A 56,814-nucleotide genomic window follows, 5' to 3' on the forward strand; every position below is an offset into this window, starting at 1 on the left:
GTAGAGCATGGTCCCGCCCGCCGCCCTGTCGGCGATCGGCGGGCATGCCGAAAACAGGCGCTCGGCGATGCCGCGCCTAAATTCGGCGAGGTTGTAGGTCACCAGAAACTCGCTGTGGGTCAGCGGACTGCCGAGCGTGACGAAATCGCTGATCTTCCACGGCAGCGGATGATCGGCGTCGCCGACGCGAAGCTGCCGGTAGAGCTCCCATTGGCTGCGCCGGAATGCGGGGAGGTCGTCGAGGCTGTCGGGCCAAGCGGAGGCATCGGCGGCCAGCGTCGCCTTGTCGACGGCGTGGATCGCCTTCAGCCTCGCTTTGTCGCGAATGGCTTCCAACTTTCTAGGCCTGAAATCGGCCCACAATATCTGCAACAGATCATAGGCGATGATCGACCCGAGGCTGTGCGAGACCAGCACGATGCGGTCATAGGCATCGTCCATCATGAGACGCTTCAGCAGCTTGAGGCCACGCTCGCGGACCAGCGCCCGCTTCTCGACCGTTGCCGCTTCGGCCCGCACATAGGCGGCGACGTCGCCGAAATAAGGCAAGCCAAACTGGTCCACCGACCAGATGACGAACGACGCCAGAACCGTGACAAGCACACCGGTCGTCCAGGAGATGTAGCCTTGCCAGGTCGACGTTGCGAGCGCCAGCGCCGCGCCGAGGACGACGATGGTGGCCAAAAGCGTGACGACATAGAGTTTGAGCATATCGCGCGGAATATCGGCCGGCTTGCGCCAGAGCAGGGTCGTCACCCAGGCAGCAAGGCGGCTTCGGGTCGTGCCCTGGGTGATGTCGGCCCAGTAAAGCTCGTAGAAATCGGTGCGGCGGCCATCGACATCATAGGGCGTGGTGATCCGGCGGAGTTCGTGCGAATTGGTCCGGCTGTCGGGCGTGATCCAGCTCTGGTTGATCTTCGCACCCATCGGGTCGGCCGGATCGGGGACATGGGCATAGAACGGTGCACGGGCCGGATCGTGGCTCCATACGGCCTGGACAAACTCCCTCAACGTGTCCATGGGCCGCTGCTCGCCCATGCCGTGCACGACCACTACCGCCTGGCTGCGCTTGCGTGGCGCCTTCTCTGCTGCGGTCAGATCGGCGGCCGGCGATGCAGCAGAACCAGGGTCGGGCACCAGCACCTCCACGATGACGCCGTTAGCAAGACGACGGGTCGGCATCGTAGCTTCAGAACCGGTAACAGCCAAGAAAAAGCCCGGCGCGGAGCCGGGCTGTATTCGACGATCGGCAGTGAGTTGGCAGCGACGCCGTTTCAGTGATCCATCGCTTTGACGATCTCCTCGGTCATCTTCTTGGCGTCGCCGAGCAGCATCATGGTGCCGTCCTTGTAGAACAGCGTGTTGTCGATGCCGGCATAGCCGGAGCCGAGCGAGCGCTTGACGAACAAGCAAGTGCGCGCCTTGTCGACGTCGAGGATTGGCATGCCGTAGATAGGTGAGGACTTGTCGTCACGAGCCGAGGGATTGGTGACGTCATTGGCCCCGATGACATAGGCGACGTCGGCCTGCGCGAACTCAGAGTTGATGTCCTCCAGCTCGAACACTTCGTCATAAGGCACGTTGGCTTCGGCCAAGAGCACGTTCATGTGGCCGGGCATGCGGCCGGCAACCGGGTGGATGGCGTATTTGACGTCGACGCCGTTGGCCTTGAGCTTGTCGGCCATCTCGCGCAGCGCGTGCTGCGCCTGGGCGACGGCCATGCCGTAGCCCGGCACGATGATGACCTTTTGAGCATTCATCATCAGATAGGCGGCATCCTCGGCCGAGCCCTGCTTGACCGTGCGCTCGATGCCGTCGTTGGCAATGGCTGATGTCTCGCCGCCGAAGCCGCCGAGGATGACCGAGATGAAGCTCCGGTTCATGCCTTTGCACATGATGTAAGACAGGATGGCGCCCGACGAGCCGACCAGCGCGCCGGTGATGATCAGCGCCAGATTGCCGAGCGTGAAGCCCAGGGCGGCCGCGGCCCAGCCCGAATAGGAATTCAGCATCGACACGACCACCGGCATATCGGCGCCACCGATCGGGATGATGAGAAGCACACCCAGCACCAGCGAGGCGGCAACGATCAGCCAGAACACCACCTTGGACTCGGCGGTGACGAGCAGCACGATCAGCACGATCAGCGCAATTCCCAGGGCCGCGTTGATGAAGTGGCGGCCACCGATCATGATCGGCTTGCCCGACATGCGGCCGTCGAGCTTCAAAAAGGCGATGACCGAGCCGGTGAAGGTGATGGCACCTATGGCAACGCCGAGGCTCATCTCGATCAGTGCCTGGGCATGAATATCGGCGACGGTGCCGATGCCGAAGCTTTCCGGTGCATAGATGGCGGCGGCCGCCACCATGACCGCGGCAAGACCGACCAGCGAGTGGAAGGCGGCGACCAGCTGCGGCATCGAGGTCATGGCAATGCGCCGTGCCGTGACCGCACCGGCCGAGCCGCCTATCAGCAGCCCGAGCACTATGAGGCCGAAGCGCCCGGCCGAAGGGGTCGCCAGCGCCAGCGTCGTGGCGATGGCGATGCCCATGCCGATCATGCCGTACATGTTGCCCTGGCGGCTGGTGGTCGGGTGCGACAGGCCGCGCAATGCCAGGATGAACAGGATGCCGGAGACCAGATAGAGAAAGGAGGCGAAGTTGGCGTTCATAGCGGCCTACTTTTCCTTCTTCTTGTACATGGCCAGCATGCGCTGGGTGACGAGGAAGCCGCCGAAGATGTTGACCGATACCAGCATCAGCGCAACGAAGCCGAAGCCGGTGGCAAGCCCTGAGGCCGAGATGCCGACGGCCAGCAGCGCGCCGACGACGATGACGGAGGAAATGGCGTTGGTGACCGCCATCAGCGGCGTGTGCAGTGCCGGCGTGACGGACCACACGACGTAGTAGCCGACGAAGATCGCCAGCACAAAGATGGCGAAGCGAAAGACGAAGGGATCGATGGCACCGCCGGACAGCGCGTGAGCGGCTTCACCCGCCGCCTCGGTGCCGGGCGCGGCCGCCAGGTTCTGCACCGCGAGCCGCACGGCAGCTGTCGCCTGGTCGAGCTGGTCGAGGGCTTTCTGCAGAGTCTGATCCATCACGCGATCCCTCCGGTGGTCTTGGGCTTCCTCGAAGCGGCCGTTTTCTTCGCAGCCGGCTTCGCCGAAGCCTCGGCAACCATCGTCCTGGCCGGAATGGCCGGTGGTTCGACATAGTGGCCCTTTGACGGCTCCTGCTCAGCCTTTGCGAAAGCCGGATGCACGATCTTGCCAGCATCGGTCAGCATCGTCGCCTTGACCAGTTCGTCGTCGTGGTTGATGGCAAGCGTCTTCGCCGCCTTGTCGACCAGCGTCTCGAGGAAGGCATAGAGGTTCCTGGCATAGAGAAGCGAAGCGGAGGCGGCGACGCGACCGGGAACGTTGAGATGGCCGACGATCTTTACCCCGTTGGCCGTGGTCGCCACCTGCCCGGGCACGGCGCCCTCGACATTGCCGCCGCGCTCGACCGCGAGGTCGACGATCACAGAGCCGGGTTTCATCGAGGCGACCATTGCCGCCGAGACCAGCTTCGGCGCCGGACGGCCGGGGATCAGCGCGGTGGTGATGACGATGTCCTGCTTGGCGATGTGCTCGGCGGTCAGCGCCGCCTGCTTGGCCTGGTATTCCTTCGACATTTCCTTGGCGTAGCCGCCGGCCGTCTCGGCCGCCTTGAACTCCTCGTCCTCGACGGCCAGGAATTTTGCGCCGAGCGAGGCGACCTGCTCCTTGGCGGCCGGGCGCACGTCGGTGGCGGTGACCACGGCGCCGAGGCGGCGCGCGGTGGCGATGGCCTGCAGACCGGCGACGCCGACGCCCATGACGAACGCCTTCGCTGCCGGTACGGTACCGGCCGCCGTCATCATCATCGGCAACGCCCGGTCATATTCGGCAGCCGCGTCGATCACCGCCTGATAGCCGGCGAGGTTGGCCTGGCTGGATAGAACGTCCATCGACTGGGCGCGGGTGATGCGCGGCATGAACTCCATGGAGAAGGCAGTAACACCGGCCCTGGCAAGGGCTGCGACGGCAGCGTCGTTGCCGTAGGGATCCATGATCGCGATGACAGCGGCGCCGGACTTATAGCCCTTCAGCTCGGCGTCCGTGGGGCGGCGCACCTTCAGCACCACATCAGCCCTGGCTGCATCGCCGGCCTTGCCGATCGCGGCGCCCACCCGGGCGAACTCCTCGTCGGGAATGCGCGACGCCGTGCCGGCGCCGGTTTCGACAATCACGCCGAAACCCAGCGCCGCCAGCCGTTTCACCGTGTCGGGCGAGGCCGCGACGCGCGGCTCGTTCGCGTCGAGCTCACGAGGGATGAAAACCGTCTGTCCCACCGCATGATCCTTTCGGCCGGAACCCTGTTACCGCAAGACATCGACCGACCCCGGCGGCGCCTTCGACAAAGGTTGGAGGAGTTATCGGAGAATAAAGGCGCCGATGGCCAGGATCAGCACGAATAGGATAGTCCCCGAGAAGAAGCCGCCCACAAAGAAGCCGAACGCCATGGCAAGAAGCACGGCGGCGCAAAATAGCGACCCATATTTGGCCAGCATCACAAAGCCGGCATAGGTGCGGTCGTGCTCGGCATAGTCCATCTTCGCGCCTAGTTCGACAGGACCGGTCGGCGTGTGTTCAGCCATTGGAATACCCCTTCGAAGACATCTTTCAGGCACATAGCGAAAAGCCGCGTTAAGGGCAATGGCGCTATTGCCGCATCGCCGCAGCCAACAATCTCAAGCAAAACTTGAAATCGCTGCGCGAAGCGCGGCGATACCAATCACAATGGATGGCAGGTCCGCTATTGCCGATGTCGTTAGCCGGCGAGATGCGGGAACAGACCGAGCAGGCCGACAACGATCAGATAAAGGGCGACGATATAATTGAGCAGCCGCGGCATCACCAGGATCAGCACGCCTGCAATCAGCGAGATAAGCGGGGTAAGGGCGAGCGTGGAAATGGTCATATCGGTTCCTTTGATCGGATCGCTATCGAAGCGATGCTTGGCGGATGCCGGCCATGCCGACCTACCACCAGCACCCTTGCCCAGAACGCCGAAGCAACCGGAAGGCTCCATGGGCTCGTTCAGGCGGCTTCGCGAAAATACTTGGCGGTGGGCAGGATGGTCAGCGGCGCGAGTTCGCCGGCACCGGGCGTATCGAACAACATGCGCTGCTCCATTGGCGTCGAACGGAAGAACGGAAAGCGAGCGTAGGTTTCATTCTTGATCGCCAGGACATCGGCTTGATAAAGCAGCGCGAAACAGTTGATCACGCCGGCATAGGGCCGCGCATCGCCAATCGGTCGCGCCCGATAGATGCGCTTGTAGAAAGCCGCATGGTCCTCGCGGATCATGGATATGCAATAAGGCGCGCCGAAATGGAAGCAAGCCATGCCCGCAAGGCGCAGCGTCACATACGGGATCTGCGGGTAAAGCCGTGACCATTCGGCGTCCACGGCAAAACGGCTCGGGTCGATAAAGACTTCGCCGGCCGCCAGACGCGGCATCAACAAGTCCTTGTAGACGCTGAGCGCTGGTGATGTGGCGTTATCAGCAGACACGTTATGCAGGCGCATTGTGCTGACCAGCCGCCCCTCGATGTAGATTCCGAACGTATGGCAATTGGGCAGTTCGTCAAACTCGTCATGGACCTGACGGGACGCATTCTCGGGCACCAGATCGTTCATCCGATAGGAATTGTAGCGCAGCCTGTAAATGCTTTCGAAGTCCTCGCCGCTTTCACAGCGTCGGTACTCCGTCCGGTCAAGCAGCGCATAAACATGTTGCGCGAAGCTGGACATGGTCTCGGACGCATCTTTCCCACCAGCGCCCGCCGCATGGCCGAGCGAACTCAACTGGGCACACATGAACTCTATTCCCCGCGATTACCGCCACCAGCCGACACTACGGACGGGTCATGAGATGTAAAGATGAAAATAAGTAGGAGCTCGTTTACCGCTCGTTAAGGTTAATAATTAATAAAATTATACTAAAATACGCGGTTTTTCAGCGCGAAGTCAGCGCCGCGGCGCCTTCCTTGCCGTCTGGATGTCCTTGGCGAAGGGCCAGACGGTGCTCGACATCGTCTCGATGCCGGACGCGCTGAGTGCCGACCCGAACAGAAAGCCCTGGACCAGGTCCGGCTTGACCTGCAATGCCAGGATCTTGAGCTGTTCGAAGGTCTCGACACCTTCGACGGTAACCGAAAGTCCCAGCGGCCGTGACAGGTTGACGATGCCCTTGAGCAATTCGAGCGACCGGCTGTTCTGAGTGACATCCATCAGGAACGAGCGGTCGATCTTGATTTTGTCGAGCGGCAGTTTGTGGAGATAGCTGAGGCTCGAATACCCGGTACCGAAATCGTCGAGCGCAATGCGCACGCCGAGCCGCTTCAACTCCTCGATATATTGGCGTGTCAGCGACTTGTCGTCGAGCAGCGCCGTCTCGGTGACCTCGATCTCCAGACGCCCGGCGGAGAGACCGGATTCAGCCAGCGCGTCGCGAACCTTCTGGATGACATCACGGTTGCGGAAATCCTTGGCCGAGAGATTGACCGACACGCTGGTCTGGGCCGGCCATTTGGCGCATTCCGTGCAGGCCGCATGCAGGACGAAGGTGCTGATGTCGGAAATAATCCCCATTTCCTCCGCCAGCGGAATAAAGATACCGGGGGAAATCGGCCCGAGATCGGGATGATCCCAGCGGCACAGCGCTTCGCAACTGGCGATACGCATCGTGCTCATCGCCACGATCGGCTGATAGACCACCCGCAATTCGTTGTTTTCCACGGCGCTGCGCAGGTCCGCCTTCATCAGCTGACGGCTGCGGAAGGCAGCATCCATGGAGGCCTCGAACAGCCGCCAACCGTTCTTGCCAAGCTCCTTGGCCTTGTAGAGTGCAAGGTCGGCTTTGACGATCATGGCGTCGACGTCGGTATCCTTGACCCGCGACAGCACCGCGCCGCCGCTGGCCTGGATGCGTAATCCGTGGCCGGCGACATCGACCTCGCCCTGTAGATTGACAAAGATCTCATCAACCTGGCCGGCCAGGTGGCTTTCATCCTCGATGCGCTCGAAGAAGATCATGAACTCGTCGCCGCCGAAGCGGCTGACGGTGATGCCTGGCCCAGCGACTGCCGCCAGCCGCTCGGCAACGGCGTAGATCAATCCGTCGCCGACCGGATGGCCGAGCGTGTCGTTGACGCTCTTGAAATCATCAAGATCGAGCACCACCAGCCCGCTGAGACGCTCGGGATCCCCTGAGGCCATGGCTTCCACCACCAACTCGTGGAAGTAGGCGCGGTTGGGCAGGCCGGTGAGACTGTCGTAGCGCGCCATGAAGCGGATCTTGTCTTCCGCCTCGACCCGGGCGGTCACATCCTCGAAAGTGACGACGCCCAGTTCCTGGCTGCCTTCGCGCGCCGAAAATTCATAGTGCTGGCCGTTGGTGAGCGAGACCAGGACCTTGCGGTCGCGGCCCTCGCGCAACGCACGCGTCAGCTGGGCTTCGATGTAACGGCAATCTTTCGGCGCCAGCATGCCGCCTGCAGCGCCGCGCATCAGCAGACCGTGGATCGAGCGGCCTAGCAGCGCATCGGCCGATTTGAGCGACATCAGGTGGGCGGCTTCGGCATTGGCCACCGCCACCCGGCCGTCGGGACCAAGCATGACAAGGCCATGCGACATGGTGTTGAGCGCGCGGTTGAAACGCTGCGCGATGCGGTTCGCCTTCTTTTCCTCCGACAGGGCGGTAAACAGGACTTCGCGGACGATGTCGGCGAACCGCTTGATCGCAAACAGAAAAGGGGCCGACATCAGACCGAGGATAATGTGGTAGATATCGCCGCGCAGGATAAAGCCAAGCGATATGGGCCATGTGGTGGTTATGATAAAAATCATGACCATGCGCGGCGACCCATAATTGCGGCCGGCAATCGACGTGACCGATGCCAGAGTGACGCAGACAGAGGCTATTTCGGCATAGTTGTCGTGGCTGTCATTTGCCAGATAGATACTGACGAAACAGAACGCGCCAAGCATGAAACCATGCATCGAACCGAAAATTATGTAATCGTTTTCGCGATCATGGGCTTCTTCCCACGTCGTCGGGGAAGGAAGTCGCCCGTATTTTCGGATGTTGCGAAGGCGCAGAGTACCGACAATGATGAGCCCAGCGGCAACTAGAAGATACGCCAAGTCCATGGTCTTCCAATAGACCAGAATGACGAGGAGCGTCTGCGCAACAAGGCCGATCGACAGCGTGAACCCGTCGCGAAACAGCGTTTCCACGAACGGAATGTAAACGTCGACCGGAATCTCGTTTTTTCGTCTCAGATTCACGCCTGGATCCCAACCCTGGGGAACCCAGCAGTGTCACATTGGCCTTAAGAAAGGTTTAGAGCAGCGGTTCGGGCTCTATTGGCATTCATTGGTGACGCAGCGGAAGCAGGGAAACTACAGTTCAGGTAAACAAGGCGTATCACAGCGCTGAATTATTCGGCGGCTTGAAGTTGCGGCCGCAGCGGCGCCGTCGAGAGGCGGTCGAGCAGACGCTGGCGTTCGCCGGCGGCTTTTTCGGCACTGGCCTGCTTGACGTGGCCAAAGCCGCGGATGAGCGCCGGTACCGAAACAAGCGCGGCAGCAACCTCGATCTTGCCCGGCGCCAGCGCGCCGGCGACAAGCTCCAGGTCGGCTTCATAGAGGGCAAGAAGCTGCCGCTCCATACGCCTCTCGGCGCTGTAGCCGAACAGGTCGAAAGCGGTGCCGCGCAGGCCCTTCATCGCCGCCAGCAGGCGGAACCCGTTCATCATCCACGGGCCAAAGCTCGATTTCTTCGGCTTCCCGTCACTGCCGCGCCTGCCCATGATCGGCGGTGCGAGATGGAATTCAAGCTTGCCGTAGCTCTGGAACTGCTTTGCGAGCTCTGCGGCAAAGGAGCCGTCCGTATAAAGCCGCGCCACCTCGTATTCGTCCTTGATCGCCATCAGCTTGAACAGGTTCTTTGCGGCAGCCTCGGTCACCACGGTCGAACCGGGCACAGCATTGGTTTCGGCCTTGCGCAGCGCCGCCAGTCTGTCGGCATAGCGCTTGCCATAGGCGGCGTTCTGATAGGCGGTCAGGAAGGCGACGCGGCGAGCAATTATATCGTCCAGCGTCTCGGCAATGGCGGCATGCTGCGTGGCCTTGCCCGGCTGGGCGAGAAGGCTGCGCACGAAATCCGGCTGGTGGGCGGCGCGGCGGCCCCAGCGAAATGCCGCGATATTCATCGCTACCGCCTCGCCGTTGAGCTCGATCGCCTTCTCGACCGCCTCCGCCGACAGCGGCAAGCCGCCGTGCTGGAAGGCGAAGCCGAGCATGAACATGTTGGCGCCAAGCGAGCTGCCGAACAGCGCAGTGGCGGTGCGGGTAGCGTCGAAGAAATGCGTCCTGTCGTCGCCCGCGGCCGTTCTTATCGCTTTCTTCAGCCGCTCGACGGGCAGCGAGAAATCGGCCGATCGGGCGAACTCGCCCGGCATGATCTCGGCAGTGTTGGCGAGGAAGATGGTATGGCCTTCGCGCACCGCGGCCAACACCTTCTTGGCACCCGAAACGACGAGATCGCAGCCGAGCACGAGATCGGCCTTGCCGGCCGATACCCGAATGGCGTGGATGTCGTCCGGCGTGCTGGCGATGCGGACATGGGTGAACACCGAGCCGCCCTTCTGGGCGAGGCCGGCCATGTCGATCATGCCGCAGCCCTTGCCTTCCAGGTGCGCGGCCATGCCGAGCACCGCGCCTATTGTGACGACGCCGGTGCCGCCGACACCGTCGATGATCGCCGCCCAGCCTTGTTCACCGAGCGTAAATTGCGCCGGCGCCGGCACCCCCGCGAGCGGGTCGGCCGCGCCGGCTATGCCTTCGGCTTTCCTGATTTTGGCGCCGTGGACAGTGACGAAGGAGGGGCAGAAACCGTTGACGCAAGAGAAGTCCTTGTTGCAGCTCGACTGGTCGATCTTGCGCTTGCGGCCGAATTCGGTCTCGACCGGCTGGATCGAGACGCAATTCGACTGCACGCCGCAATCGCCGCAGCCTTCGCAGACCAGCTCGTTGATGAAGATACGCTTGTCGGGATCGGGGAAGGTGCCGCGCTTGCGGCGGCGACGCTTCTCGGCGGCGCAGGTCTGGTCGTAGAGCAGCACCGAGACGCCTTTGACCGAACGCAACTCGCGCTGGACGAGATCGAGGTCGTCGCGGTGATGGATGGTGGCGCCGGCGGGAAATTCCACCTTGCCGGTATATTTGTCCGGCTCGTCGGTGACGATGGCGATGCGCTCCACGCCCTCGGCGCGCACCTGCCTTGCGATCATGTCAACCGTCAGGCCGCCCTCGTGCGGCTGCCCGCCCGTCATCGCAACGGCGTCATTGTAGAGGATCTTGTAGGTGATGTTGGCGTCGGTCGACAGCGCGAAGCGGATCGCCAGCACACCCGAGTGGTTGTAAGTGCCATCGCCCAGATTCTGGAAGATGTGCTCGCGCTTCGAGAACGGCGCCTGGCCGACCCACTGCGCGCCCTCGCCGCCCATGGCGGTGAAGCCGACGGTGTTGCGGTCCATCCACAGCGCCATGAAATGACAGCCGATTCCGGCGGCGGCGAGCGAGCCGTCCGGCACCTTGGTCGAGGAATTGTGTGGGCAGCCGGAGCAGAAGAAGGGCGTGCGCGAGGCGATGTCTGACGTGTCGGCCAGCATCGCCTGGAACTGGCGCAACTTCGCCACCCGCGCGGCGATTTCTTCCGACGGGCCGATCGTTCGCAAAATCCTCTCGCCGAGCGCGATGGCAATATCGTTGGGGTCGAGCGCGCCCTTGGCCGGGAACAGCCAGTCGCCGCGCTCGTCCTTCTTGCCGACGATGAGCGGCTGCGTCGCGGTGCCGTAAAGGTTCTCGCGCAGTTGCACCTCGATCAGCGAGCGTTTCTCCTCGACGACGACGATGGTATCGAGGCCGCGAGCAAAGTCGGCGATGTGTTGCAGGTCGAGCGGCCACGGGCAGCCGACCTTGAACAGCCTGATACCGATGCGACTGGCGGCCGCTTCGTCGACGCCGATATCCTCCAGCGCCTGGCGAACATCGAGATAACTCTTGCCGATGGTGACGATGCCAAGCTTGGCGCTGGTGCCGCCCGAATAGACGATCCGATTCAGCCCATTGGCGTGGATGAACGCTGAAGCGGCGGCGCGCTTGTATTCATGCAGCCGCTCCTCCTGGCCGAGCATGTCGATCTCGTTACGGATGTTGAGGCCGCCGGGCGGCATGTCGAAGTCCGGGATGACGATATCTAGCCGGTCGAGCGCGGCATCGACCGAGGCTGTCGATTCGATGTTGTCCTTGACGCATTTGATCGCCGCCCAGGTGCCGGCAAAACGCGACATGGCAAAGCCGTAGAGGCCGTAGTCGATGATCTCCTGGACGCCGGCCGGATTAAGGATCGGCACCATGGTGTCGACGAACAGGAACTCGGTGGCATGCGCGTTGGTCGAGGATTCGGCCATGTGGTCGTCACCCATCAGGGCCAGCACGCCGCCATGTTTCGACGACCCGGCGAGATTGGCGTGGCGGAACACGTCGCCGGAGCGGTCGACGCCCGGACCCTTGCCGTACCAGACCGAAAAAACGCCGTCATGGGTACCCTCGCCCAGCAATTCGGCCTGCTGCGAGCCCCAGCAGGCGGTGGCGGCGAGCTCCTCGTTGAGACCGGGCTGGAAGACGATGTCCGACTGCGCGAGCTGGTTCCTGGCCTTCCACAGCTGCATGTCGAGGCCGCCGAGCGGCGAGCCGCGATAGCCGGAGACGAAACCGGCGGTGTTCAGGCCAGCCCGGCGGTCGCGCTCGCGCTGCATCAGAAGCATGCGGATGACTGCCTGGGCACCCGACAGGAAGATGCGCTCCTTTGCCAGGTCGAACTTGTCGTCGAGCGCGACATTGTGCAGCGTCATCAGGCATTTCCTGTGCGGAGGCCGCGCCTGGAGGTGCGCGGCCAACGTCGGAGTCGAGTGCCCACAGTCTTTCTTCCCTTGCCGGGGAGGTCAAACAAAATCGAAGGTGCCAGGCGGTCCGCAACAAACGATCCGTGCGCGGCCGTGTGGCGCCACGAAACGCCTGTCGGGGAGGATGGCCGAGCATGAAAAATTCCGGCGGCGGTCAGCGCCGTTGGTGATGCATCATGCAGCCTTTGGGCAACTGGGCTTCGGTTCACCGGGCAGCTTGCCGTCGACATGGCCGGCCAAGTCCTTGTTGAGCTCGTAGACTGGCCCGACCACCAGAGGCCGGTCGGGCAGGACCGACTGGTCGAGCGAGGACGTCAGAGTGGTCGCGAAACTCTGCAGCAACTTGCCGCTGGAATCCTCGATGCGGATCGACACCGCATAGGGCTTGTCCTTGACAACGCAGGTAAGCGGCGGGCTGGTGAGCGTCACATGCGGCAGCTTCGGCCATATTTTCTGGGTGACGATGATCGGATCACCACCGGCCGGGTTCTGGAAGGAGACCACAGCGACCTGCCCCTCACCCACCGGCCGCAGCGGATTGAGGGTGATGACATAGGTGGCGATACCCAGCCGGTAGTTGAACTCGAACAGCTTGCCGGAAATGGCGAACAGCTGGTCCTTGCCGGAATCACGGCAGGCGCCGAGCGCGGCCGCCGCGAACAACGCCGCGACGACAATCATCGCGCGTGAGAATCTTCTAGACATTGGTGACCTCCCTGGCCGCGGTCCGGCGGCGATAGTGTCGGTTTGCCTTCTGGCGGTTGCCGCACACCGCCATGTCGCACCAGAGGCGGCTGGAATTGCGGCTTTTGTCGACAAACAGCCAGCTGCAGTTCGGACATATCCGCAGCCTGGCGATGGTGTCGCTACGCAGCAGCGACAGCGCCGAGACCGCAAGCGCGGCCTCGAAGGCAATCGGCGTCGCCGGATCACCGAACGGTTTTCCAGGCGTGCCGATTTCGGTGCGGCTATGAGCGAGGCCATCGGCGCAGGCTTCCAAGAATTTCGGCATATCGCCGGTCGCGATCGCACCTTTCGATACCGCGCCGCGAAACAGCCGATCGGTCGTCTCGCGGATCGACAGCACCACCGGTGCGATCTTTTCAGGCGCCGGCGCTACGAGCCGCCTGCCGCCGAGCTCGGCGGCGCGAAAGGCACTCGCCGCTTCGGCAAAGCGGGCGATCTCGGCCGGATCGTCGAAACGGTCGAAAGTTTTCTCCGGATCGTTCCGCAAAACGACGGTGTTCGCCGTATCGAGCGCCAGCATGCCACCGGTAAAGCGGTGCGGAGTCCAGGATACTGTCATATGGCGAATCTAACTGATAACTCGCGTTTGACAAGTTAGATTTCGGGTGCAACGCTCGTCACTGAGGCGATCGCCGTACTGAGAATATCGTTCGTCCCAAACCTCTGCCCCGATTGCGGGGCATGCATAGAGGGTCTTGCATGCTCTATTTCTTCCAGCAGGTTCTGAACGGGCTGCATTCGGGCGCGCTCTACGCATTGCTTGCCTTCGGCTACGTGCTGACCAACGGCATCCTGCACCGTACCAATCTTGCCTATGGCGCGCTGTTCGCCTTTTGCGGGCATACGATGATCCTCACCGCGGCGTTCGGCTATCAGGCGCTGTGGCTGACGCTGTTTGCATCGGTCGCGCTCGGCGTAGCTGCGGCGTTCCTTTATGCGGCGCTGCTCAGCCATGTCCTGTCGCGAAGTATCTTCGTACCGCTGGCCGACCGCTCGCCCAACGCCATCGTGGTGACGACGCTCGGCATATTGCTGGTCTTGTCGGAAGCCAGCCGCATCGCCGCCGATACCCATGACCTATGGTTGCCGCCAATGCTGGCCCAGACCATCGTCTTCGCGCAGAATGCCAGCTTCAAGGCGACGTTGACGCTGATCCAATTGCTCGATTGCGCCGCCGTACTGGCGGCCATAGCGCTGGCTGCTTGGGGCTTCGCATATTCGAGCTTCGGCCGGAGCTGGCGCGCCGTATCCGACGATCCCAGGGCGGCTGCGATGTGCGGCGTCGATGTCCGTGCGGTGTTTCGGCGTGCGGTGCTTTTCGGCGGCCTTTGTGCGGCACTGGCCGGCGTGCTCGCCGCCTTCTACTACGGTAACATCAGCTTCGGCACAGGGTTGGTCTACGGGTTGAAAATCCTGTTCGTGACCGCAGTGGGCGGCTATCTTTCGCCTTTGCGGGCGGCACTGGGCGCCGCCGCTTTCGGCATGGCCGAATCGCTATGGGCCGGCTATTTTCCGCTCGAATGGCGGGACGGCTGGATGTACCTGTTCCTCGTCGCCATGCTTGTGCTGATCGGCGCCGGCCGCGACCAACAGAAGATCGCCTGAGCCGCACCCGACTTTGCTTGGGTGAAAGCGCCGCATGTCCTTGGACATGCAAAGGACGCGGCAGCATTTTGCCGCCCGTCATCTCACAACTGTGTTTATGCGGGCTGTCCCGTGTTGACCCGCCGGACCACGCACTGCATACCGTTGGTCCACAGCGACGCGACGGACAGGGAACCGCCGCGCTCTGACACAAGGGAGGAATGCATGGCAGGGCTTCTCGCTCTTTCCAGAACCATTGACCGTTTGAACGAATTCATCGGCAAATGGGTTTCGTGGCTGATCCTGCTGGCGATCCTGGTAAGCGCCGCCAACGCCGTCATCCGCAAGGTGTTCGACATGTCCTCGAACGCCTGGCTGGAATTGCAATGGTATCTGTTCGGCGCCGCCTTCATGCTGGCCGCCGCCTACACGCTGAAGCAGAACGACCATATCCGCATCGATATCGTCTACGGCATGTTCTCGCGCCGCGTGCAGCACTGGATCGACCTTTTCGGTCACGTCTTCTTCCTGATGCCGTTCGTGACGTTGATGGTGGTCTATTTCGTTCCCTATGTGTCGCTGTCGTATCGCAGCGGGGAGATGTCGAACAATTCCGGCGGGCTGATCATCTGGCCGGCGAAGGCGATCCTGCTGGTCGGCTTTTTTCTGCTCGCGCTGCAGGGCATTTCCGAAATCATCAAGAAAATCGCCATCATACGCGGCCAGATGGACGATCCCACTCCGTTCATATCGGTGCATGAGCAGGCCGAACTCGAAGCCAATGCGCTCGCCGAAGAGGTGCGCTCGTGATCGAGTTCATCGCCCAGAACATGGCGCCGATCATGTTCGCCTCGCTGGTCGTCTTCCTGCTGATCGGCTACCCCGTCGCCTTCTCGCTCGCCGCCAACGGCCTGATGTTCTTCTTCATCGGCGTGCTTCTGTCGCCCTATTCGGGCGGTTCGATCAATCTCGCCTGGCCGTTGCTGCACGCGTTGCCGGATAATTTCTATGGCAGCCGGGTGATGTCGAACGACACGCTGCTGGCGATCCCGTTCTTCACCTTCATGGGCATCGTGCTCGAACGATCCGGCATGGCCGAAGACCTGCTCGACACGATCGGCCAGTTGTTCGGACCGGTCCGTGGTGGCCTCGCCTATGCCGTGATTTTCGTCGGCGCGCTGCTCGCCGCGACGACCGGCGTGGTGGCGGCCTCCGTCATTGCCATGGGTCTGATTTCGCTGCCGATCATGCTGCGCTACGGCTACGACCGGCGGCTGGCATCCGGCGTCATTGCCGCGTCCGGGACGCTCGCCCAGATCATCCCGCCGTCACTGGTGCTGATCGTCCTGGCCGACCAGCTCGGCCGCTCGGTCGGCGATATGTATAAGGGAGCGCTGATCCCCGGGCTCATTTTGACCGGCATCTACATGCTCTACATCCTGCTCATGTCGATCTTTCGGCCGAAGTCGATGCCGGCACTGCCGCTTGAGGCCCGCACGCTTGGCCACGGCGTGCTGTCGCTGCTGGCGGCGCTGCTGGCGGCGGTGGTGGTTTCCTATGCGGCGTATCGCTACCTTGCGCCGAACCATGGCGGCAACGCCGATATCCTCGGCGCCACCATCGGCGTCATCTTCATCTATGTCGTGGCGATCGTCGACCAGCGCCTGAAGATCAACCTGATGTCCAGACTGGCACAGCAGGTGATCATCGTGCTGATCCCGCCGCTGGCGCTGATCTTCCTGGTGTTGGGCACCATCTTCCTTGGCATCGCCACGCCGACGGAAGGCGGCGCCATGGGCGCCGTCGGCGCGCTGGCAATGGCGGCGGTGAAGGGGCGGCTGTCGCTCGACGTGGTCAAGCAGGCGCTGGCCTCGACGACCAGGCTGTCGTCCTTCGTTCTGTTCATCCTGATCGGCGCGCGGGTGTTCTCGCTGACCTTCTACGGCGTCAATGGCCACATCTGGGTCGAGCACCTGTTGACGTCGCTGCCGGGCGGTGAAGTCGGTTTCCTGATTGGCGTCAACATCCTCGTCTTCGTGCTCGCCTTCTTCCTCGACTTTTTCGAGCTTGCCTTCATCATCGTGCCGCTTTTGGCGCCAGCGGCTGACAAACTCGGCATCGACCTGATCTGGTTTGGCGTGCTTTTGGGCGTCAACATGCAGACCTCCTTCATGCATCCGCCCTTCGGCTTCGCGCTGTTTTATCTGCGCTCGGTCGCCGCGCGCGTGCCCTATCTCGACCGACTCACCGGCAAGCAGATCGCGCCGGTCACCACAGGGCAGATCTATTGGGGCGCAGTGCCCTTCGTCTGCATCCAGGTGATCATGATCGGCCTGACCATCGCCTTCCCGCAGATGGTGATGCACTACAAAGGCACTGTCGTCGATCCTGGCACCATCAACTACCAGGTGCCGGAAACGCCTGGCATCGGCTTGTCGCCGCTTGGCACGCCGCCGGCCAACGGCGGCACTGCCCCGGCCTCACGTTCCACACCGGATTTGTCGCAGCCGCCGAGCTTCGACGAAAAGCCGCCCGCGAAACCGGCGGCGCCGGCAATTGATCTGTCGCAACCACCGAGTTTCAACTGAGGAAGGCCCGGCAGCCATGAAGGCGGTTCGGTTGGAGCGAGTGGGCAGCCTCGCGGTGTGCGAGGTCGAGAAACCGACCGCCGGGCCGAACGATCTGCTGGTGCGCATCGAGGCGTGCGGCGTCTGCGGCACCGACAGGCATCTTTTCCATGGTGAATTCCCGTGCACGCCGCCGGTGACGCTCGGGCATGAATTCTCCGGCATCGTCGAGGCGGTCGGACCTGCCGTATCCGGCTTTTCGGTCGGCGACCGCGTCACCGGCGATCCCAACATTGCCTGTGGCCGATGCGAGCATTGTCAGGCCGGCCGGGTCAATCTCTGCGGCAATCTACGCGCCATCGGCATCCATCGCGATGGCGGCTTTGCCGAATATCTTGTCCTGCCGCAGAAACAGGCCTTCGTCTTGCCAGGCGATCTGAAGCCTACGCATGGTGCTTTCTGCGAGCCGCTCGGCTGCTGTCTGCATGGAGTGGACCTTGCCGCGATCAAACCAGGCTCGTCGGTCGCGGTGCTCGGCGGCGGCGTGATCGGCCTGCTCACCGTTCAGCTGGCAAAGCTCGCCGGTGCGACGACCATTATCTTGTCGACCCGTCAGGCCTCGCGGCGGGCTCTTGCCGAGCAATTTGGCGCAACGGCGACGCTCGATCCCAGCGCCTTCGATGTCACCGATGCGATCGTCGGCCCGTCGGGTTTCATGCCGGGCGGCGTCGACGTGGTGTTCGAATGCGCCGGCGTGAAAGACACTGTTGAGCAGGCGATGCGGCTGGCCAAAGCGGGCGGCACCGTCGTCGTCGTCGGAGTGATGCCGCAAGGCATGAAAGTGGCGTTCGAACCGTTCGATCTGCTGTTCCGTGAGTTGAAGGTCCTGGGTTCCTTCCTCAACCCCTTTACCCATCGCCGGGCCGCCGATCTTATCGCCTCGGGGGCGATCGAAGTAGATCGGCTGATATCACGACAAGTCAGCCTCGACGAGGCGGTGGCGATCATTGCCAACCCGCCGGCGCCAGGTGAGGTCAAAGTCCTGGCAGTGCCTCAGAGCTGATCCATCGGGCCAGTTGCCACCGGCAGGCTTCGCGGTTCTGCGTCGCATCGATGGCTTCATCCTCAATCTGATAAAGCCGGGCTGATGAAGCCGGGGAAAGGCGACCCCGCCACCTATGCCGACGCCGGCTTACAACCGGGTGAGGTCCAGCAACTGATGCGTGGCCGCATCAAGTCGACAGTGTTCTATTGCCATGCTCCGGGCGGGAATACCGGTGGAAGTCAGTGCGTCCGAGGCTGACAGGAAGGAACACGGGGCGTGCTCAGGGTCCTTTGACAAGAACCACGTCTTCCTGGAGCGGAATGCATTCAAATAAAACCGGGCATCCGCTTTGTTTTAGCCCATTTCTGCGACGCCGAGTGGAGCCACTCGGCGTCGCAGAATGTTCTAGAGCTTGCTGTTGCGCTGCTGGACCATCATGAAGGTGTCATAGTTGTACTCGGCCACCTGCGCCCAGAGATAATGCTCCTTGCGGAACGCCTTGATCGAATCCCAGATCTTCTTGAACGGCGCGTTCGAGGCTTCCATCTCGGCATAGACTTCGTTGGCCTTTTCGAAACAGGCGGCCATGATCTCCTGGCTGAACGGGCTCAACTTGGCACCGCCGGCAACCAGCCGCTTAACCGCCGCCGGATTGAGATAGTCGTATTTCTGCAGCATGTTGGCGTCGGCCGCTTGAGCGGCAGTATGCACCAGCGACTTGTAAGCCGGCGAAAGTTCGTCGTATTTCGCCTTGTTGAACATCAGATGGACAGTCGGTCCACCTTCCCACCAGCCGGGATAGTAGTAATAGGGCGCAACCTTGTAGAAGCCGAGCTTCTCGTCGTCATAGGGGCCGACCCATTCGGCGGCATCGATCGTGCCTTTTTCCAGCGCCGGATAAATGTCGCCACCGGCGATCTGCTGAGGAACCACGCCGAGCCTTTGCACCACTTTGCCGGCAAAACCACCGATACGCATCTTGAGGCCGGAAAGGTCGGCGACCGTTTTGATCTCCTTGCGGAACCAGCCGCCCATCTGCACGCCGGTATTGCCGCCCGGCAGCCCAAACAGACCCTGCGTCGCCAGGAACTCGTTGAACAGATCGATGCCGCCGCCATGATAGTGCCAGGCGTTTATGCCGCGCGCGTTGAGCGAAAACGGAACCGCCGCTCCCAGCGCCCAGGTCGGGTCCTTGCCCCAGTAATAGTATGCCACGGTGTGGCAGGCCTCGACGGTGCCGGCAGTGGTGGCATCGGCGGCCTGCAGGCCGGGAACGAGTTCGCCGGCGGCGAAGACCTGGACCTGGAAGTTGCCGTCGGTCGCCTCCGACAGCATCTTGGAAAACACTTCGGCGCCGCCATAGATCGTATCGAGCGACTTCGGGAAGGACGACGCCAGCCGCCAGGTCACTTTCGGATTGGACTGGGCGATGGCCGGCGCGGCAAGTGTCGCGGCAGCGGCCGCGGCGCCAACGCCGGCGGTGCCGGCTTTGCGGATGAACGAACGACGATCCATGAAGTTCCTCCCTTTTGGATCCACTGACCGACATTCGGGACACTTCGGCGCCCGGATCGGCTTCGAGCCGACAATACACAGGCAAGGAGTCGAGTCCAGCACGGCAGCCCGGTTTGAGCGGCGCATTTCGGGGAAATTCACGGCGTTGGGGCAGATCTTGCAACTATAGTCTAAGGTCGATTAACTGGCCTACGCGACACGCCGAAACTTGCCATGGAAATGCGCCTTCGGATCGCCTATTTTGCAGGCAGATAATTCGTTGCACCCGATGGGATCCGGACCAAATGCACCAGCCGCTCGTCGCCGTATCGACCGATGTCCGCCAGTTCGACAATTACACCTGGCATGCCGCGCCACAGCAATATCTCGAAGCGGCGCTTTCGGGTGCAGGCGTGTTCCCGCTGCTGGTACCGTCCTTCGGCGACCGGCTCGACTTCGACGAACTGCTTTCCGCCGTCGACGGCGTCATGGTCACCGGTTCGAAGTCCAACGTTCATCCCTCGCTCTATGCCGGTGACGCCAGTGAAGCCAATGGTCCCTACGACCCCGCCCGCGACGCGACGACGTTGCCGCTGATCCGCCGGGCGGTGGAGCGCGGGGTGCCATTGCTCGCCATCTGCCGCGGCATCCAGGAGATGAATGTGGCGCTGGGTGGCACGCTGGCCACCGAAATCCAGGAACGCGCCGGTTCGCTCGATCATCGTGCGCCGGCAAGCGACAATCAGGACGAACGCTTCGCCATCCGCCAGAGCGTGGCGATAAAACCCGGCAGCTGCTTGGCCGGGGTCTTCGGCGCCGGCGACATCATGGTCAATTCGGTGCATCGCCAGGCCATCGGCCGACTTGGCCCAAAGCTGCAGGTCGAAGCGGTCGCCGCCGACGGCACCGTCGAGGCGGTTTCGGTGCGCGATGCACGGGCTTTCGCCGTCGGCGTCCAGTGGCATCCCGAATACTGGGTCAAATCGGACAGTATCTCGGTAAAGATATTTCGCGCCTTCGGCGATGCTGTACGTCTGCATCAGGCGGCGAAATCGGGTGCGCGCGCAGCCGCGGAATAGTCCTGCCGCGCTCGCTAGTTGCCGGCCGACGCCAGCGTCAGCAGCGGCAGCGCCGGCGCGTAGGATTCGTAACCATCGCCGTCGGCGACTGAGAACATGACGATCGGATCGGTGCCGTTGGCGCTGAGGGTGACCGTGCCGTCATCCTGCTCTCGCCAGAACTTCGCCTGCTCCACGCCGGGCAACACCCGGCGGCAATTTGCTGCGACCGTCAACAGCGACAGGCCTTGCGAAATCTCGGCGCCGCGGCTGACCGCACAAGACCCCTCGTCGCCATGGGCTACCAGCCTGTAGTTGCCGGATGAAGGCGGTGACTCACTGGCCGCACGGCTTTCACCGCTACCGGCGTAAAACAGTTGGGCGCTGCCGAACAGTACAGCGACAGCCATCAATGCAGGAAGCGTCTTCATCCTGGTTCTCCGCGCATTTCAAGCGCGCCGGTTCGAAGAGATCAGGGAGGCGCGCTTCCTCTTGCTGTCATGTCCTGTCAGGCGGACAGACACTGCGAAGGGACCAGAATGATTCCGAAGGGTTAAGCTGAAGTTAATAGATATGGCAGCCCGCTTACGGCCTTGCCTTGACATTTGCCGTCTCCGGCACCGGCGTCAGCGCCTTGCGCTGCGAAAACCACGAGACCAGATTTTCGACGCACAGGTCCGCCATGGCGCGGCGGGTGTGCTGCGAGGCCGAGCCGACATGTGGCAAAAGCGAGGTGTTGGGCGCGGCAAGCAACGCCGCTGGCACATTCGGCTCGTCGGCAAAGACGTCTAGCCCGGCAGCGGCGATGCTGCCGCTGGCAAGTGCGGCGGCAAGGGCTGGTTCGTCGACCGTGCTGCCCCGGCCGATGTTGACAAAGACGCCGTTCCGCCCAAGAGCCGAGAGAATTTCGGCATTGACGGCCTTTTCCGTCGAAGCCCCGCCGGGCGCCACCGAGATCAGTGTGTCGACCGCCTCGGCGAGACCTTTCAGCGTCGGGTGATAGTCATAGGACAGGCCTTCGACGCGGCGCCGGTTGTGATAGGCAATGGGCAGCCCAAAAGCGTCGAGCCTGCGGGCAATGGCGAGGCCGATGCGGCCCATGCCAAAGATACCGACTTGGCGCCCGCGCAAGGTCAGCCGGCTCAGCGGATAGTTGCCGTTGCGCAGCCAGCTTCCGTCGCGTAGCCAGGCCTCGGCGCGCGGCAGTTCGCGGATGGTATTGATCAACAGGCCGAGCGCCGTATCGGCGACCTCTTCGGTCAGCACATCCGGTGTGTTGGTGACCATGATGCCGCGCCGTGCGGCGTGGCGGACATCGACCGAATCATAGCCGACGCCGAAATTGGCGATAATCTCGAGCTTTGGCAGCGCGTCCATCAACGCGGCGCTTATGCCGCCAAAGGCGGCTATGCCGCGCACCGTAAGGCGCATCTCGTCGGTGACCAGCGACGGATCGGCGCGTTCGATCCGGACGCGGCTGAACACCCCGTCGATGCGGCCGACCGCATGATCGTTGAACTGGCCCGGCACCAGAATGGCGACAGCTTGCTGTTTGGTTTTTGTCATGCACGTTCCACCGGTTTGCCGGTCGACTGGCGCACATGCAGTTCCGGCTTGATCAGTTCCTGCGACGGCCGCACCGTCTGTCCGTTGAGTTTGTCGAGCAGCGCGCTGGCGGCGCGGCGGCCAACCTCGCGCTGGCCGTTCCAGACGGTGGTTAGCGCAGGCGTCGCGATCGCCGCCTCCTCGAGGTCGTCATAGCCGGTAACAGAGATGTCGATGCCCGGCACCAGCCCGGCGCGCGCAATGCCGTTCATCAGGCCGATGGCGACGAGGTCGTTCCAGCAGCAGGCCGCGGTCGGCCTGTCCTTCAGCGCCAGGAACTGCCCGGCGGCCTCGAAGCCGGCCTGCTTGGTGCGTGGGCCGGCGATGCGCCAGGACGGCCTGACCTCAAGCCCTGCCGCCTCCATGGCGTTGACATATCCCTGATAGCGGTCGCGGCCGGTCGAGGTCTGGTCGGTACCGCCGATCATTGCGATGCGCTTGTGGCCAAGCGAGATCAGATGATTGGTAGCAAGCCCGGTGCCATAGGCATCGTCGCCGCGAAACACCGGCACGTCGGCACCTTCGACGGTGCGTGCAATCAGCACTGCCGGGAGACCGTTCTCCTCGGCCATGATTATGTCTTCGGGCGGTGTGCCGATGGCCGGCGACATGATGACGCCGTCAGCGCCGAGCTGCAGAAGCGTGTCGATGAAGGTGCGTTGTTTCTCGAGTTGGTCGTAGTGGTTCGACAGGATGAAGGTTTGCCGGCTGCGGTCGAGTTCGCTCTCGATCGAACGCAATATCTCGGCAAAGAACGGGTTCATGATGTCGTGGACGACGACGCCGACTATGCCTGAGCGCGAGGTGCGCAGGCTGGCGGCGCGGCGGTTGTAGATATAGCCGATGGCGCGGGCATGTTCCTTGATGCGGTCGCGGGTGCCGCCGGCGACCAGCGGGCTGTCGCGCAAGGCCAGCGAGACCGTGGCCGTGGACACGCCGAGCGCATCCGCGATGGTGGAAAGCTTGATCTTCTGTGCCAGCGCCCTGCGCTCCCGAAGCAATTTAAACTGTTTAAAGGCCGGCTCTTATGCCATCGATCCCGCGCAAATCAAAGTTTTTTTGCCAGCGCTTCCGCCTCCGCGTCCAGCGTCGCGCGGTTGCGCACACGAAGCCGGTGCTCGCGGTGGACGATGTAGAGGCCGCTGGCGACGATGACTGTCGCACCGGCCAGCGTCCAGCGGTCGGGAAACTGGTTGAAGACGATCAGGCCGGAGATGATCATCCAGATCATCTGCGAATAGGGATAGGGGGCCAGGGCCGTGGTGGTGGCAAGGCGATAGGCCTGCACAAGAAGCCAATGGCCGATGGCGCCGAAGACGCCCAGCATCAGCAATATGAACCAGTGCCAGCCATCCTGCGGCAACGAAAGCGAAAACGGCAGTGTCGGCAGCAGCAGCACGGCCGGCGCCAGCGCCGAAAACAGGATGAGGCTTTCCGAGGTTTCCGTCGCCGACATGCGGCGCGTCATGATGACGTAGAAACTGTTCGATAGCATCGAGCCGAGCGCAAAGAGATGGCCGACGCCAAAAACCCCGATGCCCGGCCGGGTGATGATGAGGACGCCGACAAAGCCGCTCATGATCGCCAGCCAACGCCGCCAGCCGGCCCATTCCCCTAGCAACGGACCGGCAAGCGCGGTGATCACCATCGGGCCGAAGAAGTAGATCGAGGTGGTTTCCGCCAGCTGCAGCGTCCGCAGCGCGAGAATGTTGCATATCGTCGATCCGAACAGGAGCAGACCGCGCGTGAGATGCGCCGGCAGGTTGGCGGGACGAAAGCGCAGCGGCTCACGCCATCCGTGCAGAAAGACGCCGACGATCAGCACATGGACCGCGAAGCGGGTCCAGGCGACGATCAGCGCCGAGACGCCGGCCAGCACAAGGTACTTGCTGCTGGTGTCGAGGAAGGTGAAAAACACATAGACGGAAAGCATGCACAGGATCGCCGCCGGCGATGTCGCGCTTTCGTCTTGTCTTGGGGGAGCATTCAATTTCAGGCCGGACGGGAAGCAAGGCGGTCCCTCACCAATGCGGCAATTGTCGCCTGCGGGCAAGCCAAAACAGTCTGGCACAACGACAGCCGCCGACAGGCTCAGTTTGTTTCCCAGTGGCCGACCTAGTGGCCGACGACTCAGGCGTGCATGCGGGCGCCCTTGGTGATCTTGTCGACGAGCTTCTTTTCGGCGCGAAGCGCGATGCCGACCACCTTGGCATCCTCCGGCGCAAATTCGGCAAAGACGGCGCGGTTGGCCAGATCATACCCGGTCGAAAACATATCCTCGACATAGAGCGAAACCGTCACACCACGCTCCAGCGCCCGCCGCTGGATCGCGCCGAGCGTCTGGCCGTCCGCCGAAAGCACGATGACCGGCTGGATCGACAGCGGGTTGTAGATATTGCCGGCGCGATCACGGTAGGGGTGGCCGATAATGTCGGGAAATTGCGCGACGATGCCGCTGGTCAGAAAGGCGGTGACATTGAGCTTTTGCCAGACGGGAAGATCATCCTTGAGCACGATTGCAAATTTCGTATCGAACATGCGACAGTTTCCAATCCGAAAAGGGGGCCAATCCGAGGCTGCGAGTGAAGCGATGGCGCACGATCTAGACCGGGAAGCCTTTCAGGGTCTTGGACGTTTGTGCGTGGATGCAGCCGAGAACTGCATCGTACCGGCACCCGGTGCTGCCGGGATGGAACGCATCGAGGCCCGGTTCCACGGCAATGCCTTCGATCTCCATCGCCACGACACCTATGCGATCGGGGTGACGCTTTATGGCGTGCAGCGCTTCCGCTATCGCGGCCAAACGCATCAGAGCCTGCCTGGCCAGATCATTATCCTTCATCCCGACGAACTGCACGATGGCGGTGCCGGCACCGAAGACGGCTTGCGATACAGAATGCTCTATTTGGAGCCGTCCCTGATGCTCGATTGTCTCGGCGGCGGATCACTACCATTCGTCGGGAATGCCGTGGTGACAGACCGCGATCTCCGGGCGACGCTGCTTTCGGCGCTCGGGCCGTTGAATCAGGAACTGGACGAGCTGTTTGTCGTCGATTTCATGACGCAGCTTATGCAAAGCTTGGCCCGGCACGCCGGTCAGCCGACGAAACCGGTAGCGAAAACTGCGTGGCGCGCCGCCAGCCTGGCGCGCGACTATCTGGAGGAAAATGTCGCGCGGATCGTACGTTCGGATGAATTGGAGGCGATAACCGGATTGGACCGTTATGCCCTGTCGCGGCATTTCCGCGCCACCTTCTCCACCAGCCCGCACCGGTTCCTGTTGATGCGCCGGCTTCAACGAGCCCGTCGGATGATCGAAGCCGACGAGCCACTGGCGCAAATCGCCATCGCAGCCGGCTTCAGTGACCAAAGCCATTTCAATCGGCATTTCAAAAAGGCGTTCGGCGTCACACCGGGACGCTGGTCGGCACTGACGCGACGGCCGTCAGCGGCGAATGCGTGACCTTATTCAAGCATCTTGTCCTCGATATCCAGTTCGTCATCTGGGAGCACCATTTCGCCGTTCGACAGGTTCGCCTCGACGCGGGCAAGCAGCTTGAACAGCGCTTTCTGATCCTTCTTGTCGAGACCCTTCAATGCCTGCTTTTCGGTCTTCTTCACCGACTTCTCGATGGCGTGGATGATTTCGCGGCCGGTGTCGGTGAGGAAAATATGCGCCTGGCGGGCATCGGCGGACGAGGCCCGCTTCTCCAGAAAGCCCTGCGCCTGCAGCCGGTTGATGGTCTTGGTGATGGTCGGCGGACGCACGCCGAGGCGGCCGGCAAGGTTGCCGGGCGTCTGCCCGTCCTCGCGGTCGAGCGCCAGCATGATCTGGTCCTGGCCGGCATAGAAACCATGCGCCAGAAGCCGGGCGGCGAGCGCCGTGCGCGCCAGCCGCGCCGCCGAATGCAGCCGGCTCATTGTTGCAGTCTTGTCCGCCTTGGCCATGCTCATCCCTCCTCGGCCGAACCGGAGCGGACAGCATAGAAGCAGGCCGCCGATTGGCAATGACGATCGAAAACATTCCGGCTCGGAAAATAGCTTTGCCGGCAAGCTTCGCGGTGTTCGCCGTGGCTAATGCCAGATGTTTATTTCAGTTAGATGACAAACGACTTTCCGCAATGGCTGGATGGGGACGTGACGAGGTGTTCTCAACCGGCTTTCACCGCGACCACCATCAACGCCTGATAGGCGTCCGCCATTTCCCGCAGCGCTGCCTGCGACAGCGGCCCGGCCTGCCGCGCAATGCCGTCCCGCGCGTTCGATGTATCGCGTTTGCCGGGGCGATCTTTATAAGGCGCGACGGTGGCGAATATCTGCTCGCTGAGGCTGTCGGGGAAGAACATCTGGCCGGTCATCACCGAGCGGTCGTCGGGGAAGATCTTGAAATGGATGTGGGTGGTGCGGCCGCGATACCAGCCGGGATAGATGGTGGCGAAAGAAGCGATGCCGCTTTCATCGGTTCTCTGCCAGCCGCGGAGAAAGCTCTGGCCGGACGTGTCGATATCCTGCCCGTCGCCCTGTCCGGGATAGCCGGAATAGCTGCCTTGGGCGTCGCAATGCCAGATATCGACGCGTGCGCCGGGAAGCGGCGGCAGGCGGCGTCGACGATTTGCAGCCGCACATTGAGGCCGATGCCCTTCTTGCCCTCGGTGATATCGGCGCGTTCGAGCTTCGGGTCGAAATAGAACGGCCCTTCGGTGACCTCGGGCGTGATGGCGCAGACGCCGGCACCGGCTTCGAACAAAGCAAGCCCGGCATAGGGCGAAACCTGCCCGGCCCTTGCACCGGCGGGCAGGAATATGCCGCCAGCGGTAACCGCAACGAGACCGAGCGCCTGCCGACGGCTTAGTGGCAACGACTTGTCGGACATCTGGCGCCTCTTCAACGCGAACAGCTCCGCAAATGACCCCGCCTATCTAGGGCCCGCTGTCAGGCGGCGCCAATGAAAGTTCGGTAATGTGAGGAAAGTTCGGCAATACCAGCCCCTCTTTGGCCCACCGGTTTGCCTCGTGCAAAAACCGAGCACACATCCTATATGGAGCCGACAATCCCTATTCGAGGCACAATATGAGCGACGCACAGACGCAGATCCCCGTAACCGTCCTCACCGGCTATCTCGGCGCCGGCAAGACGACACTGCTCAACCGCATCCTTTCGGAAAACCATGGCAAGCGCTACGCCGTCATCGTCAATGAATTCGGCGAGATCGGCATCGACAACGAGCTGATCGTGGAATCCGACGAGGAAATCTACGAGATGAACAATGGCTGCGTCTGCTGCACCGTGCGCGGCGACCTGATCCGCGTCGTCGAAGGCCTGATGCGCAGGCCTGGCCGCTTCGACGCCATCCTCGTCGAGACCACTGGCCTCGCCGATCCCGTGCCGGTGGCGCAGACCTTCTTCATGGACGACGACGTGCGTTCCAAGACCAAGCTCGATGCGGTGGTGGCGCTGGTCGACGCCAAGCACCTGCCGCTGCGTCTGAAGGATTCCCGAGAGGCCGAGGACCAGATCGCCTTTGCCGATGTCGTCGTACTCAACAAGACCGATCTGGTCACCCCCGAAGAGCTGAGCAAGGTGGAGGCGACGATCCGCGCCATCAACCCGGCGGCACGAATCCATCGCACCACACGCGCCAGCGTGGCGCTGTCCGAGGTGCTCGATCGCGGTGCGTTCGACCTGTCCCGGGCGCTGGAGAACGATCCGCACTTCCTCGAGGCGCATGACGATCACGACCATCACGATCATGATCATGACCACCATCACCATGATCACGACGGCCATGATCACCACGATCATGACGGGCATCATCATGCGCACCCTTCCGACATCCATGACGTGACTGTGCAGTCGGTGTCGCTGCGCGGCGGCGAGATGGACCCGAAAAAGTTCTTCCCGTGGATCGAGAAGATCACCCAGATGGAAGGCCCGAACATCCTGCGGCTGAAAGGGATCATTGCGCTGAAAGGCGATGACGAGCGCTATGTCATCCAGGGTGTGCACATGATCATCGAGGGCGACCACCAGCGCGCCTGGAAGGACGACGAGAAGCACGAGAGCCGGCTGGTGTTCATCGGCCGCGAACTCGACGCCGAGCGACTGAAGACAAGCTTCGAGGCCTGCCAGGCCGCTTGATTTCCGGACTTTATAGCGCTAGCGCTGCCCCTTCTCTCCTTCTCCCCTTGTGGGAGAAGGTGGCCGAGCGAAAGCTCGGTCGGATGAGGGGTGTTCCAGCTTGGCAAGGACGGCACTCCGTCCAGCACCCCTCTTCCGTCTTGGCGCTGCGCGCCAATCCACCTTCTCCCACAAGGGGAGAAGGCGGAGCCTCGCCGACAGCTCGGCAGGGTTAGATGACAAGCAGAAATCTCGAACGGAATGATCTCTCATGCCGACAGTCGCCCCGCTCGATCTCGAAGGCCACTGCCTCGCCGCCGTGTTTCTCGGCGACGTGCCGCATTTTGCGCTGGCCGACGGCACAATCCATCGGCTCGACCACGGCCACAAGGCGGTGCAGGCCAATGACGGAATGCTCGCCGCCTTCCATGATGCGGCAAACGACCGACTGATCACCGGTGGTGAGGACGGCAGGATCTTTGCCGTGACCCCAGGCGGCAATACAACGGAATTGGCGACCGCAGGCAAAAAATGGATAACCAGCGTCGCCGCCGGGCCGCAAGGCGCTGTTGCCTATGCTTCGGGCAAGATTGCCTATGTGCGCTTTGCCGACGGCAAGACCAGGGAATTCTCGCATCCGCGCTCGGTCGAGGGGCTTGCCTTCTCGCCCAAGGGCATGCGCTTCGGCGTTGCCCGCTACAATGGCGCGACGCTGCACTTCCCGGCTGCCGACGGCAAGCCGGTCGAGCTCGAATGGGCCGGCGCCCACACCGGCATCGCTTTCTCGCCGGACGGAGGCTTCGTCGTCACCACAATGCAGGAAAACGCGCTGCATGGCTGGAAGCTCGCCGACGGCAAGCACATGCGCATGTCCGGCTACCCCGGCAAGGTGAAAAGCCTGTCGTGGAGCGCCAAGGGCAAATGGCTGGCGAGTTCCGGCGCGCCGGCGGCGATCGTCTGGCCGTTTTCCGGCAAAGACGGGCCGATGGGCAAGGCGCCGCTGGAACTCGGCGCGCGCGGCAGCTCCATGGTGACCACGGTCGCCTGCCACCCGAGCCAGGACGTCGTTGCTATCGGCTATGATGACGGGATGGTGATGGCGGTGCGCTTCGCCGACGCCAAGGAAGTGCTGTTGCGCCGGCCGGGCAAGGGCGCCGTCACTTCGATGATGTGGGACAAGGAAGAGCGCCGCGTCGCCTTTGGCAGCGCTGCGGGCGACTGCGGCGTCATCGATATTTCGGCGTAGCCTGTTACTTACTCGGCTCCGCAAGATACTTTGCCGGTCAATTCAGCCTGCTTGCCGTCCTTTTCGGCATCGGCCGTTACATCATAGATTGAGAGCAAATAGCGACCGTCATAGACGCCTTCCTCGCTGGCCTTGGTCAGGATCGCCAGTTCGACATAGCCGTAGGCGTTTTCGACCTGCCGTTCGTGGTAGACGAGCAGCCGCAATTCCTTGTTGTCGAGCCAATATTGCGTGAGGTTCTGATCCTCGAACAATGTCTCGCGCAGACTGTCGCCAGCCGGCCTGCCCAGAATCTCGAGCTCGCCGCTAAAATTGAAGGTCGGCCCGCCCATGCCTCTGGTGATCCCGGCACCGACCTGAAATTTGACGGCTGCATCCTCGGCGGAACACCAGATGCCGCCGGACGCCAGAGCCGCACCAACCGACGACAGCAGCGTTGCTGCGCAGACGATCGCCCGCACCATCTTATGCCCTCCAGCCGAAGTACCATTGGCGCCCGAAGGCGGCTCGCGGTCAAGCGCCTGTTTTCATTCAAATGACCGCTGACCCAACACAGGGCAGCCGCCCGGCCAATTGCGGTGGCGGATGCCGATTGTCTAAAGTGCGACTGAGAGGGCCGCCATGAACGTCATGAACCATTCAAAGACTTGCATCGGCGGCATCGGCCCGGCCCGGATCGTCGAGTTGCGCGCGACCGAGGCAGAAGTCTTCCGCCGGGCGCGGCCAAAATCGATGGCGAAAATCGGCAATGGCCTGCCCGGCTTCTTCGGCGGCGTGCCGATGCATTGGATGAACGACTGGCCGACGCCATTCCCGATCCTCGTCGATAGTGCCAGGGGCGCCATCATCAGAGATATCGACGGCAACCGGCTCGACGATTTCTGCCTTGGCGACACCGGTTCGATGTTCGGTCATTCGCCGCCGCCCGTCGCCCGCGCCATCCGCCGGCAGGCCGGACGCGGCCTGACCTACATGCTGCCTGCCGAGAACGCGCTCGCCATCGGGCCGTTGCTGCAGCAGCGCTTCGGTTTGCTGTCGTGGCAGATCGCGACGACCGCGACCGATGCCAACCGCTTCGCGCTGCGGGTTGCCCGCGCCGTTACCGGCCGGGAGAAGATCCTGGTCTTCAACGGCTGCTATCATGGCTCGGTCGACGAGACGATGGTGCGGCTGGTCGCCGGGAAAGCGGTGAATCGACCGGGACTGGCCGGCGAGTTCCGCGACCTGACGCGAGCGACTGATGTCGTCGAGTTCAACGATCTGCCGGCGCTCGACGCGGCACTCCGGGGCAACGATGTCGCCTGCGTCATCGCCGAGCCGGTGCTGACCAATTCCTGCATGGTGCTGCCCGAAGCCGGCTTTCATGATGGCTTGCGGCGTCTCACCCGTGCGACCGGCACGCTGCTTCTAATCGACGAGACGCATACAATCTCGACCGGTCCCGGCGGCTATACAAGCAAATACGGGCTGGAGCCGGACCTGTTCGTGCTGGGCAAGCCGATTGCCGGCGGCGTACCGGCGAGCGTCTGGGGCATGAGCGAAGACGTTGCGGCCCGCTATGCCGCTTATATCAGCCGGAAAGAGCCCGGCTACTCCGGCATGGGGACAACGCTGTCGGCCAATCCGCTGCAATTCGCAGCGATGCGCGCCACGCTCGAATACGTCATGACCGACGAGAACTACAGCCATATGGACCATCTGGCGCGGCGGCTCGACGCCGGGCTGACCGCCGTCATCGATCGCTATCGTCTGCCCTGGCATGTTGCTCGCGTCGGTGCCCGTGTCGAGTTCATCTGCGCGCCGGGCCCGCTGAGGAACGGCGGCGAAGCGGAAGCTGCGCACGTGCCGGAGCTCGAGGCGGCAATCCATGTCGCGCTGGTCAATCGCGGCGTGCTGATCGCACCCTTCCACAACATGATGCTGATCTCTCCTGCGACCAGCGCCGCCCAGGTGAACCGGCTGATCACTGCTTTCGGCGCGGTTGCGGCAAAGCTTACGGCGTGAGACAAGCTTGCGGCATGAAACAAGCGCCCAAGCAAAGTTTGAACCTGGTCACGGCATCCCCTTCGGGCTCGACGCCCGCCGAGGCGCAGGCCTTTCTCGACGCTCATCCCGAGATCGAAGCGTTCGACATCGTGCTGACCGACGCCAATGGCGTCGGGCGCGGCAAGATCGTGCGCCGGCATGAGTTGATGAGCATCTTCGAGGGGGGCCGGCACATGCCGATCTCGATCCTCGGCCTCGACATCACCGGCGAGGATGTTCACGAGACCGGGCTGATCTGGACGACGGGCGACGGCGACCTGCGGGCGTGGCCGATCTCCGGCACACTGGTGCCGCTGTTCGGCACCCAGCCGCCGCGCGGCCAGGTGCTGATGGCGATGTACCATCTCGATGGCCAGCCGATGTCGTCCGACCCGCGGCTGGCACTCGCCCGCCAGGTAGACATCCTCGCGGCCAAGGGCCTGCATCCGGCCGGCGCCTTCGAGCTCGAATTCTTCCTGCTCGCCAACGAGCGCGATGCCGAAGGCAAGGTGCAGCCGGCGCACGCGGTGCTTGACGGACGCCGCTCGGCCAAGACGGAGGTCTATTCCGTCGACCATCTGCACGGCATGGAGCCGCTGTTTTCCGACATCTACGCCGCAGCCAAGGTGCAAGGCATCCCGGCCGAGACGGTCATCTCGGAATATGCGCCCGGCCAGTACGAGCTGACGCTCAACTACCGCAAGGATGTGATGCGGGCGGCCGACGATCTCGTGATGCTCAAGCGACTGGTGCGGGCGCAGGCGCGCCGTCATGGTGTCACCGCTTGCTTCATGGCCAAGCCGATCGAGAAATATGCCGGCGCGGGCATGCATTTTCATGTCTCGCTGCTGGACGATGCCGGCAAGAATATCTTTGCCGAAATCGGCGGCGAAAGCTGGTCGCTGCCGCTGCTGCGCGGCCTCGGCGGACTGATCCAGACGATGGCGGAATCGATGCTGGTCTTCGCGCCGCATGCCAATTCATGGCGGCGCTTCGTCTCGCAATCCTATGCGCCGGTGGCGCCGACCTGGGGCGTCAACAACCGTTCGGTGGCACTGCGTGTGCCGGCCGGCGATGCCAAGAACCGCCGCATCGAGCACCGGCCATCGGGCGTCGACGCGAATCCTTATCTGGTGGCAGCAACGGTGCTGGCCGGTGTCGTCAAAGGCCTCGACGAAGGCCTCGATCCCGGTCCCGAAACCACCGGCAATGGCTACGAATCGGCCGTCACGCGCACGACGATGCCGGTCGACTGGCGTGCCGCGATCGAGGCGGCAAGGGCGTCGACCTTCCTCAAGGGCGCATTGGGCGAAGACCTGCACCGGACGTTCGTGGCGATCAAGCAGTCGGAATATCTGCGCGTGGCGCGCACGGTCAGCGAACTGGATTATCACCTCTATCTGCACGAGGTGTAGGGCATCACATCGTCGGCCATCCGCCGGTGAAGGCCCATGCGGAATAATTTCAACGGAACCTTCGGCGGGCTTTGCTCATTGCGTGTCTGATTGCAGGAGCGAGCAAGGCCGCCTTAGTCATGATCGCCAGGATGCAGACAACCCCGACGCCGCACCATGCCAAAGTGCAGGCAAGACGCTTGCCTGCAAGCAAGTCTCCGGAAACGACAGAAATCGACGCCAGGACGATTCCTGAACTGCGCGAAACGGCCAAGATCTGCCGCCGCTGTCCGCTATGGCACGACGCCACGCAGACCGTGTTCGGTGAGGGCCCTGATAAAGCTAAGGTGATCTTCGTCGGCGAACAGCCGGGCGACCAGGAGGACCTGGCGGGCAAGCCCTTCGTCGGTCCGGCGGGCAAGGTGTTCGACGCGATCCTGGACGATGCCGGCGTCGATCGGCTGAAAGTCTACGTCACCAACGCGGTCAAGCATTTCAAGTTCGAGCCGCGCGGCAAGCGGCGCATCCACTCCAAGCCGAACGCCGGCGAGGTGCAGGCTTGCCGCTGGTGGCTCGACAAGGAAATCGATCTGATCAAGCCCAATCTGGCGGTGGCGCTCGGCGCAACGGCGGCGCAGGCGCTGCTTGGCAAGGTGGTGCCGATCATGAAGATGCGCGGGGCCGTCGTGGAGCGCGACGATGGCTTGCGTGTCTTCGTCACCATCCACCCGTCCTTCATCCTGCGCATTCGCGAGCCGGCGGACAAGCAGGCAGAACGCGACCGGTTCCTGCAGGATATAAGAGCGGTGAAAAAGCTGATGGCCGCCTGAGCTATTTGATCAATATCGCCCGGAGATCGTTGACGTTTGTGCCGGTCGGACCGGGTACGAAAAGGTCATCTACGGCATTGAATGCCGTCCAGGCGTTGTTGCCGGCAAGCATGGCCTTGGCATCGACGCCCGCCTTGTGCATCCGCGACACTGTCGAGCCGTCGGCGAAGGCGCCGGCATTGTCTTCCGAACCGTCAATGCCGTCGGTGTCGGCGGCCAGTGCGTGGACGCCCGCCATGCCGCTGACCCCAATGGCGAAGGCGAGCAGGAATTCCGAGTTGCGGCCGCCTTTGCCTTTCGCGCGCAAGGTCACGGTCGTCTCGCCGCCCGACAGGATCAGCACCGGTTTTGCGAATGGCCGGTTGCGCGTCGCCACTTCGCGCGCGATTGCAGCGTGGACGCCGCCGACCTCACGCGCCTCGCCCTCGATGGAATCGGAGAGAATGACCGCTTCGATACCTTGGTACCTGGCTTCGGCCGCAGCCGCTTCCAGCGATACGCCGGCCGAGGCGATCAGATGTACCTCGTTGCGCGAAAAACGCGGATCATCGACGCGCGGTGCATCGGCGGCCGGCGAATTGATGTGCGCCATCACTGAAGCCGGTAGTTTCATGTCATAGGCGGCGATAGACGCTAATGCATCTTCGCGGCTGCCGGAATCGGGAACGGTCGGGCCGGAAGCGACCAGCGCCGGATTATCGCCCGGAATGTCGGAGACCACCAGCGACACCACCGTGGCTGGATAGGCGGCGGCCGCCAGCCTGCCGCCCTTGATCGTGGAAACATGTTTGCGGATGGTGTTCATCGCGGCGATCGGCGCGCCGGAGGCGAGCAGCGCCTCGTTGACAGCGACCTCATCGGCCAGCGTCAGACCTTCGGCAGGTGACGGCAGCAGCGCCGAGCCGCCGCCCGAAATGAGCGCCACGACGAGGTCGTCCGCAGTCAGTCCCTGGACCTTTTCGAGCAGCCGTCGCGAGGCCTCCAGCCCCGCGGCATCCGGCACCGGATGCGCCGCCTCGATGATCTCGATGCGCCGGCAGGCCGCGCCATAGCCGTAGCGGGTGACGACCAAACCTTCGATCGGCCGGTCCCACACTTTCTCGAAAGCCGCCGCCATCTGCGCCGAGCCTTTTCCTGCACCGATCACGATCGTCCGTCCCTTCGGCCTTGCGGGCAAATGATCCTTGATCGTCCTCTGGGGATCGGCGGCGGCAACGGCGGCGTTGAAGATCGAAATGAGAAAGGACTTGGGATCGAGCGCGGTCATACTGAGCTACCACGGACGCTGTGCGAGCTTCTGCGGCGTTTGCACTGCCCCTCACCCTTACCCTCTCCCCGTATAGAGACGGGGAGAGGGGATCGCCAGCGTTGGAGCGTTTCCCTTCTCCCCGTCACTACGCGGGGAGAAGGTGCCGGCAGGCGGATGAGGGGCAGCGCCAACGTCACGATGTTGCTTCCGGCGGCAGGACCAACTCCTGGCTATCGACGCCCAAGTAGCTACACAGCGTATCGACGACCACTCCGTGGTCCTGGCGCTCCGGTAGACCGGAGATGGCGATCACGCCGATGACGCCAGCGCCCTTGACAGTGATGGGAAAGCCGCCACCGGCCAGCACATAGTCGGCAACGTCCAGCCCCTCGCCGGGCTTGAAGCTGCGGTCGGGGCGCTGCTGCTCCAGCACAATGCGGTAGGTGCTTTTCAGGAACCGCCGCACGACGTTGATCTTGCGCCGCGCCCAGTCCGGATTGGAGGCGTTCGAGCCGGGCATTGCCGCATAGAACAGCGGCCGGTCGAAAGTTCTGATATCGACGATGATCGGCAGGTTTTCCTTGAGAGCCCGGTCGCGGATCGCCGAGCCGATCTCGAAGGCGACGGCTTCATCGAAGGCCGAAAAGACAAGCGTGGCTTCCTGTTTCTTGATCAGAGCGATGTCGTCCGCAACGGCCATGTCGTTCCCCTGTCGATCTCGCCTGTTGCTTTGGCGGATGGCTGCCGCCCGGTCAAGCCGGCCGCATACGACGGCTAAACCGCTATATCCGCCTTGGCCGCCCGGCCGGCGACATAGACCTCGCGCACGGCGCGGTCGTCGCCGAGCGTCTGCAGCAGAAACAATTCCTCGGCGAGCGTGTCCGCCGTCTCCACCCGCAGCCGCATCGCCGGCGTGGCGCGGGCGTCGAGCACGATGATATCGGCGTCGCTGCCTTCCTCCAGGGTGCCGATCTTTTCCGCAAGCGACAGCGCCTCGGCATTGCCGCGGGTCAGCTGCCAGAAGGACTGGAACGGATTGAGCTTCTCGCCGTTCAGCGCGATCACCTTGTAGCCCTCGTCCATGGTGCGCAGCATCGAATAGTTGGTGCCACCGCCGACATCGGTGGCGGCGGCGATGCGAAGCGGCTTCTCGCGGCGCCTATAACGCTGATAATCGAACAGGCCCGAGCCGAGAAACAGGTTGGAGGTCGGGCAGAACACCGCCACCGAGCCGCTATCCGAAAGCGCATCCGCCTCGCGTTCCGACAGGTGGATGCAATGGCCGAACAGGCTTCTGCGCCCGAGCAGCCCACAGTGTTCGTAGATGTCGGTGTAGTCCCGCGTCTGCGGGTACAATTGCTGCGTGAAGGCGATCTCGGCGTGGTTTTCCGACAGATGCGTCTGCATGTGCAGATCAGGATATTCGCGGCAGAGCGCGCCCGCCATCTCCAATTGCTCGGGCGACGAGGTGATGGCGAAGCGCGGCGTGATGGCATAGTGCTGGCGCCCCTTGCCGTGCCACTCATCGATCAACGCCTTGCTGTCGTCATAGCCCGATTGCGGCGTGTCGAGCACGCCGTCCGGCGCGTTGCGGTCCATCATCACCTTGCCGGCGATGTTGAGCATGTTGCGGTCGTGCGACTCGGCAAAGAACGCCTCGGCAGATTCCTTGTGTACCGAGCAATAGGCCGCGACTGTCGTGGTGCCATGCCGCAATACTTCATCCAGGAACAGCCTGGCAATACGGCGGCCATGCTGGGCGTTCTGGAATTTTGTCTCTTCCGGAAAAGTGTAGGTGTTCAGCCAGTCGAGCAGCTCGGCGCCGAAGGAAGCGATGACCTGCATCTGCGGAAAATGCGCGTGCGCATCGATGAACCCGGGCAGCAGCAGATGCGGCCTGTGGTCGATTTTTTTTGTTCCCTCGCCCGCCTTTTTCTCGACCTCGGCATAGGCGCCCGCGGCAACGATCCTGCCGTCGCGCATCAGCAGGCCGCCATCTTGCTCGTAACGCCAGGCGGAATGGTCGTCGATGGTTTCGGGCCAGCGCAAAAACGACAGCGTACGGCCGCGCAGGAGCGTGCTGGTCATTTCCTTGCGCCTTCGAACCATGCCACCAGCAGCGCCCGTTCCTTGTCGGTGATCTGGGTGACGTTGGCGGGCGGCATGGCGTGGCTGCGGCCAGCCTGCAGGTAGATCTCGCCGGCGTGCTCGGCGATGCCGGCATCGGTGTCGAGCATCACGCCCTTCGGTGCGTGGTAAATGCCCGCGTAGGACGGCTCCGCCGCGTGGCACATCGAACAGCGGCCAAGCACCGTATCGCGCACGGCAGGGAAATGCGCCGAGGCAACGTAGACCTGTGCCGCCGAGGACGTTTTGACCTCGCCGGTCAGCAGCTTCGGTGCCGTCGACAGCCAGATGATGACGACGAACAGGACGGCGGCCGCCAGCCAGGTCCAGGTAGGATTGCCTTTGCGCGCATGCCTGGTGTTGAAATAGTGCCGGATCAGCACGCCGATGATGAACACCAGCGAGGCGATGACCCAGTTGAACTCTGTCCCGAACGCCAGCGGATAATGGTTCGACAGCATCAGGAACAAAACCGGCAGCGTCAGGTAATTGTTGTGCAGCGAGCGCTGCTTGGCGATCTTGCCGTATTTCGGATCGGGCTTACGGCCGGCGATCAGGTCGGCGACGACGATCTTCTGGTTGGGGATGATGACCATGAAAACGTTGGCCGACATGATCGTCGCGGTAATGGCGCCGAGATGCAGGAAGGCGGCGCGGCCGGTGAACAGGTGGGTCAGTCCCCAGGCCATGAATACCAGCACCCCATACAGCACCAGCATCAGGCCGGTGTCGCTGTTGCCGAGCGGCGAACGGCACAAGAGATCGTAGACCACCCAGCCGACGCCGATCGTCGCCAGCGACAGCAAGATGCCTGTAGGCACCGACATGGCAAGGACATTCGGATCGATCAGGAACAGGTCCGCCCCGGCATAGTAGACGACGCACAGCATGGCGAAGCCCGACAGCCAGGTGGCGTAGGATTCCCACTTGAACCAGGTCAGATGCTCGGGCATCTCAGCCGGCGCCACCAGATATTTCTGCACATGGTAGAAGCCGCCGCCATGCACCTGCCATTCCTCGCCGAAGGCTCCGGCAGGCATGCCCGGACGCTGGCGCAGCCCGAGATCGAGCGCGACGAAATAAAAGGACGATCCAATCCAGGCGATACCGGTGACGACGTGCAGCCAGCGCACGGCGAAACTCAGCCAATCCCAGAATATCGCGAAATCCATCATGAAAAAATCGTCCCTGCCGATCCACTGACTTTACGGACTGGAGCGCAAACGGAAAGAGCCGAGCTGCACGATGACTTTCAAAAAAATTTGGAAAATACTAGGCTCGTTACACGCTGCCACATGAGAGCCACGAAAGCCGCATGGCCTATCTCGACAACATCGCCGTTTTCGTCCGCGTCGTCGAGCTCGGGAATTTATCGGCGGCTGGGCGCGACATGCGCATTTCGCCGGCAGTCGCTTCCAATCGCATCAAGGAGCTCGAGAAGCATCTCGGTGTCAGGCTGTTCAACCGCACGACGCGGCAGTTGATGCCGACCGAGCACGGCACGGTGTTCTACTCCGGCGCCAAGCAGGTGCTGGAGGCGGTCACCGAGGCGGAAGCGGCGGTCAGCGCGTTATCCGGGCAGCCGCGCGGCACCATAAAGGTGACAGCGCCGCTTGGCCTCGGGCGGCGGCTGGTGGCATCCGGCATCCCGGATTTCCACGACAGATACCCCGATATCGAGGTGCGGCTCCGGTTATCCGACCACAATGTGGATATCATGAAGGAAGGCATCGACGTTGCCTTCCGGCTGGGCATCATCGAGGATTCCAGCCTCAGGATGCGCGGCATCATGGAATGCGAACGCGTTCTGGTGGCGGCTCCGCAATATCTGGAAGCGCGCGGCGAGCCTACCGAGCCGCAGGAGTTGATCGGCAAGAAGCACGATTGCCTGATGCTGCGCTATTCCGGCGCGCGCGAATATGTCTGGACGCTGCAGACGCCGAACGGACCGCAAAAGTTCGAGGTGCACGGCCCCTACGATACCGATGATGGCGACGTGCTGACCGGCTGGGCGCTGTCCGGCCGCGGCATCATCAACAAGCCGCGCTTCGAGGTCGAGCCGTTTATCCGCGACCAGCGGCTGAAGGTGATCCTGAGCAACACGCCGCCGACGCCGGTGCAGTTCGCCGCCGTCTACCCGCACAAGAAGCTGCAGGATCCGAAGGTGCGGCTGCTGCTCGATTTCATGGCCGAGCGCTGCCAGCGGCTGATCAGGGATATTCTGGCCGGCAAATGATCGTCGGCTGGCCGGTTGCTTTCCGTCCAGCCGGCGAGATAATTCTCAAGGAATCTCGCTCAACAGGGAAAAGCGATGGCCAACGGCGCCACAATTTGTCTCGCCGTTTCACTGTCTCCGGAAGCCGCCCCTTCCCATCCGCCCGACGCCGGCTCGGACTTCAGTCTGCTGACGCGGTTCGTGCAAGAAGCCGAAGCGGCCGGTCTGGACATGGTGTTGCTGGGCGATTCCGCACCGGTTGCAGGCGGGCCGAACCGGCAAATGCGCTTCGAAGCAACGACCTTGGTGGCGGCGCTGGCGACGGTGACAAGCAGGATCGGCCTCGTCGCGGCAGCGTCGACGATCGCCCACCAGCCCTATAATCTCGCGCGCCGTTTCGCTTCGCTCGATATTATCAGCCATGGCCGCGCCGGCTGGAACGCGAGCATGTTTCCCGATCCGCGCGAGGCGGCCAATTTCAGCCGACCGGAAGGGTTTTCCGGCGACGATTTCCGCCTGCGCGTCGAGGAATTCATCGGCATCGTGCAAGGCTTGTGGAAAGGCTGGGACGCAGACGCGCTGCTGTTCGACAAAAGTGGCGGCCGCTTCTTCGATCCTGAAAAGATGCATTTGCTCGACCACAAGGGCGAATATTTTTCCGTGCGCGGGCCGCTCAACGTGGCGCGGTCGCCGCAGGACACGCCGGTGCTGGTCATGTCCGGCCTGTCCGAGCCCGACACGGATATCGCCGCCCGCACCGCCGATGTCGTCCTGCTGGATGAGGCATCGATCGAGCCGGCGAAGGCTGGCGATCTGAAGCGCCGTGCGCTTGCCTTCGGGCGCAGTCCGGAGGCGCTGAAAGTGCTGATGAACGTTACCGTCAGCGCCGAAATAACCGCCGCGCCGAACCTGTTTGCGGACAGGCTCGAAGAGTGCTTTCGCTCGAAAGCCTGCGACGGTTTCATCATCGCCATGCCGTTCACATCGGCGCTCGACGATTTCGTCGGTCTCGTGCTGCCGGAGCTTCGCCGCCGCGGCCTTGTCCGGTCCGGCTACAGCGCGGCGACACTGCGCGCCCATCTCGGGCTTGCAGGGGAGGATCGGCAATGAGCGCCGGTCGAGGCCAGATGAAGCTCGGCGCCTTCCTGTGGGCGACAGGCCACCACATCGCCGCCTGGCGCCATCCGCAGGCGCATGTCACGGCCGGCATCGACATCGATCATTACATCCAGCTGGCGCGGACGGCGGAAGCGGCAAAGTTCGACATGATCTTCTGCGAGGACGCCGCCGGCGTGCGCGAGGCCAATGTCAACATCGCCAGCCAAACGTCGCGCTCGATCGGCTTCGAGCCGATAAGCCTGCTTGCCGCGCTCGCCGTCCAGACGGAGCGCATCGGCCTCGTCTCCACGGCGTCGACGAGCTATAACGAGCCTTACGGACTGGCGCGGACCTTCCTGTCGCTCGACCATCTGAGCGGCGGCCGAGCCGGCTGGAACCTCGTCACTTCGGCGAGCCAGATCGAGGCCGCCAATTTCGGCTCGACCGGACTGCGCCCACATGCGGACCGCTACGAACGCGCGCGCGAATTCGCTGCCGTGGTTGCTGGCCTTTGGCAAGGCCAGGGTGGACACGAAGGCAGAAGTTTTTCGGTGCGTGACCCGCTCGATCTGCCGCGCTCGCCACAAGGTGCACCGGTTATGGTTCAGGCGGGAGCGTCGGATGAGGGCCGCGATCTCGCCGCCCGGACCGCCGATGTGGTGTTCACTGCGGCGCAGACATTCGAGGAGGCGAAGGCCTTCTACGACGACCTCAAGGGACGGCTGGCGGCCCATGGGCGCGAGCCGGAGGACGTCAAGATCATGCCCGGCGTCGCGCCGGTCGTCGCCGCAAGCGAAGCGGAAGCCCGGGCAAGACATGATGAACTGCAGGAGCTAATACCGGACGATGTCGGTGTCGCGCTGCTTTCCAGCTATCTCAGCATATCCGATCTCGCGCGCTATCCCATCGACGGACCGCTGCCCGAGCTGCCGGCCAGCGAAGGCATGCAGAGCCGGCAGGCGCTCGTCATCGAGCAATCCCGCCGCGACAAGCTGTCCATTCGCCAGCTTGCCTGTCATTTCGCCGGCGCGCGCGGTCATTGGCGCGTCGTCGGAACTCCGGCCCAGATCGCCGACCAGCTCGAGGCACGCTTCGAGGGCGGCGCGGCAGACGGTTTCAACGTCATGCCATCCTATTTTCCCGGCGAACTCGAAGCCTTTGCCACGCTAGTCGTGCCGGAGCTGCAGCGGCGCGGGCTGTTCCGTACGGATTATGAAGGCAGCACGCTGCGCGACCATCTGGGCTTGAAAACGCCGGCGTAAAACGACGAGCGGAACGAAAGTCGGAGATCGCCGTTTTGGGATGCTGTGCCGCGGCGATGAGGGCGTCTGCGCGCATATTCGATTGACCATCCCAAACTTCGCCCTCTTTTCAAACCACGCGGACGCAACCGCCACAGGAGCCGATCATGGATGCCATCGCCACCCGCAATGACCTGCAATCCAATGCCAAGAAAGAGTGTATCGATCTTCTCAATGCCCGCCTCGCCGACGCCATCGATCTGGCCTTGATCACCAAGCAGGCGCACTGGAACGTCAAGGGACCGCAATTCATCGCCATCCATGAGATGCTCGACACGTTCCGCGAGGAGATCGACGGCCAGGTCGACACCATTGCCGAGCGCGCCGTACAGCTCGGCGGCACGGCGCTCGGCACCTCGCAGGAGGTCTCGAAGGCGAGTATGCTGGAGGCCTATCCGACCGACATCCACAAGACCCGAGATCATCTGGCGGCGCTGATCGACCGCTATGCCGCAACCGCCAAGCGGGCACGCGCGGCGATCGACGAGGCGGCTGGCGCGGGTGACGCCGATACCGCCGACATCTTCACCGCCTATTCACGCTCGCTCGACAAATTGCTGTGGTTCCTTGAGGCGCACACGCAGGAGAAGGAATGAACCGGGCGTGGCCCGCGCGCGCTTCTTAGCGATACGGCTTTTCGTCCGACTTGTCTCGAAGTTCCTGCCACAGCAGATAGTACAGTAGACCCCTGCGTGTCATTGCGCCTGCTCAACGGTCGACACTGATGAAATGAGGCGCTCCGTCGAGAGTTGCGCACCTGATTTCACCAACGCCGTCATGATTTCGGCTGCGGCGAGTGCGGCGATCACCTGCGGGCGCTTGTCTTTCACCGCATCGCCGCCGATCGGCGAGACGAGGCGGGCAAATTCCGCCTCGCTTCCGTCCGCCGATTTCAGGAACCAGTTCCGGAACGTCGCCTTCTTGGTTCTGGAGCCGATCATGCCGACATAGGCGGCATCCCGGCGTTTCAGCGCCTCGGCGACGATCAGGAAGTCCAGCGCATGGTCATGGGTGAGGACGACGAAGGCGGATCCAGCCGGGGCTTCGCGCACCATTGCCTCAGGCATCGGCGTCAGGCTTGTTTTTACCGCTTCCGGCATGCCCTCCAGCGCCTCGGCTCGCGTCTCGACAACGACGACATGCACCGGCAGCAAGGCCATCGCGGAGGCCAGCGCTTGGCCGACATGGCCGCCGCCGAAGATGTAGACATGCGGTAGCTGCGCTTCCTCCGCTTCCGCCGCCGCAACCAGCTTGGCTTCAAGCGCGGGGTCGACCAGCCGGATCAGCAGCTCGACCCTGCCGCCGCAGCACTGCCCGATCTCCGGGCCGAGCGCGATGTCGAGCGTGGCGACAGCGTTGCGGCCAGCCCCCTTCTCCCCGTCACTATACGGGGAGAAGGTGCCGGCAGGCGGATGAGGGGCGGCGCCAACCTCGCCAGGGCCTGCGGCAGATCGACCAAGCATCTGCCGCGCTTTGTCGATCGCCATGTATTCGAGCTGGCCGCCGCCGATCGTGCCGAAAGTGGCCGATCCCGAGACGAGCATGAAGGCACCCGTCTCGCGCGGCGTCGAACCTTTTGTCCCGGCCACCTCGACGAAGGCGACCCGGCCGGCGCTGGCAAGAAAGGCTTTCAGGCTCTGCACTTTCGCGTTCATCATTTGCGTTCCCTATCGGGAAATATAGAGTTTTTCGGCCTGAATTGCACGTTTTCCGGGATTCAAGTGCCGGTCTTGGCTTCCCGCTTCAGCCGTTCGATCGCCAGCAGCACACGCTCCGGCGTGGCCGGCGGGTCGAGGCGTGGGCAGATCTTGTGGCTGGCAACGCTCGCCACTGCGTCCGACAGCGCATGCAGCACCGACATTGCGAGCGGAAAGGGCGGCTCGCCGACCGCCTTGGAGCGGTACACCGTCGGCTCGCCTGCTTGCGCCCAGTCGGCCAAAGTCACATTAAAAATCTTCGGCCGGTCCGACGCGAGCGGGATCTTGTAGGTCGATGGCGCATGGGTGCGCAGCCGCCCCTTGTCGTCCCACCACAGTTCCTCCGTTGTCAGCCAGCCCATGCCCTGGATGAAGCCGCCCTCGATCTGGCCGAGGTCGATGGCGCGGTTCAGCGAGCGGCCGGTTTCGTGCAGGATGTCGGTGCGATCGACGATATATTCGCCGGTCAGCGTGTCGACAGAGACTTCCGAGCACGCGGCGCCATAGGCGAAATAGTAGAAGGGATGGCCCTCGCCCTTGTCGCGGTCCCAATGGATTTTCGGCGTCTTGTAGAAACCCGCCGCCGAAAGCTGGATGCGCGCCATATAGGCCTGCCTGACGAGATCGGCGAAGGCGATCTCCTGGTTGCCGATGCGCACGCGGTTGGGCAGGAACAGCACCTGGTCGCGCGGCACCTGGTATCTCTCGACGGCAAAATTGGTCAACCGGTCCTTGATCTGGCGGGCGGCATTCTGCGCCGCCATGCCGTTGAGATCGGAGCCGGAAGACGCGGCGGTGGCCGAGGTATTCGGCACCTTGCCGGTCGTCGTCGCGGTGATCTTGACCTGATCGAGGTCGATCTGGAACTCTTCCGCCACGACCTGCGCCACCTTGACATAGAGGCCCTGCCCCATCTCGGTGCCGCCGTGGTTCAGATGCACCGAACCATCGGTGTAGACATGCACCAGCGCGCCGGCCTGGTTGTAGTGGGTGGCGGTGAACGAGATGCCGAACTTGACCGGCGTCAGCGCCAGTCCGCGCTTGATGAAGCGGCTGTTGGCATTGAAAGCATCGATGGTGCGGCGGCGCCTCGCATAGTCGGAACTCGCCTCCAACTCGGCGACGATGCGGTGGATGATGTTGTCCTCGACCGTCTGGTGATAGGGCGTGATGTTGCGGTCGCTGGTGCCGTAGAAATTCTTCTTGCGGATTTCGAGCGGGTCCTTGCCGACGGCAAACGCGACTTCGTCGATGACGCGCTCGGCGCCGACCATGCCTTGCGGGCCGCCGAAGCCGCGAAAGGCGGTGTTCGATACCGTGTTGGTGTAGAGCGGCGCCGATTGCGCGTGCACCGCCGGCCAGAAATAGGTGTTGTCGCAATGGAACAGCGCGCGGTCAGTGACCGGGCCGGAGAGGTCGGCCGAGAAGCCGCAGCGCGCCGCGAACATGAAATCTATGCCCAGAATATTGCCCTCGTCGTCGAAGCCGACCTCGTAGTTGACGAGGAAATCGTGGCGTTTGCCGGTGGCGATCATGTCGTCGTCGCGGTCGGGCCGGATTTTCACGGCCCGATGATGTTTCTTCGCGGCGATAGCGGCCAATGCCGCAAACTGATTGCCTTGCGTTTCCTTACCGCCGAAAGCGCCGCCCATCCGGCGGATTTCCACCGTCACCGCGTGGCTCGGCACACCGAGCGCATGGCTGACCATGTGCTGGATTTCGCTCGGGTGCTGGGTCGAGGAATAGATGGTGACGTCGTGGTCCTCGCCGGGGATGGCCAAGGCGATATGGCCTTCGAGATAGAAATGCTCCTGGCCGCCTATGCGCATCTTTCCCTTCAGCCGGCGCGGCGCCGCCTTGATCGCAGCCGCTGCATCACCGCGCTTCAGCGTCAGCGGCGGCGTGACCAGCTTATCCATCCGTGGATCGAGCTCACCGACATCGGCGACGAACGGCAATTCCTTGTATTCGACCTTGGCCAGCCTCGTTGCACGGCGCGCCTGCTCGCGGGTTTCGGCAATGACGCAGAAGATCGGCTGGCCAAAGAATTGCACCTTGCCGTCGGCCAGCACCGGCTCGTCGTGACGGCCGGTCGGCGAAATGTCGTTCTCGCCTGGCACGTCGCTCGCCATCAGCACGTCGATGACGCCGGGTGCGGCGCGCACCGCCGACAGGTCCATGCTGGTGATGGTGGCATGCGTCGCCGTCGAAAGCCCAAGGCAGCCATGCAGCGTGCCGGCCGGTTCCGGCATGTCGTCGATATAGACGGCCGTGCCACTGACATGCTTGTGCGCGGAATCATGGCGCTGGTCGGTGGCGACGCCGCCGGCGATTTTTTTTGCCTTCAGGGTTGGGGTGGCGTGCTTGTTCATCATGCCGCCTCGTGCCGTGATACCTGGATCGGCGCCCGGGTGCCGGTGGTTTCGGCAAAGAAGCGCAGCAGCAGGTTGCGCGCCGCCAGCGCCCGGTATTCGGCGCTTGCCCGCATGTCGGTCAGCGGCGTGAAATCGTCGGCATACGCGGCCATCGCCGCCTCGACCGTCGCTTCCGTCCAGGGCCTGCCAAGCAATGCCTTTTCGACGCCAAAGGCTCGCTTCGGCGTTGCCGCCATGCCGCCATAGGCGATGCGCACATCCGCCACCGTGCCATGCTCGGCGAGCTTCAGGAAAAACGCGCCTAGCGCTGCTGTGATGTCTTCGTCGCGGCGCTTGGTGATCTTGTAGACGGCAAATTTCGTCTCGCTACCCGGCACCGGAACATGCACGGCCTCGACGAATTCGCCGGGCTGCCTGTCCTGTCGGCCATAAGCGATGAAAAAATCCTCGAGTGGGATCGTCCGCAGCTTGTCGCCGCGGCGCAGCGTCAGGCGGGCACCGAGTGCGATCAGCGGCGGCGGCGTGTCGCCGATCGGCGAACCGTTGGCGATATTGCCGCCGATGGTGCCCATGTTGCGCACCTGATCGCCGCCGATTCGATCGAATAGCGGGCCGAGCGCCGGGATGCGTTTCGCCAGCGTCGAGAAGGCTTCGCTATAGGTGACACCGGCGCCGATCGAGACGACGCCCTTGTCCTCGGAAATCCCGCACAGACCATCGAGATTGCCGATGAAAACCGCCGGCGCAATATCGCGCATGTGCTTGGTCACCCAAAGGCCGACATCGGTCGAACCCGCGACGACAGTGGCGCCCGGCTCCTTGACGAGTACGCTGGCCAGATCGTCGGCATTGGCCGGCACGATCAGCCGCTTGTTGCCGGAGCCGATCTCGATGCGCGAACCGTCCTTCATCGCTTCGAGCTTGGCCGTGACTGCCTTGCGCTCCGCCGCCAACGGATCCTTTGCCGCCGTGCCGTAGCTGGAGATGGCACGTGCGGCGCGCATGATCGCCTCATAGCCGGTGCAGCGGCAGAGATTGCCTTGCAGCGCCTTTTCGATGGCGGCGTCCGACGGCTCCGGCGCCCGCATCCACAGAGCATAAAGCGACATGACGAAACCCGGTGTGCAGAAGCCGCATTGCGAGCCGTGGAAATCGACCATCGCCTGCTGTACGGGGTGCAGTTTTCCTGCGTCGCCGCGCAGATGCTCGACGGTCACGACATGCGTGCCGTCTAGCGAGCCAAGGAAGCGGATGCAGGCATTGACGCTTTCATAGACCAGTGTTCCACCGGAGAGCCTGCCGACCAGCACCGTGCAGGCGCCACAGTCGCCCTCGGCGCAACCTTCCTTGGTGCCGCGAAGCGAGCGGTCGAGCCGCAGCCAATCGAGCAGGGTCTGGTCGGGTGCAACCGTGCCGAGCGCGACGTCCTCGCCATTGAGGATGAAGCGGATTTCGTTGCGTGTCTTGATCCCTGCCATCTCAGCTTCCCCGGTAGGTCGAATAGCCGTACGGCGACAGAAGCAGCGGCACATGATAGTGCATCGGCTCGGCCATACCGAAGCGGATCGGCACATGGTCGAGGAAGGCCGGTTCCGCCAGTTTTGTCCCTTGCGCGCGCAGATAATCGCCGGCCGCAAAGACCAGCTCGTATTCGCCGGTGCGGAATTCCGCGCCGGCAAGCAGCGGAGCATCGCAACGGCCGTCATCATTGGTGACGACCGTTTTCAGATGCGTCCGGGCCTGACCGTCAAGATGATAGAGCTCGATCGACAGACCGGCCGCCGGTTTGCCGGCCGCAGTGTCGAGGACGTGGGTGGTCAGGCGCCCGCCTTCGGCTTTCGACGTTTCCGCCACTAGCTGCTCCATTCCCTGAACGGTCGAACACTATTCATGAATTGTGCGCCAATTAAAGGCGATGCATAAGTCCCGGTCGAGCGGAGCGCGACAAAAACACTTTCAAAAATTTCGGGGGAATGCGCAGGCACTCCTTTCGACTATCCTGATCACAATTTCCGGCAGGAGCGAGAATGCGTTACGAACGAGACATGCGCGGCTACGGAGCCAATCCGCCGGACCCGAAATGGCCCGGCGGGGCGCATGTCGCGGTGCAGTTCGTCGTCAATTACGAAGAGGGCGGCGAGAATTGCGTCCTGCACGGCGACAAGGCTTCGGAGGCTTTCCTGTCGGAGATCGTCGGCGCCGCGCCCTGGCCCGGCCAGCGCCACTGGAACATGGAATCGATCTACGAATACGGCGCCCGAGCCGGCTTCTGGCGATTGCTGCGCCTGTTCAGCGAGGCACAGGTGCCGATCACCTGCTATGGCGTCGCCACGGCCCTGGCGCGTTCGCCCGACCAGGTTGCGGCGATGCAGGAGGCCGGCTGGGAGATCGCTTCGCACGGGCTGAAATGGATCGACTACCGCGACCATGCGCCAGAAGACGAGCGCCGCGACATGGAAGCGGCGATCCGGCTGCATTATGAGGTCACAGGCGCGCGGCCGACCGGCTGGTACACCGGGCGCACCTCGATCAACACGGTGCGGCTGGCGGCGGAAGAGGGCGGCTTCGACTATGTGTCGGACACCTATGACGACGAACTGCCCTACTGGTTCGAGCATGTGGCACCGGACGGGTCGGCGAAGCCGCAGCTGGTCATCCCCTATACGCTCGACGCCAACGACATGCGCTTTGCCACGCCGCAAGGCTTCAACTCGGGCGACCAGTTCTTTGCCTATCTCAGGGATAGTTTCGATACGCTCTATGCCGAGGGCAAGGCAGGACGGCCGCGCATGATGAACATCGGCCTGCACTGCCGCCTCGTCGGCCGGCCGGGCCGGGTCGCGGCACTGAAGCGCTTCATCGACTACGTCAAATCGCACGACAAGGTCTGGCTGGCACGACGCATCGACATTGCAAAACACTGGCAGGAGAGGCATCCGTTCCGGTTGCCGGCGCTGCGCCCGTCGAAAATGGAATTCGAGGCCTTCGTCCACACATTCGGCGGCGTGTTCGAGCATTCGCCGTGGGTTGCCGAGCGCGCTTATGAGCTGGAGCTCGGCCCGGCGCATGACAGTGCTGGCGGCCTGCACAATGCGCTCTGCCGCGTCTTTCGCGCGGCAAGCGAGGCCGAGCGGCTTTCCGTGCTCAACGCCCACCCCGACCTTGCCGGAAAACTGGCGCAGGCCAAGCGGCTGACGGCGGAATCGTCGAGGGAACAGGCTTCGGCCGGCCTCGACGCGCTGACCGACAAGGAGCGCGAGCTGTTCGCAAAACTCAATGCCGCCTACGTCACCAGTTTCGGTTTCCCCTTCATTATTGCGGTGAAAGGCAAGACCAAGGGGGAGATCCTGGCCGAGTTCGAGGCGCGTATTGGCAACAGCCACGATGTCGAATTCGAAACCGCCTGCAGACAGGTCGAGCGCATCGCGCTGCTTCGTCTCAAGGACATGCTTCCGCAATAGGCTTTGGCTGCCGCGATAGGCCCTGGCTTCCGCAACAGGCTTGAATTTATGGATATGATGAAAATGGCCGAGCGAACCTATTATGCGCCGCAGGGCGGACATCCCGGCCAGAGCGAATTGCTGACCGGCCGCGCTGTGTTCACACAGGCCTATGCCGTCATCCCCAAGGGCGTGATGCAGGACATCGTCACCAGCGCCTTGCCGTTCTGGGATGGGACACGCGTCTGGGTGCTGTCGCGGCCGCTGTCGGGTTTTGCCGAGACGTTTTCGCAATATATCGTCGAGCTCGCGCCTGGCGGCGGCAGCGACCACCCTGAGCTTGACGCCGCCGCCGAAGGTGCGCTGTTCGTGGTCGAAGGCGAGCTAAGCGTTTCGCTTGCCGGCAAGAAACATAGCTTAAGGCCGGGCGGCTTTGCCTTCCTGCCGCCGGCGAGTGGGTGGAGGGTGCGCAATGAAAGCGGCGCCGCCGTCCGCTTCCACTGGATCCGCAAGACTTATGATGCAGTCGACGGCGTCGAGCCGCCGCAAGCGTTCTTCGTCAACGAACAGGACATCGCGCCGACGCCGATGCCGGGTACCGAAGGCCGATGGGCGACCACGCGCTTCGTCGATCCGGCCGACATGCGCCACGACATGCATGTCACCATCGTCACGCTCGAGCCGGGCGCGGTCATTCCTTTCGCCGAGACGCATGTCATGGAGCACGGGCTCTATGTGCTGGAGGGCAAGGCGGTCTATCGTCTCAACCAGGATTGGGTCGAAGTCGAGGCTGGCGATTATATGTGGCTGCGCGCCTTCTGCCCGCAGGCTTGTTATGCCGGCGGGCCAGGCAAATTCCGCTATCTCCTCTACAAGGACGTCAACCGCCACGCCAAGCTTGGCAGCGCCGGCGTCGCGAGACCTACACCATGACCCGCATCGTCGCGCGGCCGCTGACCCGCGAGAATTTCGCCGAATTCGGCGACGTCATCGATATGGGCGGCGACAACCACTATCCGATCAATGGCGGCAAGGCCGAGCGCTACCATGACCTCGCCACCGCGGAAGCACGAGGGCCGAATGCGCGCGTGCTGATCTCGATGGTGCGTGGCACGCCCTATGAGCTGCCGTTGAAGCTTACCATGGTGGAGCGCCATCCGTTTGGCAGCCAGGCCTTCATCCCGCTGTCACCACGGCCGTTCCTGGTCGTCGTCTGCCATGACGGCGAGGAGGGCCCGGGCGAGCCGCATGCCTTCATCACCGCGCCCGGGCAAGGCATCAACTATCCGCGCAATTTGTGGCACGGCGTGCTGACGCCGATCGGCGAGCCGCAGGACTTCCTGGTCGTCGACCGTGGCGGCGACGACTCCAATCTCGAAGAGTGCCATTTCTCGCACGCCTACGAGATACATCTTCCCGATGGGAGCCGGTGATGACCGACATTTCGCTGATCGACCGCCTGCTCGATGTCATAGAGCACGACATCGTGCCGAAGACGGCCGAGGGCGTCGCGCATGGCAATAAGTTGTTCGGCGCGGCGATCCTGCGCAAGGACGACCGTTCGCTGGTGCTTGCCGAAACCAACAACGAGACGGAAAACCCGCTCTGGCATGGCGAGGTGCACTGCCTGAAGCGCTTCTACGAAATGCCGAAAGCCGAGCGCGTCGACACCAGGGAGGCTATCTTCCTCGCCACCCACGAGCCCTGCTCGCTCTGTCTGTCGGCGATCACCTGGACCGGCTTCGACAATTTCTTCTATCTGTTCAGCCACGAGGACTCGCGCGACAGCTTCGACATCCCGCACGATTTGAAGATCCTGAAAGAGGTCTTCACCCTCGATCCCGGCGGCTACAATGCCGAGAATGCCTATTGGAAGAGCTTTTCGATCCGCAAATTGGTGCGCTCGCTGCCCGACCCCGAGCGCGGTCGGCTGGAAGCGCGCATCCACAGAATATCAGCGCGCTATGACGAATTGTCCGCCGCCTATCAGGCCGGCAAGGACGAAAACGACATTCCGCTGAATTGAATGCCGCAAAGTTCAATGGCTTGAATTGCCACCTTTATGGTGGCATATTGCGTTATGGAGAAACGCAGACCCACTTACGATCTTGATGCAATCAAGGCCGAGTTGGGTTCTGTCGACACGCTGGCAATCACGACGTCCGCCCTGCGGGATGCCATTGGGCTGGGCTTTGATCGCGCCGGTATAGTCGAGGTGATCGGCAGCATCACGCGGAAGATGTTTGTAAAGTCGATGACGACGTTCGCCGACCATCGTGTCTGGCAAGATGTCTATTACGTGCCAGCACGCGACCTGGTTCTCTACGTGAAATTTCAGGCGGACGTCGTGACCGAATTCACAGTCATGTCGTTCAAGGAAAAGTGACTATGGCGATGAAAGAAAATAATGGAACGAATAGCATGACCTCCCCCGAAACAGGAGAAACGCTGACGCGTGGGGTGCGTCCGTTCACTGTGACTTACAAGGGCGAGAGCATGATCGTCGACCTGCCGGGTTATTATCCCTCTTCGGGAAGTGAGGGCGTGCATGTCGGAGACGACATGACCGTCGTCGATGCAGCGCTCCGCATCCTCAAAGAAAAGATCGACGGCGTTCCGGCACCGGCCACCATCCGTCGCGTGCGCACAAAGCTCAAACTGTCGCAGCGCGAGGCAGGATCCCTGTTCAAGGTCGGCGAGAACGCTTTCGACAAATACGAACGGGGTCTGATCGAGCCGAGTGGCCCAACCATTCAGCTGATGACGCTGTTGGAAAAACACCCGGAGTTGGTGGACGAGTTGCGGTAGCCGCGCGGCCTCTCTGACAGGTCGCATAATTTGCTGCTCCAGTCGCGAATAGCGATTGAAAGTCGCCTCGCTGCGGGGCGTTATGCCCCGCATGAAAATCGTCACTGAATTCCCACGAAAGATCGTCGAATTTCCGGATATGGGGATCATCATGCCGGACGGCTGCCGGCTGTCGGCGCGGGTGTGGATGCCGGCCGATGCTGCCGACGATCCAGTGCCGGCAATCCTCGAACACCTGCCCTATCGCAAGCGCGACGGCACGATCTATCGTGATCAGCTGACGCATCCCTATTTTGCCGGCCACGGCTACGCCTCGATCCGCGTCGACATGCGCGGCAATGGCGATTCCGAAGGGCTGATGGACGACGAATATTCCGAGCAGGAATTGCAGGACGCTTGCGACGTCATCGCCTGGGCGGCGGACCAGCCCTGGTGCAACGGCAATGTCGGCATGATGGGCATTTCGTGGGGCGGCTTCAACTGCCTGCAGGTGGCGTCTAAGCAGCCGCCAGCGCTGAAGGCGGTCATCAGTCTCTGTTCGACGGTCGACCGCTATGCCGACGACATCCACTACAAGGGCGGCTGCCTGCTGATCGAGAATTTCGGCTGGGCCTCGACCATGCTGTCCTATTCGTCAAGGCCGCCGGATCCGTTGCTGGCCGGCGACAACAGATGGCGCGACCTGTGGCTGACCAGGCTGGAGAACCAGCCCTTCCTGGCACCGCTGTGGCTGAAGCACCAGCATCGCGATGCCTATTGGAAGCGCGGCTCGATCTGCGAGGACTATTCCGCCATCCATGCCGCGGTGCTGTCGATCGGCGGCTGGCATGATGGCTATCGCAATACGATTTCCCATCTCGCCGTCAATATCGAGGCGCCGGTCAAGGGCATCGTCGGCCCGTGGATCCACAAATACCCGCATTACGCCGCGCCCGAACCGCGCATCGGCTTCCTGCAGGAGGCGTTGCGCTGGTGGGACCGCTGGCTGAAGGACATCGACACCGGCGCCGAGGCCGACCCCGCCTATCGCGCCTATGTCATGGACAGCGTGCGTCCGGCGCGCTGGCATCCCGAGCGCCCGGGCCGCTGGGTCGCTGAATCGGAATGGCCGTCACCCAACATCAAGACGCAAGAGGTTGAGCTTATCGCTGAAGGCAACCACACTCTTGTCGCTTCGCCGCAAAGCTGCGGCCTCGCCGGCGGCGAATATTTCCCCTTCACCTTCGGCCCGGAACTGCCGGGTGACCAGCGCCCCGACGATGCGCTGTCGGTGTGCTTCGACCAGCCGGTGCTGACCGAAACGGTCGACATTGTCGGTGCTCCCGAAGTTGTGGTCAGGGTCTCGTCGGACCGGCGCCAGGCGAACATCGCGGTTCGGCTGTGCGACGTCCACCCGGACGGAGCATCGGAGCTGATTTCCTACGGCGTGCTCAACCTGACGCATCGCAACTCGCACGAATTTCCCGAAGCGCTGGTGCCCGGCGAAACCGTCAGCGCCCGGGTGGTGCTCGACCAATGCGCCTATCGCGCGCCGGCCGGCCACCGCTTGCGCGTTGCCATCTCCAACAGCTATTGGCCGATGATCTGGCCGTCGCCGGAGCCGGTCCGGCTGGAATTGTCGGCCGCGACATTGATGCTGCCGCTGCGCCCGCCGGCGACAAGCGATGAGGTCACCTTCCGCGCCCCCGAAAGCGCCACGCCCTGGGCAACCGAAACGGTCCGCGCCGCCAATTCCGAGCGTCATGTCGATCGCGACGAAAAGACCGGAATGATCACGCTTTCCATCGTCGACGATTTCGGTGAGGTGCGCGACCTGGAGCATGGCCTCGCCAATGGCAGCGTCGCCAGAGAGACATGGGCGATCCATCCCGACAATCCGCTGTCAGCGTCGGGCAAGACGCATTGGACCCAGACGCTGTCGCGAAATGAATGGTCGGTGCGCACCGAAACCTTCGCCGAAATGCGCTCCGACGCGCAAAGCTTCATGGTTAGCGCCAGAATTGAAGCCTATGAAGGCGAGAAACTCGTCTTCGAGCGCAACTTCGAGGAGAAAATCCCGCGCGCACTGCTTTGAGCGCTTATAGCGATTGGTCCAATTGCGACGCACGATTTACGCCACGGCATGTCGCATTCGGTCTTGCTTACCGCTTTCCCTTACGGTCATTATTCTCCCGATAGAAATGAGAAAAACGACCATAAGGTCGGACCAACAGAGTGAGGAACTCAACATGTCAAACGAACTGGAATTTCTCAGCCGGCGCGTTGCGTCCGGCAAGCTGAGCCGTCGCGATTTTCTCGGCCGGGCGGCAGCGCTCGGTGTCACCGCAACCTTCGCCAACTCGCTGCTTTCAAACGCGGCGCGTGCCGCAGGCCCGGTCAAGGGCGGCACGCTGAAGGCCGGCCTGGTCGGTGGCGAGTCCACCAACAGCCTCGATCCGGCGCTGTTTATGACGCAGGTGCCGTTCGCCTTCGGCAAGATGTGGGGCGAACTGATCGTCGAACTGTCTCCCGAAGGCAAGCTCGAGAACCGCATCGCCGAGGAGATCGGCTCGTCGGACGACGCCAAGACCTGGACGCTGAAGATCCGCGATGGCGTCGAGTTCCACAACGGCAAGAAGGTGACCGCAGAGGACGTGGCCGCCACCCTCGAACGCCATTCGGACGAGAAGTCAAAGTCCGGTGCGCTCGGTTACATGAAAGGCATCGAGAGCATCAAGGCCAGCGGCAAGGAAGTGGTGCTGACGCTGAAGGAGCCGAATGCCGACCTGCCCTACCTGCTTAGCGACTATCACCTGATCATTCAGCCGAATGGCGGCAAGGACAAGGCCGATGCCGGCATCTCGGCGGGTCCTTACAAGGTCACCACCAACGAGCCCGGCGTGCGCCATGGCGGCGAGCGCTTCGCCAATTATTGGCAGGGCGACAAGATGGGCCATGCCGACCAGATAGAGATCATCGTCATCAACGACGCCACGGCGCGTACGGCCGCCCTGCAGGGCGGCCAGGTCCACATGATCAACCGCGTCGAGCCGAAGATCGTCGATCTGATCAAACGCGTGCCCGGCGTCACCATCCGCAACCATTCGGGACCCGGCCACTACGTCTTCATCATGCACTGCAACACCGCGCCGTTCGACAACAACGATTTGCGGATGGCGTTGAAGCTGGCGATCGACCGCGAGGAGATGCTGAACAAGGTGCTGCGTGGCTATGGCTCGCTCGGCAACGACTTCCCGATCAATGCATCGTACCCGCTATTCACCGAGATCGAGCAGCGCAAATACGATCCCGACAAGGCCAAGTTCCACTACAAGAAGTCGGGCCATGACGGTGCCGTCCTGCTCCGGACGTCGGACGTCGCCTTCCCCGGTGCCGTCGATGCTGCACAGCTGTTCCAGCAGAGTGCTGCCAAGGCCGGCATCACGCTGGAGATCAAGCGCGAACCGGGCGACGGCTATTGGTCGGAAGTCTGGAACAAGCAGCCCTTCTGCGCCTCCTACTGGGGCGGACGCTCGACGCAGGACCAGATGTACTCGACTGCCTATCTGTCGACGGCCGACTGGAACGACACACGGTTCAAGCGTCCGGATTTCGACAAGATGGTGCTGGCGGCTCGCGCCGAGCTCGACGAGGCCAAGCGCAAGGCAATGTACCACGACATGGCTGTGATGGTGCGCGACGAGGGCGGCCTGATCCTGCCGATGTTCAATCAGTTTATCGACGCGACGGGCGCCAAGGTTGCCGGGTGGGTGGATGATCCGCATCAGGAGTTGATGAACGGATATGCTCTGGCGAAGTGCTGGCTCGAAGCCTGAGCCCGGCCTTGCGGATATGTCCTCACCCATCGTGAAACTGGTGGCCCAGCGCATTGCGCTGGGCATTCTGCTGCTGTTGGCCGTTTCGGTCCTGATCTTCGCCGGCACCCAGATCCTGCCCGGCGACGTCGCGCAAGCCATCCTCGGACAATCGGCGACACCGGAGTCGCTCGCCAATCTGCGCGAGCAGCTCGGCCTCAATGATCCCGCTTACATCCGTTATTTTCGCTGGCTCGGCGGCATTCTGACCGGTGATCTCGGCACGGCTATGTCGAGCGGTCAGGATATCGCAACCTCTATCAAGGGAAGGCTGTGGAACACGCTGTTCCTCGCCTTCTGGGCGGCGGTCGTCGCGGTGCCGCTGGCGATCATCCTCGGGCTGATCGCGGTGCGCTACCGCAATGGCTGGGTCGACAAGCTGATCTCGGGACTGGCGCTGGCCTCGACGTCCTTCCCGGAATTCTTCGTCGGCTATGTACTCGTCTTTTTCTTCGCGGTGCAACATCAATGGTTTCCCGCCATTTCCACTGTCTATGACGGGATGCCTTTCGGCGAACGCATTCAGGCCATCGCACTGCCGGCGGCGGCGCTGACTCTGGTGGTGCTAGCCCATATGATGCGCATGACGCGCGCCGCGATCCTCAATGTCATGCAGTCGGCCTATGTCGAAACCGCCGAACTCAAGGGGCTTTCGGCCTTCGCGGTCATCCGCAGGCATGCCTTCCCCAATGCCATTGCGCCGATCATCAACGTCGTGATGCTCAATCTCGCTTACCTGATCGTCGGCGTCGTCGTGGTCGAAGTTATCTTTGTCTATCCAGGCATGGGCCAATACCTCGTCGACCACGTCACCAAGCGTGACGTGCCGGTGGTGCAGGCGGTCGGGCTGATCTTCGCCGCCGTCTACATCAGCCTG

The 56,814-nt window shown here is 62.8% G+C and carries 52 protein-coding genes and 1 pseudogene (2 of these 53 running past the window's edge); 24 read left to right on the forward strand and 29 right to left on the reverse strand.

Annotated elements, in window-relative coordinates:
- The 11 genes from NKJ23_RS17835 to NKJ23_RS17885 all read right to left on the reverse strand — a co-directional run.
- Nucleotides 1-1,182 carry the 5' portion of a hypothetical protein gene (locus tag NKJ23_RS17835; protein WP_352681436.1) on the reverse strand. Its footprint begins 339 nt before the window's first position, so only the first 1,182 of its 1,521 coding nucleotides appear in the window; the start codon lies at nt 1,180-1,182; its stop codon lies beyond the left edge, outside the window.
- Between the two features lie 92 nt (nt 1,183-1,274).
- A complete protein-coding gene (locus tag NKJ23_RS17840; RefSeq protein WP_352454727.1) occupies nt 1,275-2,672 on the reverse strand; it encodes an NAD(P)(+) transhydrogenase (Re/Si-specific) subunit beta in 1,398 nt (465 codons plus the stop codon).
- Between the two features lie 6 nt (nt 2,673-2,678).
- On the reverse strand, nt 2,679-3,101 hold the full coding sequence (locus tag NKJ23_RS17845) for an NAD(P) transhydrogenase subunit alpha part 2 (protein WP_502902545.1): 423 nt from the start codon (nt 3,099-3,101) through the stop codon (nt 2,679-2,681).
- The gene (locus tag NKJ23_RS17850) at nt 3,101-4,375 is read right to left on the reverse strand and encodes a Re/Si-specific NAD(P)(+) transhydrogenase subunit alpha (protein ID WP_352681440.1); all 1,275 of its coding nucleotides are present in this window, start codon (nt 4,373-4,375) and stop codon (nt 3,101-3,103) included. Before NKJ23_RS17850 ends, NKJ23_RS17845 begins: the two co-directional genes overlap by 1 nt.
- An 81-nt stretch (nt 4,376-4,456) precedes the next feature.
- The gene (locus NKJ23_RS17855; protein WP_023676259.1) at nt 4,457-4,681 is read right to left on the reverse strand and encodes an aa3-type cytochrome c oxidase subunit IV; all 225 of its coding nucleotides are present in this window, start codon (nt 4,679-4,681) and stop codon (nt 4,457-4,459) included.
- A gap of 173 nt (nt 4,682-4,854) precedes the next feature.
- Nucleotides 4,855-5,004: a DUF3096 domain-containing protein gene (locus NKJ23_RS17860; protein ID WP_013528205.1), complete on the reverse strand. Its 150-nt coding sequence runs from the start codon at nt 5,002-5,004 to the stop codon at nt 4,855-4,857.
- A 119-nt stretch (nt 5,005-5,123) separates the two neighbouring features.
- Nucleotides 5,124-5,906 carry an N-acyl amino acid synthase FeeM domain-containing protein gene (locus NKJ23_RS17865; protein WP_023676258.1) on the reverse strand — a complete coding sequence of 261 codons (783 nt, stop codon included), beginning with the start codon at nt 5,904-5,906 and terminating at the stop codon, nt 5,124-5,126.
- Nucleotides 5,907-6,056: 150 nt separating this feature from the next.
- A complete protein-coding gene (locus NKJ23_RS17870; RefSeq protein WP_352681442.1) occupies nt 6,057-8,378 on the reverse strand; it encodes a putative bifunctional diguanylate cyclase/phosphodiesterase in 2,322 nt (773 codons plus the stop codon).
- A gap of 152 nt (nt 8,379-8,530) precedes the next feature.
- On the reverse strand, nt 8,531-12,010 hold the full coding sequence (locus NKJ23_RS17875; protein ID WP_352681444.1) for an indolepyruvate ferredoxin oxidoreductase family protein: 3,480 nt from the start codon (nt 12,008-12,010) through the stop codon (nt 8,531-8,533).
- A 225-nt stretch (nt 12,011-12,235) separates the two neighbouring features.
- On the reverse strand, nt 12,236-12,766 hold the full coding sequence (locus NKJ23_RS17880; RefSeq protein WP_352452209.1) for a hypothetical protein: 531 nt from the start codon (nt 12,764-12,766) through the stop codon (nt 12,236-12,238).
- Complete coding sequence (locus NKJ23_RS17885; protein ID WP_352469881.1) at nt 12,759-13,367, reverse strand: CGNR zinc finger domain-containing protein; 609 nt, start codon at nt 13,365-13,367, stop codon at nt 12,759-12,761. The genes NKJ23_RS17880 and NKJ23_RS17885 overlap by 8 nt, the downstream gene beginning before the upstream one ends.
- Nucleotides 13,368-13,507: 140 nt before the next feature.
- Here NKJ23_RS17885 and NKJ23_RS17890 point away from each other — a divergent pair, with 140 nt between their 5' ends.
- From NKJ23_RS17890 to NKJ23_RS17905, 4 genes are all read left to right on the forward strand, one after another.
- Nucleotides 13,508-14,413 (forward strand): branched-chain amino acid ABC transporter permease, encoded by a 906-nt coding sequence (locus NKJ23_RS17890; RefSeq protein ID WP_352681446.1) that lies wholly within the window; start codon nt 13,508-13,510, stop codon nt 14,411-14,413.
- A 204-nt stretch (nt 14,414-14,617) separates the two neighbouring features.
- Nucleotides 14,618-15,202, forward strand: a complete 585-nt coding sequence (locus NKJ23_RS17895) for a TRAP transporter small permease subunit (RefSeq protein WP_352681448.1) — start codon at nt 14,618-14,620, stop codon at nt 15,200-15,202.
- Nucleotides 15,202-16,980: a TRAP transporter large permease gene (locus tag NKJ23_RS17900; protein ID WP_352681510.1), complete on the forward strand. Its 1,779-nt coding sequence runs from the start codon at nt 15,202-15,204 to the stop codon at nt 16,978-16,980. The genes NKJ23_RS17895 and NKJ23_RS17900 overlap by 1 nt, the downstream gene beginning before the upstream one ends.
- 16 nt (nt 16,981-16,996) lie before the next feature.
- Entirely contained in the window at nt 16,997-18,022 is a 1,026-nt protein-coding gene (locus tag NKJ23_RS17905; protein ID WP_352681450.1) for a zinc-dependent alcohol dehydrogenase family protein, read from the forward strand.
- A gap of 387 nt (nt 18,023-18,409) precedes the next feature.
- Here the strand turns inward: NKJ23_RS17905 and NKJ23_RS17910 are convergent, their stop codons facing one another.
- Nucleotides 18,410-19,519 (reverse strand): TRAP transporter substrate-binding protein, encoded by a 1,110-nt coding sequence (locus tag NKJ23_RS17910; RefSeq protein WP_352492671.1) that lies wholly within the window; start codon nt 19,517-19,519, stop codon nt 18,410-18,412.
- Between the two features lie 284 nt (nt 19,520-19,803).
- Here NKJ23_RS17910 and NKJ23_RS17915 point away from each other — a divergent pair, with 284 nt between their 5' ends.
- On the forward strand, nt 19,804-20,577 hold the full coding sequence (locus tag NKJ23_RS17915) for a gamma-glutamyl-gamma-aminobutyrate hydrolase family protein (protein WP_352681452.1): 774 nt from the start codon (nt 19,804-19,806) through the stop codon (nt 20,575-20,577).
- 14 nt (nt 20,578-20,591) lie between these two features.
- Here the strand turns inward: NKJ23_RS17915 and NKJ23_RS17920 are convergent, their stop codons facing one another.
- The 5 genes from NKJ23_RS17920 to NKJ23_RS17940 form a co-directional block, all read right to left on the reverse strand.
- A complete protein-coding gene (locus NKJ23_RS17920; RefSeq protein ID WP_031211664.1) occupies nt 20,592-20,987 on the reverse strand; it encodes a hypothetical protein in 396 nt (131 codons plus the stop codon).
- A gap of 154 nt (nt 20,988-21,141) precedes the next feature.
- On the reverse strand, nt 21,142-22,122 hold the full coding sequence (locus tag NKJ23_RS17925) for a 2-hydroxyacid dehydrogenase (RefSeq protein WP_023676246.1): 981 nt from the start codon (nt 22,120-22,122) through the stop codon (nt 21,142-21,144).
- A complete protein-coding gene (locus NKJ23_RS17930; protein ID WP_023676245.1) occupies nt 22,119-23,141 on the reverse strand; it encodes a LacI family DNA-binding transcriptional regulator in 1,023 nt (340 codons plus the stop codon). The genes NKJ23_RS17925 and NKJ23_RS17930 overlap by 4 nt, the downstream gene beginning before the upstream one ends.
- Nucleotides 23,142-23,209: 68 nt before the next feature.
- Nucleotides 23,210-24,094 carry a DMT family transporter gene (locus NKJ23_RS17935; RefSeq protein WP_036238364.1) on the reverse strand — a complete coding sequence of 295 codons (885 nt, stop codon included), beginning with the start codon at nt 24,092-24,094 and terminating at the stop codon, nt 23,210-23,212.
- A gap of 197 nt (nt 24,095-24,291) precedes the next feature.
- Nucleotides 24,292-24,699, reverse strand: coding sequence for a DUF2000 family protein (locus NKJ23_RS17940; RefSeq protein ID WP_352620712.1), 408 nt, complete (start codon nt 24,697-24,699; stop codon nt 24,292-24,294).
- A 52-nt stretch (nt 24,700-24,751) separates the two neighbouring features.
- Between NKJ23_RS17940 and NKJ23_RS17945 the strand changes: the two genes are divergently transcribed.
- Nucleotides 24,752-25,624 (forward strand): AraC family transcriptional regulator, encoded by an 873-nt coding sequence (locus NKJ23_RS17945; RefSeq protein WP_023676242.1) that lies wholly within the window; start codon nt 24,752-24,754, stop codon nt 25,622-25,624.
- 2 nt (nt 25,625-25,626) lie between these two features.
- Here the strand turns inward: NKJ23_RS17945 and NKJ23_RS17950 are convergent, their stop codons facing one another.
- The 3 genes and pseudogenes from NKJ23_RS17950 to NKJ23_RS17960 form a co-directional block, all read right to left on the reverse strand.
- On the reverse strand, nt 25,627-26,109 hold the full coding sequence (locus NKJ23_RS17950) for a MarR family winged helix-turn-helix transcriptional regulator (RefSeq protein WP_254816029.1): 483 nt from the start codon (nt 26,107-26,109) through the stop codon (nt 25,627-25,629).
- A 203-nt stretch (nt 26,110-26,312) separates the two neighbouring features.
- Nucleotides 26,313-26,519: a peptidase associated/transthyretin-like domain-containing protein gene (locus tag NKJ23_RS17955; RefSeq protein ID WP_352590981.1), complete on the reverse strand. Its 207-nt coding sequence runs from the start codon at nt 26,517-26,519 to the stop codon at nt 26,313-26,315.
- Between the two features lie 33 nt (nt 26,520-26,552).
- Nucleotides 26,553-27,080: pseudogene (locus tag NKJ23_RS17960) on the reverse strand (peptidase associated/transthyretin-like domain-containing protein); the annotation flags it as partial.
- Between the two features lie 151 nt (nt 27,081-27,231).
- Between NKJ23_RS17960 and NKJ23_RS17965 the strand changes: the two are divergent.
- Complete coding sequence (locus NKJ23_RS17965) at nt 27,232-28,299, forward strand: CobW family GTP-binding protein (RefSeq protein ID WP_352681455.1); 1,068 nt, start codon at nt 27,232-27,234, stop codon at nt 28,297-28,299.
- 250 nt (nt 28,300-28,549) lie between these two features.
- Nucleotides 28,550-29,524 (forward strand): WD40 repeat domain-containing protein, encoded by a 975-nt coding sequence (locus NKJ23_RS17970; protein ID WP_352620706.1) that lies wholly within the window; start codon nt 28,550-28,552, stop codon nt 29,522-29,524.
- Nucleotides 29,525-29,532: 8 nt separating this feature from the next.
- On the opposite strand, the gene NKJ23_RS17975 is transcribed toward NKJ23_RS17970, so the two are convergent.
- Nucleotides 29,533-29,988 (reverse strand): hypothetical protein, encoded by a 456-nt coding sequence (locus NKJ23_RS17975; RefSeq protein ID WP_352620704.1) that lies wholly within the window; start codon nt 29,986-29,988, stop codon nt 29,533-29,535.
- A gap of 157 nt (nt 29,989-30,145) precedes the next feature.
- Between NKJ23_RS17975 and NKJ23_RS17980 the strand changes: the two genes are divergently transcribed.
- From NKJ23_RS17980 to NKJ23_RS17990, 3 genes are all read left to right on the forward strand, one after another.
- Nucleotides 30,146-31,528: an aspartate aminotransferase family protein gene (locus NKJ23_RS17980; RefSeq protein WP_352681458.1), complete on the forward strand. Its 1,383-nt coding sequence runs from the start codon at nt 30,146-30,148 to the stop codon at nt 31,526-31,528.
- Between the two features lie 14 nt (nt 31,529-31,542).
- Nucleotides 31,543-32,964, forward strand: coding sequence for a glutamine synthetase family protein (locus tag NKJ23_RS17985; protein ID WP_352681460.1), 1,422 nt, complete (start codon nt 31,543-31,545; stop codon nt 32,962-32,964).
- Nucleotides 32,965-33,050: 86 nt separating this feature from the next.
- On the forward strand, nt 33,051-33,773 hold the full coding sequence (locus NKJ23_RS17990; protein WP_352681512.1) for a UdgX family uracil-DNA binding protein: 723 nt from the start codon (nt 33,051-33,053) through the stop codon (nt 33,771-33,773).
- A 1-nt stretch (nt 33,774) separates the two neighbouring features.
- On the opposite strand, the gene NKJ23_RS17995 is transcribed toward NKJ23_RS17990, so the two are convergent.
- The 4 genes from NKJ23_RS17995 to NKJ23_RS18010 all read right to left on the reverse strand — a co-directional run bounded on the left by NKJ23_RS17995 (nt 33,775) and on the right by NKJ23_RS18010 (nt 38,324).
- The gene (locus NKJ23_RS17995; protein ID WP_352681462.1) at nt 33,775-35,040 is read right to left on the reverse strand and encodes a glycerate kinase type-2 family protein; all 1,266 of its coding nucleotides are present in this window, start codon (nt 35,038-35,040) and stop codon (nt 33,775-33,777) included.
- Nucleotides 35,041-35,215: 175 nt separating this feature from the next.
- Nucleotides 35,216-35,722, reverse strand: a complete 507-nt coding sequence (locus NKJ23_RS18000) for a heme-degrading domain-containing protein (RefSeq protein WP_352681464.1) — start codon at nt 35,720-35,722, stop codon at nt 35,216-35,218.
- A gap of 74 nt (nt 35,723-35,796) precedes the next feature.
- Nucleotides 35,797-37,110, reverse strand: coding sequence for a guanine deaminase (gene guaD / locus NKJ23_RS18005; RefSeq protein WP_352681466.1), 1,314 nt, complete (start codon nt 37,108-37,110; stop codon nt 35,797-35,799).
- On the reverse strand, nt 37,107-38,324 hold the full coding sequence (locus tag NKJ23_RS18010; protein ID WP_352681468.1) for a urate hydroxylase PuuD: 1,218 nt from the start codon (nt 38,322-38,324) through the stop codon (nt 37,107-37,109). The genes guaD and NKJ23_RS18010 overlap by 4 nt, the downstream gene beginning before the upstream one ends.
- 140 nt (nt 38,325-38,464) lie before the next feature.
- Here NKJ23_RS18010 and NKJ23_RS18015 point away from each other — a divergent pair, with 140 nt between their 5' ends.
- From NKJ23_RS18015 to dps, 4 genes are all read left to right on the forward strand, one after another.
- A complete protein-coding gene (locus NKJ23_RS18015) occupies nt 38,465-39,385 on the forward strand; it encodes a LysR family transcriptional regulator (protein WP_352590951.1) in 921 nt (306 codons plus the stop codon).
- A gap of 75 nt (nt 39,386-39,460) precedes the next feature.
- Nucleotides 39,461-40,474 (forward strand): LLM class flavin-dependent oxidoreductase, encoded by a 1,014-nt coding sequence (locus NKJ23_RS18020; protein ID WP_352681470.1) that lies wholly within the window; start codon nt 39,461-39,463, stop codon nt 40,472-40,474.
- On the forward strand, nt 40,471-41,724 hold the full coding sequence (locus NKJ23_RS18025) for an LLM class flavin-dependent oxidoreductase (RefSeq protein WP_352681472.1): 1,254 nt from the start codon (nt 40,471-40,473) through the stop codon (nt 41,722-41,724). Before NKJ23_RS18020 ends, NKJ23_RS18025 begins: the two co-directional genes overlap by 4 nt.
- A 146-nt stretch (nt 41,725-41,870) precedes the next feature.
- Entirely contained in the window at nt 41,871-42,359 is a 489-nt protein-coding gene (gene dps, locus NKJ23_RS18030; protein WP_352681474.1) for a DNA starvation/stationary phase protection protein Dps, read from the forward strand.
- Nucleotides 42,360-42,458: 99 nt separating this feature from the next.
- Here dps and xdhC read toward each other — a convergent pair whose 3' ends face one another.
- The 4 genes from xdhC to uraH form a co-directional block, all read right to left on the reverse strand.
- Nucleotides 42,459-43,418, reverse strand: coding sequence for a xanthine dehydrogenase accessory protein XdhC (gene xdhC, locus NKJ23_RS18035; RefSeq protein WP_352681514.1), 960 nt, complete (start codon nt 43,416-43,418; stop codon nt 42,459-42,461).
- 62 nt (nt 43,419-43,480) lie between these two features.
- Nucleotides 43,481-45,832, reverse strand: a complete 2,352-nt coding sequence (gene xdhB / locus NKJ23_RS18040; protein WP_352681516.1) for a xanthine dehydrogenase molybdopterin binding subunit — start codon at nt 45,830-45,832, stop codon at nt 43,481-43,483.
- Nucleotides 45,832-47,313, reverse strand: coding sequence for a xanthine dehydrogenase small subunit (gene xdhA, locus NKJ23_RS18045; protein WP_352681476.1), 1,482 nt, complete (start codon nt 47,311-47,313; stop codon nt 45,832-45,834). The genes xdhB and xdhA overlap by 1 nt, the downstream gene beginning before the upstream one ends.
- Before the next feature lies 1 nt (nt 47,314).
- Nucleotides 47,315-47,689, reverse strand: coding sequence for a hydroxyisourate hydrolase (uraH, locus tag NKJ23_RS18050; RefSeq protein WP_352681478.1), 375 nt, complete (start codon nt 47,687-47,689; stop codon nt 47,315-47,317).
- A 173-nt stretch (nt 47,690-47,862) separates the two neighbouring features.
- Here uraH and puuE point away from each other — a divergent pair, with 173 nt between their 5' ends.
- The 9 genes from puuE to NKJ23_RS18095 form a co-directional block, all read left to right on the forward strand.
- On the forward strand, nt 47,863-49,296 hold the full coding sequence (gene puuE, locus NKJ23_RS18055) for an allantoinase PuuE (protein ID WP_352681480.1): 1,434 nt from the start codon (nt 47,863-47,865) through the stop codon (nt 49,294-49,296).
- Between the two features lie 63 nt (nt 49,297-49,359).
- Nucleotides 49,360-50,208, forward strand: a complete 849-nt coding sequence (locus tag NKJ23_RS18060; protein ID WP_502902546.1) for a bifunctional allantoicase/(S)-ureidoglycine aminohydrolase — start codon at nt 49,360-49,362, stop codon at nt 50,206-50,208.
- The gene (locus NKJ23_RS18065; RefSeq protein WP_352568400.1) at nt 50,205-50,708 is read left to right on the forward strand and encodes an ureidoglycolate lyase; all 504 of its coding nucleotides are present in this window, start codon (nt 50,205-50,207) and stop codon (nt 50,706-50,708) included. The genes NKJ23_RS18060 and NKJ23_RS18065 overlap by 4 nt, the downstream gene beginning before the upstream one ends.
- The gene (locus NKJ23_RS18070; RefSeq protein ID WP_352681485.1) at nt 50,708-51,301 is read left to right on the forward strand and encodes a nucleoside deaminase; all 594 of its coding nucleotides are present in this window, start codon (nt 50,708-50,710) and stop codon (nt 51,299-51,301) included. Before NKJ23_RS18065 ends, NKJ23_RS18070 begins: the two co-directional genes overlap by 1 nt.
- Nucleotides 51,302-51,355: 54 nt before the next feature.
- Complete coding sequence (locus NKJ23_RS18075; RefSeq protein ID WP_352614345.1) at nt 51,356-51,661, forward strand: type II toxin-antitoxin system MqsR family toxin; 306 nt, start codon at nt 51,356-51,358, stop codon at nt 51,659-51,661.
- A gap of 2 nt (nt 51,662-51,663) precedes the next feature.
- Nucleotides 51,664-52,083 carry a type II toxin-antitoxin system MqsA family antitoxin gene (locus tag NKJ23_RS18080; protein ID WP_352614344.1) on the forward strand — a complete coding sequence of 140 codons (420 nt, stop codon included), beginning with the start codon at nt 51,664-51,666 and terminating at the stop codon, nt 52,081-52,083.
- 91 nt (nt 52,084-52,174) lie between these two features.
- Nucleotides 52,175-54,157, forward strand: coding sequence for a CocE/NonD family hydrolase (locus NKJ23_RS18085; RefSeq protein WP_352681487.1), 1,983 nt, complete (start codon nt 52,175-52,177; stop codon nt 54,155-54,157).
- Nucleotides 54,158-54,311: 154 nt separating this feature from the next.
- Entirely contained in the window at nt 54,312-55,898 is a 1,587-nt protein-coding gene (locus tag NKJ23_RS18090) for an ABC transporter substrate-binding protein (RefSeq protein WP_352681489.1), read from the forward strand.
- 16 nt (nt 55,899-55,914) lie between these two features.
- Nucleotides 55,915-56,814, forward strand: the 5' portion of a protein-coding gene (locus NKJ23_RS18095) for an ABC transporter permease (protein WP_352681491.1). The gene runs 60 nt beyond the window's last position; 900 of the gene's 960 nt are visible here — the first part of the coding sequence; it begins with the start codon at nt 55,915-55,917; the stop codon falls past the right edge of the window.

The organism is Mesorhizobium sp. M0184 (genome assembly GCF_040322215.1).
Classification (GTDB): Bacteria; Pseudomonadota; Alphaproteobacteria; order Rhizobiales; family Rhizobiaceae; genus Mesorhizobium.

Excerpts from the sequence above, each read along its gene's own strand:
- NKJ23_RS17840 (WP_352454727.1), bottom strand. The coding sequence starts at position 2,672 with ATGAACGCCAACTTCGCCTCCTTTCTCTATCTGGTCTCCGGCATCCTG.
- NKJ23_RS17845 (WP_502902545.1), bottom strand. The coding sequence starts at position 3,101 with ATGGATCAGACTCTGCAGAAAGCCCTCGACCAGCTCGACCAGGCGACA.
- NKJ23_RS17855 (WP_023676259.1), bottom strand. The coding sequence starts at position 4,681 with ATGGCTGAACACACGCCGACCGGTCCTGTCGAACTAGGCGCGAAGATG.
- NKJ23_RS17860 (WP_013528205.1), bottom strand. The coding sequence starts at position 5,004 with ATGACCATTTCCACGCTCGCCCTTACCCCGCTTATCTCGCTGATTGCA.
- NKJ23_RS17865 (WP_023676258.1), bottom strand. The coding sequence starts at position 5,906 with ATGTGTGCCCAGTTGAGTTCGCTCGGCCATGCGGCGGGCGCTGGTGGG.
- NKJ23_RS17875 (WP_352681444.1), bottom strand. The coding sequence starts at position 12,010 with ATGACGCTGCACAATGTCGCGCTCGACGACAAGTTCGACCTGGCAAAG.
- NKJ23_RS17880 (WP_352452209.1), bottom strand. The coding sequence starts at position 12,766 with ATGTCTAGAAGATTCTCACGCGCGATGATTGTCGTCGCGGCGTTGTTC.
- NKJ23_RS17885 (WP_352469881.1), bottom strand. The coding sequence starts at position 13,367 with ATGACAGTATCCTGGACTCCGCACCGCTTTACCGGTGGCATGCTGGCG.
- NKJ23_RS17890 (WP_352681446.1), top strand. The coding sequence starts at position 13,508 with ATGCTCTATTTCTTCCAGCAGGTTCTGAACGGGCTGCATTCGGGCGCG.
- NKJ23_RS17895 (WP_352681448.1), top strand. The coding sequence starts at position 14,618 with ATGGCAGGGCTTCTCGCTCTTTCCAGAACCATTGACCGTTTGAACGAA.
- NKJ23_RS17905 (WP_352681450.1), top strand. The coding sequence starts at position 16,997 with ATGAAGGCGGTTCGGTTGGAGCGAGTGGGCAGCCTCGCGGTGTGCGAG.
- NKJ23_RS17910 (WP_352492671.1), bottom strand. The coding sequence starts at position 19,519 with ATGGATCGTCGTTCGTTCATCCGCAAAGCCGGCACCGCCGGCGTTGGC.
- NKJ23_RS17915 (WP_352681452.1), top strand. The coding sequence starts at position 19,804 with ATGCACCAGCCGCTCGTCGCCGTATCGACCGATGTCCGCCAGTTCGAC.
- NKJ23_RS17920 (WP_031211664.1), bottom strand. The coding sequence starts at position 20,987 with ATGAAGACGCTTCCTGCATTGATGGCTGTCGCTGTACTGTTCGGCAGC.
- NKJ23_RS17925 (WP_023676246.1), bottom strand. The coding sequence starts at position 22,122 with ATGACAAAAACCAAACAGCAAGCTGTCGCCATTCTGGTGCCGGGCCAG.
- NKJ23_RS17935 (WP_036238364.1), bottom strand. The coding sequence starts at position 24,094 with ATGCTTTCCGTCTATGTGTTTTTCACCTTCCTCGACACCAGCAGCAAG.
- NKJ23_RS17940 (WP_352620712.1), bottom strand. The coding sequence starts at position 24,699 with ATGTTCGATACGAAATTTGCAATCGTGCTCAAGGATGATCTTCCCGTC.
- NKJ23_RS17945 (WP_023676242.1), top strand. The coding sequence starts at position 24,752 with ATGGCGCACGATCTAGACCGGGAAGCCTTTCAGGGTCTTGGACGTTTG.
- NKJ23_RS17950 (WP_254816029.1), bottom strand. The coding sequence starts at position 26,109 with ATGGCCAAGGCGGACAAGACTGCAACAATGAGCCGGCTGCATTCGGCG.
- NKJ23_RS17955 (WP_352590981.1), bottom strand. The coding sequence starts at position 26,519 with ATGACCGGCCAGATGTTCTTCCCCGACAGCCTCAGCGAGCAGATATTC.
- NKJ23_RS17965 (WP_352681455.1), top strand. The coding sequence starts at position 27,232 with ATGAGCGACGCACAGACGCAGATCCCCGTAACCGTCCTCACCGGCTAT.
- NKJ23_RS17970 (WP_352620706.1), top strand. The coding sequence starts at position 28,550 with ATGCCGACAGTCGCCCCGCTCGATCTCGAAGGCCACTGCCTCGCCGCC.
- NKJ23_RS17975 (WP_352620704.1), bottom strand. The coding sequence starts at position 29,988 with ATGGTGCGGGCGATCGTCTGCGCAGCAACGCTGCTGTCGTCGGTTGGT.
- NKJ23_RS17980 (WP_352681458.1), top strand. The coding sequence starts at position 30,146 with ATGAACGTCATGAACCATTCAAAGACTTGCATCGGCGGCATCGGCCCG.
- NKJ23_RS17985 (WP_352681460.1), top strand. The coding sequence starts at position 31,543 with ATGAAACAAGCGCCCAAGCAAAGTTTGAACCTGGTCACGGCATCCCCT.
- NKJ23_RS17995 (WP_352681462.1), bottom strand. The coding sequence starts at position 35,040 with ATGACCGCGCTCGATCCCAAGTCCTTTCTCATTTCGATCTTCAACGCC.
- NKJ23_RS18000 (WP_352681464.1), bottom strand. The coding sequence starts at position 35,722 with ATGGCCGTTGCGGACGACATCGCTCTGATCAAGAAACAGGAAGCCACG.
- guaD (WP_352681466.1), bottom strand. The coding sequence starts at position 37,110 with ATGACCAGCACGCTCCTGCGCGGCCGTACGCTGTCGTTTTTGCGCTGG.
- NKJ23_RS18010 (WP_352681468.1), bottom strand. The coding sequence starts at position 38,324 with ATGATGGATTTCGCGATATTCTGGGATTGGCTGAGTTTCGCCGTGCGC.
- NKJ23_RS18015 (WP_352590951.1), top strand. The coding sequence starts at position 38,465 with ATGGCCTATCTCGACAACATCGCCGTTTTCGTCCGCGTCGTCGAGCTC.
- NKJ23_RS18020 (WP_352681470.1), top strand. The coding sequence starts at position 39,461 with ATGGCCAACGGCGCCACAATTTGTCTCGCCGTTTCACTGTCTCCGGAA.
- NKJ23_RS18025 (WP_352681472.1), top strand. The coding sequence starts at position 40,471 with ATGAGCGCCGGTCGAGGCCAGATGAAGCTCGGCGCCTTCCTGTGGGCG.
- dps (WP_352681474.1), top strand. The coding sequence starts at position 41,871 with ATGGATGCCATCGCCACCCGCAATGACCTGCAATCCAATGCCAAGAAA.
- xdhC (WP_352681514.1), bottom strand. The coding sequence starts at position 43,418 with ATGAACGCGAAAGTGCAGAGCCTGAAAGCCTTTCTTGCCAGCGCCGGC.
- xdhB (WP_352681516.1), bottom strand. The coding sequence starts at position 45,832 with ATGAACAAGCACGCCACCCCAACCCTGAAGGCAAAAAAAATCGCCGGC.
- xdhA (WP_352681476.1), bottom strand. The coding sequence starts at position 47,313 with ATGGCAGGGATCAAGACACGCAACGAAATCCGCTTCATCCTCAATGGC.
- puuE (WP_352681480.1), top strand. The coding sequence starts at position 47,863 with ATGCGTTACGAACGAGACATGCGCGGCTACGGAGCCAATCCGCCGGAC.
- NKJ23_RS18060 (WP_502902546.1), top strand. The coding sequence starts at position 49,360 with ATGGCCGAGCGAACCTATTATGCGCCGCAGGGCGGACATCCCGGCCAG.
- NKJ23_RS18065 (WP_352568400.1), top strand. The coding sequence starts at position 50,205 with ATGACCCGCATCGTCGCGCGGCCGCTGACCCGCGAGAATTTCGCCGAA.
- NKJ23_RS18070 (WP_352681485.1), top strand. The coding sequence starts at position 50,708 with ATGACCGACATTTCGCTGATCGACCGCCTGCTCGATGTCATAGAGCAC.
- NKJ23_RS18075 (WP_352614345.1), top strand. The coding sequence starts at position 51,356 with ATGGAGAAACGCAGACCCACTTACGATCTTGATGCAATCAAGGCCGAG.
- NKJ23_RS18080 (WP_352614344.1), top strand. The coding sequence starts at position 51,664 with ATGGCGATGAAAGAAAATAATGGAACGAATAGCATGACCTCCCCCGAA.
- NKJ23_RS18085 (WP_352681487.1), top strand. The coding sequence starts at position 52,175 with ATGAAAATCGTCACTGAATTCCCACGAAAGATCGTCGAATTTCCGGAT.
- NKJ23_RS18090 (WP_352681489.1), top strand. The coding sequence starts at position 54,312 with ATGTCAAACGAACTGGAATTTCTCAGCCGGCGCGTTGCGTCCGGCAAG.